Here is a 57,428-nt window from a genome sequence, read left to right as displayed (position 1 = left end):
GGCCCGGCGGGCGCGGCGCGATCGTCCGCTTCGGAATCCGGGGCGGCCGATCGCGGCTCGGCGTTCAGCGACATGCGCGACGCCGCAACCGGCCGGGCAGGGAGGCGGCCAAGCCCCGGAATTTGCGCTGCCTCATGCGTCGAGGCCCGGCGGCAGGACATCCTCGGTGACGAACCGGCCGGTCTCGACCTCGCGGATTACGACCTCGTAGCCTTCGCAGCGCAGCTCCCTGAGCCGCGCGAGGGAGACGTAGGTCCCGGTCTCGACGTCATACAGGCGGCTCTGCGCGTAGCGGTTGATCAGGCGCCGCGGGCGCCGCTTCCTAGGCATTGCCCGCCGGCCTCCCGCCGAACGGGGCGGCTTGGATCGGGCAGGGGCATCGGGACCGGGGCCGCATCGCTGGAATCCGAAGAGCGCGCCGTCCGGCGCGGCGCGCGGTAACGGGCTAGAGTCATTCCAACAAAGGGGGCAACGTGATGTGGTGCCATTAAATTCGGGTTCACAGTGGCGGCCGCGGGGCGATTTGTGCCGCGAAGTCCGGCACAAGGGAGTCGAGGCGGTTCACGCGTGGACCGGAGGCGGGGGCGTGGCGAGGCTGCTGCTCATCGAGGACGATTCCGAGACGGCGGCGGACGTGCGCGACGACCTGCGCGGGCGCGGCCACGACGTCGCCTGGGCCGCGACCGGACCCGAGGGCGCGCGGGCGGCACGGGAGGGCGGCTGGGGGGCGATCATCCTCGACCGGATGCTGCCCGGCCGCGACGGCCTCAGCGTGCTCCAGGATCTCCGCCTGGAGGGGGACCGCACCCCGGCGCTGGTCCTGAGCGCGCTGGGCGACGTCGACGAGCGGATCCGCGGCCTCCGGGCGGGCGGCGACGACTACCTCGCCAAACCCTTCGCGCTGGGCGAACTCGCTGCGCGCATCGAGGCGCTGCTGCGGCGGCCGGTCGACAGCCCCGAGACGGTCCTGCGTGTCGGCAGCCTGGAGATCGACCTGATCGCCGGCACCGGCCGGCGCGGCGCGCGCGACCTCGAGCTCCTGCCGCGCGAACTCAAGCTCCTCGCCTACCTCATGCGCCGCCCCGGCCAGATCGTGACCCGGGCAATGCTGTTCGAGGAGGTCTGGAACTACCGCTTCACGCCGAAATCCAACCTGATCGACGTCCATGTCGGGCGCCTGCGCCGGAAGCTGGAAGCGGGCGGCGAGGCTCCGCTGATCCACAGCGTGCGCGGCACGGGGTTCACGCTCGCGCCCGATGGCTGACCTGCTGCGCTCCACCGCCTTCCGCTGGGCGCTCGGCATCGCCCTGTGGTCCGCGCTGCTCGCCCTGGCGATGTTCGCCTTCGTCTACTGGCAGACGGCCGACTATCTCCGCGAGGAACTCGCCGAGACGCTGCGGCTGGAGGTCCGGGCGGCGGCGGCCGACGACGCGGCCGCCGCGAACCGCGTGGACACGTGGATCGCGATGGATCCCCACGCCACCCATTATGGCGGCCTGTTCGGCCCGGACGGGACGCGCCGGGCGGGCAATCTCGGCGCGGTGCCGGAGCATCTGGCCCGCGACGGCGACGCCTACCGGGTGAGCGCGACGGTCGACCTCGCGGGACGCACGCTTCAGGATGAGATCTGGGCGGCCGCACTGACCCTCGCCGACGGCCGCATCGTGGTGATCGCGCACGACACCGACGAGATCGACCGGGTGAAGGCCACGACCCTGCGGGCCCTCGGGCTCGGGCTGGTGCCGACGCTGGCGCTCTCCGTCCTCGGCGGCCTGCTGCTCACGAGCCGCGCGCGCCGGCGCCTCGCCGCCACCGAGGCCGCCGTGGCCGAGGTCATGCGCGGCGACCTGCGCCGGCGCCTGCCGGTCGGCGATCACGACGACGAGTTCGACCGGCTGACCCGGACGGTCAACCGGATGCTCGACGAGATCGAGCACCTGATGGGCGAGGTCCGCAGCGTCGGCGACGCGGTGGCGCACGACCTGCGCACGCCGCTCACCCGTCTGCGCGCCCGGCTGGAGCGCACGCGCTCGCAGGCCCGGAGCGTCGCGGAGTTCCACGAGGCGATCGACCAGGGCCTCATCTGGATCGACCAGACGCTCGCCATGGTCACCGCCGTGCTGCGGATCGGCGAGATGGAGGACGGGCGCCGCCGCGGGGCGTTCGCCCGGGTCGACCTCGGCGAGGTCGCGGCGGTCGCGGTCGAGTTCTTCGCGCCGCTCGCCGAGGAGAAGGACATCGACCTCGCGCTCTCGGTCCCACCGGTGCGCATGTCATCGACGGCGACCGCGACCTGTGCTTCGAGGCGGTCTCGAACCTGGTCGACAACGCGCTGAAATTCACGCCGCCCGGCGGCCGCGTACGCGCCGGCCTGCAGCGCACCGACGACGCGGTCGTCGTGACGATCAGCGATACCGGGCCCGGCCTGCCGCCAGGGGAGCGCACCACCGTGTTCCACCGCTTCTATCGCTCCGAGGCGGCGCGCCACACGCCGGGTCACGGGCTGGGCTTGAGTCTCGTGGCGGCGATCGTGAAGCTCCACGGCGCGGGCGTGACGATCCGGGACGCGCCGGGCGGCGGCTGCCATGTCGCGCTGCGCTTCCCGATGGCCCAAGCGGCCGAGGCCCAGGCCGATACGGGTCGGTCCGGCCACAATCCGGCACGCTAGCCTCGGATCCGAGCACCTGTCTCACCTTCGCGCTCGAATACCAGTCCTCCACACGATGACCTCGAGTCTAACCCCGAGCGAAAGCGGTGGTTAAGTCCCGCCATGCCAATCCGTCTGACCCGACCGGCGGCTTGGCGTGGATGTGCCGATGATTCTGTTGCGGCACTTGAACGCGTGCCTCAGGTCGGCCCGGACCTGGATCGCGCTCGGCGTCCTCGCGCCGGTCGGCATGCTGGCGGCGTCCGGCCTGATGCTGCTCGATCTGCGCCGGGATGCCTGGGACAGGGCCGAGCAGACCTCGCGGAACCTCCTGCAGGTGCTGGAGCGCGACATCGCGCGCAATGTCGAGATGTATGATCTCTCGATCCGGGCCGCCGTCGAAAATCTGCGGGCTCCGGGCCTGGGTCAGGCCAGCGCGCAGATGCGCCAGCTCATCCTGTTCGATCGCGCGGCCACCGCCCGCGACATGGGCGTGATGCTCATCCTGGATGAGCGCGGCGACGCGGTGGACGACATTGATGCCGTGCCGGCCCGCAAGGGCAATTACGCGGACCGGGAGTACTTCCAGGTTCACAGGGCGCGCGCCGGGCTGGGCCTTCATGTCGGAACGCCGATCGTCTCGCGCCTGACCGGCGAGCCCATGCTGCCGTTCAGCCGGCGCGTCGACAAGCCGGACGGAAGCTTCGGCGGCGTGGTCCTGGGCAGCCTGAAGCTGTCGTACTTCGCGCACCTGTTCGGCGAGATCGATCTCGGCCGCGGCGGCGCGATCAACCTCTACCTGAACGACGGCACCCGCCTGATGCGCTACCCATCCGAGCAGGCCGATATCGGGGCGAACATCGCGCAGGCGCCCACCTTCCGGAGATTCATGCGGGAGGGACGCGGCAGCTTCGTCGCCACCTCCGTGCGCGACGGGATCGAGCGCTACTACACCTTCACGCGCATCGGCGCCCTACCGCTGATCCTGAACGTCGCCCTGTCCACGCGGGACGTCGAGGCCGACTGGTACGCGCGGGCGACCGTGATCGGCAGCGTCCTGCTGGTGCTCTGCGGGCTCACGATCGCGCTCTCCCTGCTGTTCGGGCGCGAGCTGCGCCGGCGGGAGGCGATGCGGGCCGAGCTGGCGACGCTGTCGCGCACGGACGCCCTGACGGGCCTGCCGAACCGCCGCTGCTTCGAGGACAGGTTCGCGCTGGCGCGCGCGGCGGCCCGCGACGCGGGCCGACCACTGGCACTGCTGATCGCCGATGCCGACCATTTCAAGCGCTACAACGACCGGTACGGGCATCCGGTGGGCGACGAGGTGCTGAAGGGGCTTGCGCGCCGCCTGTCCGCGAGCGTCCACCGCCCGGAGGATCTCGTCAGCCGCATCGGCGGCGAGGAATTCGCGATCCTGCTGCCGGACACCGACGAGGCCGGCGCCCTGCGCATCGCCGACAGGGTCCATGCCGAAATCCGCGCGCTCACGGTGGCCTCTGCGGGGATCGGTGCAGGCGCCGTCACGGTGAGCATCGGGCTCGCCTGCGCGGTGCCGAGCCATGGCCGGGGCCCGTCCGTGCCGGACCTGTACCGGCTGGCCGACGGCGCGCTCTACGAGGCCAAGGCGGGCGGCCGCAATCAGACCCGCTGCGCCGCGCCGCAGGGCGTGCCGGCGACGCCCCCGCGGGGAACCCTGCAGCTGGTGAGCGCCTCCTGACCCCGTGAGGATACGCTTCGGATCCGTCGCATCGCCGGTCCGGAGACTCGACGCGGCCCCCCTCTCGACCCCATCCATCACACTCGGACCGTCGCGACCCGCGCGTCCGGACGCGCCCAGCCGTGCGCGCGTTGCACCCGCAGCCTCGTCAGCGCGTCAGGATGCCGAGGGAATCTCGGGCCGGCTCTCGGCGCCAGTGCCATCTGAGCGCGCATCCGCCTGCGTCAGCGCAAGGGACCGGCAGCCCCGAAGGTGTCGGCGCGGATCCTAGGCCGCGGCCCTGTGGCCCCGTGTCCGCCGGTCGAGCCCCGCCACCGTCGCGTCGAGCAGCCGCTCCAGCGCGTCGCACGCGGACGGCGCTTCGGCGCAGGCCGAATCCCGGGCCGCCAGCTCGATGGCCCGCAGCGGCTCGACCAGGGCCCGCGCGCCGATGTTGGCGCTCATGGATTTCAAGCTGTGCGCGGCCCTGGCGATGGCCGGCTGGTCCGAGTCGGTGAGAGCGGCGCGCAGAGCGGACAGCGCCTGGGGGGCCTGCGCCCGGTACAGGCCGAGAATGCGGTCCAGGAAAGCGCCGTCCCCGAGGCCGAGGAGGCCGTCCAGCACCTCGGCGTCGAGCAGATCGTCGGGCGCCGGCACGGCCGCCGACAATCCTTCCGGTTGCGCCGGGGTGATGGCGTCCGGTGCCCCGTCCCGGAGCTCAGGCGCGTGCGCCTGCAGGAGCTCGGCCAGCTGCCGCAGGGTGAAGGGCTTCGCGAGCGTCCCGTCCATGCCGGCCGCCGCTGCCGACTCGGCCGCCTCGGCCAGGACATGGGCGGTGAGCGCGATGATCGGGGTGCGGCGGCCTCCGGCGGACGCCTCGCGCTGACGGATCGCCCGGGCGGCGGCGAAACCGTCGAGCACCGGCATGCTGCCGTCCATCAGGATCAGGTCGAACGGCTGCGCGCCGGCTTCCTGTACGGCCGCGGCCCCGTCCTCCACCGCCACGACGTCCGTGACGCCGCAGCGTGCCAGGGCCTCCAGGGCGACCTCGCGGTTGACCGCGCTGTCGTCGGCCACGAGCACGCGCAAGCCGGGGAAGCGCGGCAAAGCCTCGGTCGGCACGGCGCGCGCGGTGGGGGCAGCGAGGGCGCCGCCCTCCGCGAGCGCCGCGAGGACGGGCTGCCACTCCGCCTGGACCACGGGCCAGCGCAGGACCTCGTCGGCGAGCCCGGCCCGGAGCACCCGGTCGGCGGCCTCGTCCCCCGGCGGCCCGAGGGCGAGGACGCGCGCCGCGCCCTCCGGCCGGCGGCCCGTCGCCGCGAGGGCGGCGGCGTCGAGGATCCAGTGGGCCTTCGCGCCGCCGGCCGCCTCGACGGCCTCGAACCCGGTCGCCGCGAGGCTCGACGCGAGGGCATCCCGGGTGGCGGGACCGGCCATGCGCAGGACGACCGGAGCCGGCACGCCCGGTTGCCGCCGGATCGGCCGGGCGGCCTCGACGATCTCCCGGGGATGCGCGCCGAGAAGGTCGATCCCACGCCGACGCGGCTCGCGACCGCCACGGTGCCGCCCATCGCCTCGACGATCCGCTGGGCGATCGAGAGCCCGAGCCCGGTGCCGCCGAAGCGCCGGGTGGTGGATTGGTCGGCCTGCGCGAAGGCCGAGAAGATCGTGGCGAGCTTGTCCTGCGGGATGCCGATGCCGGTATCGGTCACGGCGACGAGCAGGCATCCGTCGGCCTCGATCGCCAGACGGACGGAAACGTGTCCGGCCTCGGTGAACTTCAGGGCGTTCGACACGAAGTTGCTCACCACCTGCCCGAGGCGGACCGGATCGCCGAGGATCGCCCGCGGCAAGTCCGGCGCCACCGAGGCCGCGAGGTCGAGCCCGGCCGACCGGGCCCGCTCGGCGAACAGGGTGATGGCCGTGTCGACGATCTCGGCGGGGTTCACGGCCACGCGCTCGAGGTCGAGCTTGCCGGCCTCGACCTTCGCGAAGTCGAGGATGTCGTTGATGATTGCCATCAGCGACTGGCCGGACCGGGCGATTACCTCGGCGTAGCGGCGCTGGCGCACCGGCAGGTCGGAACTCGCCAGCAGCTCGGCCATCACCAGCACGCCGTTCATCGGCGTCCGGATCTCGTGGCTCATCGTGGCGAGGAAGCTCGACTTGGCGGCGTTGGCGCTCTCGGCGACCTGCTTGGCCTCGCTCAGGTCCGCGGTCCGGGCGCGGACCTCCTCTTCGAGGTGGGCACTGTGGGCGGCGAGCTGGTGGTCGCGCGCGTTCACGGCCGAGAGCAGGTCGTTGAAGGTGCGCGCCAGCGCGCCGACCTCGTCGTCGCTCTCCACCGGGGCGCGCTGCGCGTAATCGTGGCGCAGGCGCGCCGCGTCCATGGTGCGGGCGAGCGCCGCCAGCGGGCGCGTGACGCTGCGCTGCAGGTACAGCGAGACGCCGAGGCCGATGGCGATGGCGAGGAGCGCGGCCAGCGCGGCGTTCTCGCCGGCGGCCCGGACGTGGTCGAGGATGTCGTCGGTCTCGCCGATCAGGACGACGCGGCCGACCGGGCGGCCATTCTCCTTGATGGTTGCGGCCGCTCGCAGGGTCCGGGTGGCGAGCATGCGCAGGAGGGACAAATCCTCGCCGTCCTGGGCGGCGTCCTGAATCAGGCGCAGGCCGAGTCCCTGCTCGGCGAGCACGGACCCGTCGAGCCGCTCGATCGCGCCGTAGACGATGGACGGCACCTCGCCGATCGCCCGCAGGGACGCGGCCGCCGCGTCGGCGTCGTTCTCCGCCGTCGCCCGGGCGCCCCCATGGGCGAAGACCTGTGCGACCGCCTCGAGCGCGGCGTGCTTGTCGGCGGCGTAGCGGGACACCTCGCGCCAGACCGACAGGGCCGCGGCCAGGATGAGCGCCGCCGTGACGGCGCCGGTGACGGCCAGGGCGAGCCGGCCGGCCAGGGAGCGTTTCGGCCTGAGCCAGGCGAGGTGCACGGTACGCTCCTGTACGGGGCCCGGACGGGCCTGATCGAGGGGAGGGCGGGAGGCGGCGGGTCGGATCAGGCGGCGGCCCGGATCCAGGTCTGCTCCACCTCGTCCCAGCCGGAGAGGAAGGCTTCGACGCAGCGCGGGTCGAAATGGAGGCCGGCCTGATCGGCCACGAAGGCCCGCGCGCGATCGAGGGGCCACGCGGTCTTGTAGGGGCGCTCCGTCACCAAGGCGTCGAACACGTCGGCCACCGCCACGATGCGGCCGGAGAGCGGGATCGCCTCGCCTTTGAGGCCCTTCGGATAGCCCGTGCCGTCCCAGCGCTCGTGGTGGCTCTCGGCGATCTCGGCGGCGAGCCGCACGACGTCGGAGCTGCTGCCCTCCAGGATCCGGCGCCCGCGCTCGGCGTGCTTCTCCATCTCGGCGCGCTCGTCGGCGGAGAGTGGCCCGCGCTTCAGCAGGATCGAGTCGGGGACCCCGATCTTGCCGACATCGTGCATCGTGGAGGCGAGCTTCAGGGTCTGGATCGCGGCGGGCTCGAAGCCGAGGTTCCGGGCGATCACGCCCACATAGCCCGCCACCCGGGCGATGTGATCGCCGGTATCGGTGTCGCGGTGCTCGGCGGCGCGCATCAGCAGGGCGATGATCTCGTGTTCCCGCGCCTCGATCACCGAGACCGCGGCCGCAACCTCGCGGGCGAGCCAGACGGTGCGGTCCTGCTCCTGCCGGTGCGCCGTACTGATCCGCATCAGGTTGGTGATGCGCGCCTGGATCTCGACCGGATCGCAGGGCTTGCCGAGGAAGTCGGTGGCGCCGGCGCGCAGGGCCTCGTGACGCAGGCTGCGCTGATCGAGGCTCGTCACCATGACGATCGGCACATGCGCGAAGCCCGGCACCGCCCGGGCGGCCGCGATGACCTCGAGACCGGTCAGGCCGTGCATGTCGTAATCGGTGACGACGACGCCGATCCGGTCGACATGCGCCCGCAGGAATTCGAGCGCCGCCCGAGGACAGGTGAAGGCCACGGGCTCGCAATCGGCCACGGGCTTCAGCGCCTGCAGCATCAGCAGGTTGTTCATCTCGGAATCGCCGAGGATCAGAGCGAGCATCGCGTCACTCCCGGACGAGGTTCCATCGGCGCAGGCCCGGCATCGTCACTCCACTCACTGCGTGATCAGCAGCTTGCCGCTGATCGGTCCCACGCCCTTGGGCACCGGGACGCTCGTCGCGTCGTAATTGGCGTTGAGGTAGAGGTTCGGCCCCTCGTAGAGATTCACCTGCTGCGCCACCACGACGGTGTAGGCGGATTGATCCGCCACCGGCTTGTCGGCATCGATGACGAGGCGTCCGGCCGGCAGGTAGATCGTGCCCAGCATCGTGCGGGCGTTGTTGCTGATGATCCGGTAGATCCGCATCGGCTTCGTCTGGCCGAGCGGCGGCGGCGTCGGCGGCAGCAGCAGCCCGGTGACATCGTCGACGACGCCCAGGGCCGGATCGATCGGGTTGGAGACGGTCGTCTGCTCGGCCATCAGCAAGCCCGCCATATCGCCGGTGGTCGGCGCCGTGAGGCTGACGGTCGTCTTCTTGTCGAAGAGCAGGCCCGCCTTGTCGCCCACGAAATAGAAGCCGACATCCGCGCCGGTGAGCGTGGCACTGTCCTTCACGATCAGAGGGCCGTCCTTGAACACGTAGATGCCGGGCTTCATCGTCACCACGGCCTTCTTCTTGATCTGGAGGCCGAAGCAGTAGGTCCCGGGATCGAGCGTGACGTCCTTGTCGATCGTCTGCATCTGGGTGAGCGGCAGCAGGTTGAACGGGAAGGGCAGGCTCGCGCAGGCGCCGACCGGAGGGTTGGCGCGGCCCAGCAGCGGATCCGCGATCACCGGGCATCCGGTCTGCGGCGGCGGCGCGAAGTTCGCGCGAACCCCGAGGTAACCGCCGGCCGAGCAGATGGTGTCGGCCCTCGCCAGCGAGCTGTCGCCGCCGACCATGCCGGTCGGGTTGGTCGAGTTGGAGTAGAGCGAGCAGCCGTTGGCGGTGACTTGCGCGTTCTTCTGCAGATTGAAGGCGCCCGGCGCCGACGGGTCGAGGGTAAGCATGCACAACCGCATCTTGCCGACGACGCTGGCCTTGGCGCGCACCGAGATGGTCTGTGAACGGATACCGAGGAAGGGTCCGAAGGCGAGCTTCACCGTGTCTTGGACCTGCGCCGCCACGCTGGTCTTGTCGCTCGCCACCGCCACGGTCACCGTGAACGGCTGGTCGGGCGACGACGGCGCATTGGTGCGGATGGCCTGCTCGGTCACGCCCTGCACGGCGGCGATGCTGGACGCGGCAAGCTTCATGGTGTTTCCACCGGACAGCACGCCCACGTCGGCGGCGTTCTGCAGCTGCGCACGGCGCGACGCGACGCGCGCGTAGTCGATGCCGCCGCCGACAAGGCCGAGCAGGACAACCGCGCTCAGGCCGAAGGTCACCGCCACGCTGCCGGACCGGTTCGGCAGAGCGCTCACCAAGCCCAGGAGCATGCGCCGCAGGTAGGAAATGATCGTGTCCTCGGGACGGGCTGACGCTCCGCATTATCAGGCGGCCCCTTAAAGAATTCGTCGCGCCGGGCCCCAGTGCGTGCAGGCAGGTTCCGATCGGCAGGGATCCCCGCCACGCCCGAGGGGATATGGTCAACGCTGCTCTAAGCAACCTTAAATCGTTGCCAGAGTTGATGCATGTTATTCTGCCTTGTCCTTGTGGGCGGCGGAACTAATGCTGCTGCTTGTGGGAAAAGCGAAGTTTTACCACGCGCCCCTCTGAAAGCCGGACGATTATTGGCTGTCTGGAACGCTTTCTAAACGGGCAGCCGGCAAACTCGCCCGAGATCGTGCCCTGCGAAGAGACGGCGCCGGCGCACGACCTGCAGAGTTCCCGCGTATGACAGGCATCCTCAGGCGTCTCGCTATCCCGGCTCTCGGCCCCGGACGAGTCATCCCGGTCGCTTCCTCTGACGCGCGGCTTGCGCGGGTGCATTCGCGGTTTCGCGTCGGGCGTTTCGCCCGCCACCGGGGCGGCGCCTCCGCGGTGGAGTTCGCGCTTCTCGCGGCCCCGTTCCTGGCCCTGCTGGGCGTCGTCGCGGAATCCGGTCTCGTCGCCCTGGAGCAGCAGACGCTGGACATGGCGGTGGACCGGGGCGTCCGTCAATTGCGGACGGGGATCTTCCAGGATGCCGCCGACGGCAGCGATCCGAGCCAGCGCTTCCGCAAGATCGTCTGCAGCGGGCCCTCGGTCCTGTTCCCCTGCACGGACCTGCGCCTCGACGTCTCGCGGGCAGCCTCGTTCGCCGCGACCAAGCCCACGGAGCCGTTCGACCGGACAAAGAAGACCTGGACGGTCGGGTTCGGCACGCGTTTCGACTGTCCTCAGGGCGGCGACACCGTGACGGTGCGCGTCGCGGTCCCGGTGATGCGTCTGTTTCAGGTGATGGACTTCACGGGCCGGATCATGTCGGACAAGTCGCAGATGCTGGTCACGACGGAGATCTTCCGGGCCGAGGATTACGAGCCGAAACCGTGCTGAGCGGTGGTCTGCGCACCGGCCTGATCGACTTCACCGCCAGCCGGAACGGGGTCAGCGCCGTCGAGTTCAGCCTGATCGCGCCGATCCTGCTCCTGATGTTCATGGCCTCGATCGAGTTGCCGCGCGCCTACATGATCGGCAAGCGCCTCGACAACGCGACGGCCACGATGGCCGACCTGATCTCCCGCGGCAACTACACGGACTTGTCACCGGTCTTCGCGGCCCTGGAGGCGATCGCCAACCCGTACGATGTGTCCCGCGCGAGCATCGTCCTGACGGCGGGGGGCACGTACCAGACCCAGAGCGGCGCTGCGGCCACGACGCAGGTCTGTTCGAGTGCTCAATCCAATGGTCAGGCCCGCCTGGCCGGATCGTCCCTCGGCCTTCCGCCGGCCGGCCTGGACCGGGCCGGCGACCGTTTCGTGATGTCGGAGGTGACGATGCCGTATCGCCCGATCTTCCCGGTCTTCTCGTCGCTCGTCGGATGGACGTTCCGGTACAAGAGGACGTGGCCCGTACGGGGCGGCGACATCTACAACGGGCAGAGCGAGATCGTTCTGCCCAGTGGAAAGCCCTGTCCCAAGTGACGCGTCGCGGGAATCCCCATGCCCGGTCCGGAACCCGGACCTTCGGCGGAGGCGGACGGTCTCGACCCGCGGGCTGACGTCCTGTGAGCGCGCGGGCCCGCGCCGGGCGCCGGGCGCGCCGTCACGCCGTCACGCCGGGGCGAGAGCCGACCCCGATCACGCTGGCGCGACCGCGCGATCCCTCGTAAACGCCTGGATTGCCGCAGCCCGAGCCCGTGAACACCGCATTGGCCGATCTTCCGCCCTCCGGAGGCCATCCGGAACTCAGTTTCCTCGCGGGGGGAGGCGAGCTCGGGGCCCTCATTCGCGGCCATGATTGGGCCGACACACCGCTCGGCCCGGCGCCCGCGTGGCCCCAAAGCCTCAAGACCGCGGTGCGCATCATGCTCACCTCGCGGCAGCCGATCTGGATCGGCTGGGGGCCCGGCCTGACCTTCCTGTACAACGACGCCTACAAGTCCATCATCGGCGGGAAGCATCCGAACGCCCTGGGGCGGCCGACCGCGGATGTCTGGCGCGAGATCTGGGCCGATATCGGCCCCCTGCTGGCGACCGCCATGGGCGGCGTCGAGGGGACCTATGTCGAGGAGCAGCTCCTGATCATGGAGCGCAACGGCTATCCGGAAGAGACCTACTACACCTTCTCGTACAGCCCGATCCCCGGCGACGACGGCCAGCCGGGCGGGATCATCTGCGCCAACAGCGAGGACACCCACAGGGTCGTGGGCGACCGACAGCTCGCCCTGCTGCGGGAGCTGGCCGCCGAGACCGTGCAGGCGCGGTCCTGGCGGGCCGCCTGCGAACGCAGCGCGACCGCCCTGGCGCGCGATCCGCACGACATCACCTTCGCGCTGCTCTACGTCATCGAGCCCGGGCAGGACGTGGCCGAACTCGCCGCCAAGGTCGGCCTGGACCCGGGAGCGGCCGGCCCCGGCGACCGGATCGCCCTCGACGCGGCCGGCCCCTGGCCGATCGGGTCCGTGGCGCGCAACCACACGGTGACGGTCGTCGCAAATCTGGAGGCGGCCGGCCTCGGCGGCGCGACCGGAATCTGGAACCGCCCGTCCGAGCGGGCAGCCCTCCTGCCCGTCCCCGCCAGCAGCGACACCGGACGTGGCGGCGTCCTGATCGTGGGCCTCAATCCCTACCGGCTGTTCGACGCGGATTACAGCGCGTTCCTCAGCCTCGTGGCGGGGCAGATCTCGGCCGCCATTGCCAGCGCCGACGCCTACGAGGAAGAGCGCCGGCGCGCCGAGGCCCTGGCCGAGCTCGACCGGGCCAAGACCGCGTTCTTCTCCAATGTCAGCCATGAGTTCCGTACGCCGCTCACCCTGATGCTCGGCCCCCTCGAGGAGGTGCTGGCGAGCGGCACGGCCGGCGCGGCCGTACGCGCCCAGGTCGAGCTCGCGCACCGGAACGGCACGCGCCTGCTCCGGCTGGTCAACAGCCTGCTCGACTTCTCGCGGATCGAGGCGGGCCGCGTGCGCGCCGCCTTCGAGCCGGTGGATCTGGGCGCGCTCACCGCCGAGATCGCCTCCGGTTTCCGCTCGGCCGTGGAGCGGGCCGGTCTCGAGCTGGACGTCCGCTGCCAGCCGCTGCCGCTGTCGTCCTACGTCGACCGGGAGATGTGGGAGAAGATCGTCCTCAATCTCCTCTCCAACGCGTTCAAGTTCACGCTCAGCGGCGGCATCCGGGTGACGACCGAACCCGCGGCAGACGGACGATCGGCCCGCGTCTCGGTCGCCGATACGGGCATCGGAATCCCGGCCGGCGAGATCCCCCGCCTGTTCGAGCGCTTCTACCGGGTCGAAGGCGCGCACGGGCGCAGCTTCGAGGGCAGCGGGATCGGGCTCGCGCTGGTGGCGGAACTCGTCCGGCTCCACGGCGGCGAGATCACGGTCGAGAGCATCGTCGGCCAGGGGACGACCTTCACGGTCGTTCTTCCCCTGGGACGCGCCCACCTCCCGGCCGCTCAGGTCCGCGACCGCGCGGATGCGGCCACCGCCGTCGTGCGCGCGCACGAGTACCTGGATGAGGCGCTGCGGTGGCTGCCGGAGGCCGCGCCGATGGAGACCGCCGGCGCGCTGTCGACGGCCGGGCTCGGCGCGATCACCCCCGACGGGGCCCTCCGGGCCGGCGCCGGGAAGGACGTGCTGCTCGCCGACGACAATGCCGACATGCGCAGCTACGTGGCGCGGCTGCTCGAAGGCCAGGGCTATCGGGTGACGGCCGTGGGCGACGGGGCGGAGGCCTTCGCCGCCGCCGCCGCGGCGCCGCCTGACCTGATCCTGACGGATGTGATGATGCCGAAGCTCGACGGCTTCGGATTGCTGCGGGCGGTGCGCCAGGAGCCCCGCACGGCCGGAATTCCGGTGATCATGCTCTCGGCGCGCGCCGGCGAGGAGGCCAAGATCGAGGGTCTCGATGCCGGGGCCGACGATTACCTCGTGAAGCCCTTCGCGGCCCGCGAACTCGTCGCCCGAGTCAACGCGAACATCCAGATGGCCGAGATGCGCCGCGAGGCCAGCCGGGCGATCTGGGCCAGCGAGCAGCGTTTCCGCATCAGCCAGGACCGGCTCTCCATGGCGCTCTCGACCGGGGGCGTCGGGATCTTCGAATGGGAGATCGACACCGACACCGTGGCCGTGCTCGGGCCGATCGCGGAGCTGTTCGGGGTAAACCGCGCGGAGGCCGAAGCCGCCGGGCTGCCGCTCGCCTCCTTCGTGGCGGGCATCCACCCGCAGGACCGGTCCCGCGTGCAGGAGGCGATCTCCGGGGCCATCGCGACCTCGACACCCTACCAGGCCGAGTACCGCGTCACCGGCAGCGACCGGGAGCGCATCGTGCTGGCCATGGGAAGGCTCTCGTCAGAGCTCGAGCGGGGCCGGCGGCTGGCGGGCGTGATCATCGACGTCACCGAGCAGCGGCACGTCGAGCAGGCCCTGCAGGCGCTGAACGAGCGCCTGGAGCAGCGCATCACCGAGGAGGTGGGCGAGCGGCTGAAGGCCGAGGATGCCCTCCGCCAGGCCCAGAAGATGGAGGCCGTCGGCCAGCTCACCGGCGGCCGGCCCATGACTTCAACAATCTGCTGGCCGGCATCTCCGGCTCGCTTGAGCTGATGCAGACCCGCATCGGCCAGGGCCGGCTCGACGATATCGGCCGCTACATGGCGGCCGCGCAGGGCGCCGCCAAGCGGGCCGCCGCCCTGACCCACCGGCTGCTCGCCTTCTCGCGCCGCCAGACGCTCGATCCCAAGCCGACGAACGTCCATGACCGCATCACCGGCATGGAGGACCTGATCCGGCGCACGGTCGGACCCGGCATCGCCGTCGCGGTGACGGAGGCGGCCGACCTCTGGGCCGCGCTCGCCGACCCCAACCAGCTGGAGAACGCGCTCCTCAACCTCTGCATCAACGCCCGCGACGCGATGCCGGACGGCGGCCGCATCACCATAGCGACCGCCAATCGCTGGCTCGATCCCGGCCCGGCCCGGGAACGCGACCTGGCACCCGGCCCGTATGTCAGCCTGTGCGTGACCGATACCGGCACCGGCATGGCGCCGGACGTGATGGCCAAGGCCTTCGAGCCGTTCTTCACCACCAAGCCGATCGGCCAGGGCACAGGCCTGGGCCTCTCGATGATCTACGGCTTCGCCCAGCAATCCGGCGGGCAGGTCCGCATCACCTCGGAGATCGGGCAGGGCACGACGGTATGCCTCTACCTGCCGCGCCATGATGGGCGCGCGGACGCTGAGGCAGCGCCCTCAGGCGTCACGCAGCCGCCGCGCGCCGAGCAGGGAGAGACGGTTCTCGTCGTCGACGACGAGCCGACGGTGCGCATGCTCGTGACCGAGGTGCTGGACGAGCTGGGTTACACGGCGATCGAGGCCACCGACAGCGCGTCAGGCCTGCAGGTGCTGCAATCGGACGCCCGGATCGACCTTCTGATCACGGATATCGGCCTGCCGGGCGGGATGAACGGCCGCCAGATGGCCGATGCCGCGCGCGCGCAGCGGCCCGGTCTGAAGGTTCTGTTCATCACCGGCTACGCGGAGACCTCGGCCCTCGGCAGCGGCCAGCTGGCGGCGGGCATGGCCGTGCTCACCAAGCCGTTCGTGATCGAGACGCTGGGGGCGCGGATCCGCGAGATCATCGCGGGTCCGTGAGTCGCGGCGCCGGGTTCCGGCCGCGCTGGCTGCAGCCGCACGGCCGGCGAAGCGGCCGCCCGTTTACCGGACGCCCACAGCGCTTGGCCGCGACTCAATGCGCCAGCAACTTCCGGGCAAACATCGCCGCGGCGAAGACCATCGCTGCAGCGGCGGTAATCAGGCTGGTCATCAGGATCCGGCGCGGCTCGGTGGCGGATTGGGCCCTGATCGCCGGGACGATGGGCACGAAGGCCTCGGCCTTCTGGGCCGCGAGGATGCGCGCGCGCTCGAACGCCAAGCGCACCTGCTCACGATACTTCTCTTCGTAGGTGCGCTTGCTCTCGAGGGCTTCGGACTGCGTCAGCGCGTTCGAGAGCCGCCGCTTCTGATCCGGATCGACGGTCGCCAACTCCCGCTGGATGCGCGCAATGTTGTTATCGAGATCCTTGATCTGCTGCTTCAGATCGACGACAGGCCGCGCCTCGGGGTTGAGGTCGCGCTGAAGGACTGCGAGCTGGATGGACAGCTTGGCGCGGGACAGCTGAAGCTCTGAGACGGTCTTGAGCGTGACCTCGTTCGATTTCACCGCGTCCAGCACACCCTCGCGATTGCGCAGCGCGTTCAGGGCTGCGCGCGCCGCCGCCACGCGCTCGTCGGCGAGCTTCAGCTCGCGCGCGCTCTCGTCCACCGCATCCTGGCGCGGCTTGATGCTCAGCTCGTTCACCATCCGCTCGGCTTCCGCCATCACGGCTTGTGTGATCGCGAGCGACTCGTCCGGATCGAAGGCTTCGACGGACAGCGTCATGATGCCGGTGCCGGACTCGATGTCGACGCTGACGCGCCGCTTCCAGTAACGGAGGAGTTTCTCGATCGGCTTGTCGGGGTTGAGACGGGACGGATAGTCGATGCTGTCGCTGCTGAACCACTTGCGGATCGGCAGTTGCGCCTCGATCGCCTCCAGCATCGGCCGGCTCAGGATGTATTCCTGCGCGATCAGCGTATCCTGGGCGATCATCTCCTTCGGAACGCCGGCATTGGTGCCGACCGCGTCGGGCGTGGCCTTGTCGGCCGTCCCGAACATGGGTCGGATCGCGAACTGTGCCTCCGTGACGTAGCGGTCGGAGGCCAGGAGGCCATAATACAGACCGCCGGCCAGCGTCGGCAGCACGAAGCAGAGGACGAACAGGATCGGAAGCCAGGGATCGCTCTTGATGTGGCTCTGGTAGGATCGGACGCCCTTCTTGCGTTCCGCGAGTCCGGGCACCCGCGCGATCTGCCGCAGCGACTGCGAAATCCCATTCTGCCGATCGGCAGCCTTGAGAAGCCGCCCCTCGGCTCTCCGAGCCTGCATGTTCATCGCCTGCTTCTCGACTGTGGAGCTGTCCTGCCCGCGATCCCCGGACGCGTCCGGGACGTGGCCGGGGTCAGTGGCACGGACAGGCGGCGAAAGCATGTCCGTGACACGCCCGCAACTCCGGCCTCGCGCCCGCCCCGGCGCGAGTCGATCCACCCTTGGGAATCTCCAGCCTGTCTCAGGGCGACCGCTCGCCTGTGACATGGTCTGGTGAGGTCGGGCTATCGGCCCGCATCCGGCCCTACGACAGTCAGTCCGTCAGGGCGCTCCGGAATGCCTCCTCCTCGATCGCGGCCGCGAGCCGGCTCACGCCGCCAGCGGATGACGCGATCAGCAGGCCCCCGGCCAGAATGCCCGTGCCTGACAGGCCGTAGCGCAGGACCGGTCCGGCTGGCGCCCCGTGATTCTCCCGCGGGCCGAACGAGGCCCGGCTCAAGGCCAAGTCGCCGAGTCGGCCGCTGATCGCGTGGGGCACGATCTGCAGACGCCTCTCATCGCGCAGGCCGAAGACCCGCCGGGACGGGTCGAGGGCGACCGTGACCCCGGCGTCGAGGTGCAGGAAGCCTTCCGCCGTGAGCGGGCGATGTCCCGCCCGGAAGCGATCGAACACGGCGAGACCCGAGAGATCGTCCAGCAGCACGAAAGCCCGGACATGCCGGTAATCGGGCCCGTGCACCTGCGTCTCGATGCAGTGCACGACAGCATCGCCCAAGCGGAAGGCCGCCCGCGCGAAGCCCGCTCCCGCACCCGGTTCCCGGCCGTCCGGGAAGGCGACATTGTGCGCCCGCGCCGTCGCCGGTGCTGGCCCGCGCTCTCGGTGATCCAGCGCAGGCCGCCGGTGGCGAAGGTGAAGGAGGTGCAGTCCCGGTGATCCTGTGGGTCGACCTGCTCGGAGAAATCGGCCGTGAAGGCGGACCAGCCCGCCCCATCCCCCGACCGGCGCACGATGAGGGTTCCGGGCCGGCTCGCTCCGGCGGCGTGGGGCCATCCGTCGCCCGCCCGCCCGGAGTCGGGCGCGGCCATCCCGGGCCGGCCATGCGCGGCGGCCACCCGCTCCAGCCAGCGATACCGGTCGGCATGGCCGGGCGTGTCGCCGAAGGGGGCAGGGCACCGTCCGGCTCGAACAGGGCGACCATCCCGGCCCAGGCCTTCGGGACGCGCGCGTCGAGAATCACGGCCAGCGGCGTCAGATCCGGCCGGGCCTTCAGGATGGGGATGAGAACCAGAGCGAGGGTGAGGATCTCGAGGCTCCGGTGATACGAGGCCTCCGCGACGGCGCCGTCTGGGTCGATCATCGCCTCGAAGCCGCGCTGCAGGGCGAGCACCGCGAGGGCCGTCCAGTGCCGCGCCATCGGAAAGGCGGGGAGGGCCAGACCGGCCGCCAGCAGAGCGGCTGCGACCTGAAGCTCCAGAAGCGAGCCTGCCACCGTGTGCTGCGCCAGGATCTCCGCCAGAGCCACGGCGTGACGTACGACCTCACCGCCCAGGATATCGATCGCGCGCCCGTCCGCGCCGGCCGCGTCTCGCGCCGCCGCCTGCAGGAGGCTCAGCAGCGCCTCCAGGCGCCGCGCCGTGCAGGCGGGATGCTGGCTCAGCGAATCCGCCGGTTGGCCCCAAGGGTTCGCGCGGGACCAGGACACGGCGACGGCGACCGCCCGCTCCCGAACCGCGCGCTCCGAACTCTCGGCAGCGCCCCAGGTCCAGTCCAGGGACTGGAACGCCAGGCGCCAAGCCTGCGACCGGAACGGGTCGGCCGCCCAGTCCGGGACGTCCGGAAGCGGCCGGCCGGCCGGGATGCGAGGCGGATGGCTCCCTCCGCCCAGACGCAGGCCTCGGCCCCGTCCCGCAGGCGCGCGAAGCTGCGCAGCGGCGACGGCCGCTCAGCCAGGAGGGCGGCATCGAGGTAGGGCCGGATCGATCCCGCCCCGGCACCGCCGTCGAGAAGAGGGCCGAGGCGGCCGAGCAGCCGTGCCAGGACTGCCTCGGCCCCCGGATCTGAGTCGTCCGTCAGATTCGCCAGGCGCAGGTCATCGCCGAGAAGTGCGTCGGGCGCGGCCGCCAGCGCGAGACCCGGATCCGCCTCCCAGGTCCCGAAGCCGATCTCCAGGGTTGCGGCCTGCGGCGGCGGAGAGACCTTCAGGGTGAAGCGGTAGGCCTGTCGGTGGACCGGGATGTCCAGGAAGGCCGGAACCGACAGCGTGGACAGGGTGTCGGGGTAGGGGGCGGGATCGGGCTGCCGCCGGCATCGCGGAAGCAGATCTGGGCTAGGGCGCCCTCCGTCCGCCCCTGCGCGATCACCTGCCCCCGGAAGACGAGCGGGCGCCCCGGGACGAGGCCATGCCGGAACCAGACAGGATGGGGACCGAGGTCGATCCGTCCGTCCTGGGCCAGCCGGCCCCGCGGTGGAGCGGCTCGGTCAGCGAGCGCGTCCTCTGCGGAGGACGCGGTCGCGCCGGCCGGCCGGATCTCGGGACCAATGATTCGGAAGGGGTGCGCGTTGCGCCAGCTCCGGATGACCACGGCCACCCCGGCGGCGGGAGCCGGCAGGTAGAAGCAGCGTCGCACGGAGACGGCGCGGGCACCCGCGCCGCCCTCCCAGGCCGGCCCGGCGAGCCAGTCGCCATGCGCATCCATCGAGGTCCGGGCCAGCCCGGGCACCCGCGCGAAATCGATCTCCGATCCGTCCTGCGACAGGAACACGACGCCGAGCATCGCGAAGTCCCTGGCATCCGAGGCCGACTCGGCACCGTCGCAAACCACATATGCGCTAAACTCATACCATTGGCCGGCGGTCAGGCGCTCAAAGCTTAACATGACGCGCGACCAGCGATTCCTGCTGCCCACGACGTAATCGGCGCCGACCGTGCTCACCGAGCCCGCATCGTGTCTCACTGCGGCCGGCATGGAGGCGGAACGATCGTTCATGAGGCCTGAGAGGATGTTGCAGAATCAGGGCGGAAGAGCTGGGAAAAGATCACCTTGGATCCTCCGAATTGCGGCCCACCATCGTCTCCAGGCCTCCGAATTTTGAAAACAATTTCTGTAAAAATTCGATCAATCCCGCCACGAAGTTTGAGTTTTTGACGCGCCCGTCAGAAAAAATCTCATCGTCGAGACTCGTACCGAACCGTTGACCCAATCTCCTGCTTACGGCATGTGAGGAAAGCCGGGCAAACAACTTTCATCGCAGCTGCATAAGACAGCTCGCGAAACTTTTATACCGACGGAGTCTTGTGACAATGTATGTCATTGTCGATGAGCGACCGATAGTGACCGATGGATACGTTGCCAACTTCAGCAGAGAAGGCATCACGTCCGTCGGTTTACTGGGCGACGATTTCGAAGACTGGCTGCAGACGGCGCCTGCAACCGATCTGGATGCGGTCCAGGGATTCCTGCTCGGCGATTGCGAGCAGCGGCCGGACTTGCCGGAGTTGATCCACAAGCGGTCCCGCGCACCCATCATCGCGATGATCGAGACGCGCTGCCTGACCGAGACGCTGAATCTCTTCGGCGCCGGCATCGACGACGTCGTCCGCAAGCCGGTTCACGTCCGAGAAATTCTCGCCCGAACCGAAGCGGTGTGGCGCCGATCGCAGCGCGAGGCCGCGAAGGACACGACGGTGATCGACCGGTCCGCGCGGCTGAAGGTGTACTTCGATGGGCGCGACCCCGACATCGACGGGGAGAAGATGACACTGCCCCGTCGCGAACGTCAGATCCTCGAGTTCCTGGTCCGCAACCGCGGACGCCGGATGACGAAGGAACAGGTGTTCAACGCAGTCTACGGCGCGTTCACGAGCGACGTGGATGAGAGCGTGATCGAGGGTCACATCAGCAAGCTGCGGAAGAAGCTCCGACAGAAGCTGAGCTTCGATCCGATCGAGGTCCGACGCTATCTCGGATACGCCTTCGTCAACTGACCGTTCGGGGCCGGCCGTCGGGCTCGCCTGAGTGCCTCGGCACGATCGACCGGCCGGATCAGGCGGGCCCCCAGCTGCGGGTGCTCGCAGGGATGCGCCCGCCCGTCGGAGCCACGTCCTGCGCCACCGCTGCGACGCGCCAGCGACCGCGTCCGTCGGCGATGCTCGCCAGCGATGTCGGCGGGCGCCACAGCCGCAAGGTACGAGGCACTCGGAAGACCGCCCGCGCAAGCTTCGGACAAGACAGGGCGCGCAAAGATCCGCCGACAGGAAACTGTTGCCACGGACTCGACGGTGAAACCAACGCGTCGATCAGGAGCATGTTCCAACCGAGCGGGACGACTTCTGCCGCAGACTTTGCCAAGACGGGAAACCGATAGGTCATGAACCCAGTCTTTCTGTTCAATCTCGCGTCCCGACAGCTGCAGCACTTGACCGCGCGTCAGGCCGTGATCTCGGGCAACATCGCGAACGCCAACACGCCCGGGTATCGCGCGCGCGATCTGACCCCGTTCCGGGATCTGCTGGACAAGACGATGCTGACGATGGCGGCGACCCGTGCCGGCCATCTTGAGAGCGAGGGTCCCGGCGCGCGCCCGGCGCGGGCGAGCGCCTCACAGGGCTGGGATGTGGTCCATTCCGGCAACTCGGTCAGCATCGAGGAACAGCTGATGAAGTCCGGCGAGGTGAGCCGTGATCAGGCCCTCAACGGCAGTGTGGTCAAGGCGTTCAACCGGATGCTGGCCCTGAGCGTGAAGGCCGGACAATGATCGATCCCCTGGCCGCCTCCTCGCGGATCGCGGGCTCCGGCATGGAGGCGCAATCCGAGCGCATGCGGGTCATCGCGGAGAACATCGCGAACGCGCAGTCGACCGGACAGACCGCCGGGTCGGATCCCTACACCCGCAAGACGATCACATTCCGTACGGCGCTCGATCGTGCCTCGGGGACCACGGCGGTCGCCGTGCGCCAGATCGGTGAGGACAAGGCACCGTTCCGGGTCGAGTACGATCCCGGCAACCCGGCCGCGAATGCCGACGGCAACGTCAAGCTGCCGAACGTCAACATGCTGATCGAGATGGCCGACATGCGAGAGGCCAACCGCTCGTATGAGGCCAACCTGCAGATGATCAAGCAGACCCGCTCGATGATCGCCAGCATCATCGAACTTCTGAGGCCGTGATGATCCAGTCCCTCGCCGCCCTCACCAGTGTCTCCGACAAGAACTCCGTCTTCGGCGCGTCCGAACTCGGCCTGTCGATGCCGGGAGTCCGGCAGACGAATCCGGGGGCGTCCGTCTCCAGTTTCGGCGATCTCCTGACGCAGATGGCCGGGCAGATGCGCGACACGGTGAAGACCGGCGAGGCGGCCGCGATCTCCGGGATCCAGGGCAAGGCCTCGACCCAGGCCGTGGTCGAGGCGGTGATGTCGGCCGAGCAGACGCTCCAGACCGCCGTCGCGATCCGCGACAAGGTCGTTGCCGCCTACCTCGAAATCGTCCGCATGACGATCTGACGCGGCGCCCGCCTCACCGGCAGAAGCCCGCCTCTCCCGGCGGGACACGCCGCAAACTCCCCGAACACACGCACATTCCGCTCCGGCGCAAGGATCCGATCATGAGAGCGCTCGCCATCGCGGCTACGGGCATGAACGCCCAGCAGCTGAACGTGGAAGTCATCGCCAACAACATCTCGAACCTGAACACGACGGCATTCAAGGCGGCCCGCGCGGAATTCAAGGATCTGATCTACCAGGCGGAACGCCCGGCGGGCGTGCCGATCCAGGCCGGCGAATCGGCGATTCCCGAAGGCGCCATGCTGGGACTTGGCGTTCGCAACACGGCGATCCGGAACCTGCACCGGCAGGGTCCGCTCTCCAACACGACGAACCCGCTGGACCTGGCGATCAACGGCCGCGGCTGGTTCCAGGTGACGATGCCGAACGGCGAGATCAACTACACGCGCGCCGGCTCCTTCAACAAGAACGCGGACGGACGCCTCGTCACCGCGGAAGGCTACAGCGTCGATCCGGCAATCATCATCCCGCAGAACGCGGTCGATGTGGTGATCAACGAGACCGGCCAGGTGATGGTCAAGGTCGACGGGCAGCAATTGCCGCAGACGATCGGCCAGCTTCAGCTCGCCAACTTCACCAACGATGCAGGGCTCGAGCCGCTGGGCAACGGCCTGTACCGCGAGACCCCGGCCTCGGGCCTGCCCGTGACCGGCTTCGCCGCCGGGCCGGGCTTCGGCAAGCTCCACCAGGGCTATCTGGAGATGTCCAACGTCGATCCGGTCCGGGAAATCACCAACCTGATCTCAGCCCAACGGGCGTTCGAGATGAACTCGAAGGTGATCCAGGCCGCGGACGAGATGGCCGGCACGGTCTCGAAGGGCCTTCGCTAACATCATGCCCCGAGATGCTCGCCTCGTGAGGATCGCGGCGTGGAAAGCCTGGGCGCTGGGCGCCGCCGGCTTGCCGTTCGCGTTTGCGGCCAGCTTGGCGGCCGGTCCGGCCGCCGCGGCCGAGCAGGTGCTGCTGGTGCCGGTCGCGACGATCTACGCGGGCGACGTCATCAAGCCGACGATGCTGCGCGATCAGGCTTTCCCGGAGAGCTACAAGCCGCGTCAGCCGGTCGCCGACACGGCGGCGCGCGTGGTCGGCCGAATCGCGCGGCGAACGCTCCTGCCGGGCGAGACGATTCCCGCCATCGCCCTGGAAGAGGCGAAGCTCGTGACCCGCGGCGCGCCGACCGTGATCGTCTTCGAGGAGCACGGCGTCACGATCTCGACGCTGGGCACTGCCCTGGCCAATGCGGCCGTGAACGAAGCGGTCAGCGTGCGGAACACCGCTACGGGGCGGGTTGTCCAGGGCATCGTCCTGCAGGACGGCCGCGTGCGGACGGGACAGCCGTGATGCGCCGGCTGATCCTCGCTCTCCTGGCCGGTCTCGCGCTCTGGCCGGCACCCGCGGCGGCGACGCGCATCAAGGACATCGCGTCGCTCCAGGGGGTGCGCGATAACCAGATCGTCGGCTACGGGCTCGTCACCGGCCTGCAGAGCACCGGCGACACCCTGCGGAACTCGCAGTTCACCGAACAATCCCTGCAATCGATGCTCGATCGGCTGGGCATCAATGTGCGCGACCAGCGGCTGCGGACCCGAAACGTCGCGGCCGTGATGGTGACGGCCAATCTCCCGGCCTATGTCGAGCCGGGCTCGCGCGTCGATGTCGCCGTGAACTCCATGGGTGACGCGACCTCCCTGCGCGGCGGCACGCTGCTGATGACGCCCCTATCTGGGGGCGACGGGCAGGTCTACGCCGTGGCGCAGGGCGCCCTCGTCGTTTCCGGCTTCAGCGTCACGGGTCAAGCGGAATCGCTGGTCTCCGGTGTGGCGACGGCAGCCCGCATCCCCAATGGGGCCCTGGTCGAACACGCGGTCGCCGGCACGTTCAGCGAGCTGCCCGGCATGGCGCTCGAGCTGAAGAATCCGGACTTCCACACCGCGGTCCTGATCTCCGACGCCATCAACGCCTACACGCTGCAGAAATATGGACGGCGCGCGGCGAGCCCGCGCGACTACCGCACCGTGGTCCTGTCCCGCCCCGGCCATGTCGGGCGGACGCGGTTCATGGCCGAGATCGGCGAGCTGCAGGTCCAGCCCGACATCCCCGCGAAGGTGGTGATCGACCAGCGGACCGGAACCGTGGTCATCGGCCGGAATGTCCAAGTCTCCACCGTTGCGGTGAGCCATGGCGACCTGACGGTGCGCATCACCGAGACGCCGCAGGTGTCGCAGCCCGCGCCGTTCTCCGATGGGCAGACCACGGTCGTGCCCCGCACCGACATCGAGGCCGGCGAGCGGATGGCGCGCCTCGCCATTGTCTCGGGACCCGACCTGCAGACGCTGATTCGCGGCCTGAACAATGTCGGGATGAAGCCCACGGACGTGATCGCCATCCTCCAGGCGGTCAAGACAGCGGGCGCCTTGCAGGCGGAGCTGGTGATCCAATGACCCGTCCGGCTCACAGGCGCCGTCTCGTCGGAGGCGGCCTGCCCGGCTGGCTCGGGCTTGCCTTCGCGGCGGCCGCTCTGCTGCCGGGCTCCCGGGCGGAGGCCCAGCAGAAGCCGGCCGAGCCGACCAAGGCGGAGGACGGCCGGCCGGCGCAGTACTGTGCCGGCATCGCCAACGCCGCCGCCGACGCCCGCTTCACATGGCAGAAGGAAGCGCTGACCGCGCTCGCCAAGGATGTCGAGGTGCGCATCGGCCAGCTGGAGGCCAAGCGTGCCGAGTACGAGGAGTGGCTCCGGCGCCGGCAGGCCTTCCTCGCGAAGGCGGACGAGAGCGTCACGGCGATCTACGCCAAGATGCGGCCCGAGGCGGCGTCGCAGCAGCTGACCGCCATGGACAGCGAGGCCGCCGCCGCCATCCTGACCCGCCTCGACGCGCGGACCGCCAGCGCCATCCTGAACGAGATGGAGCCCGGGCGGGCCGCGCGCCTCGCCAACGTCATCACCAACACGCCCCCGAAGAAGCCGGCGCCGTCCAGGCTTGACGATACATCCAAGGCGTCGCCCGAGCCGCGCTCGGACGAGGGGGAGCGCCGCCCGCAGGACAGCGAGAAATCAGGATGAAGCGGCTGGCCGCCATCGCGGCGCTCACGACCCTCGGGGCCTGCGCGACCCCCGTCCAAGAGATCGGCCGGGCACCGGCCCTGAGCCCGGTGGGCCTCGGTATCGATCCGAACCACGACACCGTGCCGCCGCTCTACGTGGCGTCGCAGGCGCAGGGCTACCACTCGACCTGGGCCCAGCAGAGCGCCGACCTGTTTCAGGACCCGCGCGCGAAGAATGTCGGTGACGTGCTGACCGTGCTCATCGCGATGAACGACAAGGCGCAGTTCGACAACGCCACCGACCGGTCCCGCGATTCGCGGGCCAAGTCGAGCGTCGACCTGCAGTTCGACCTCTTCGGCCTCACGCCGGAATCGAAGAACCATTACGAGGTCAACGGTAATTCATCGACCAAGGGGCAGGGCACGATCGACCGCAAGGAACAGCTGCGGCTCTCCGTGGCCGCGGTCGTCACGCATGTCTTCCCCAACGGCAACATGCTGATCAGCGGCTCGCAGGAGGTGCGGGTCAACTTCGAGGTCCGCGTCCTCAACATCGCCGGCATTGTCCGGCCGCGCGACATCTCCCGCCGGAACACGATCGACTACGACAAGATCGCGGAGGCGCGGGTCTCCTACGGTGGCCGCGGGCGTCTCATGGAAGTCCAGCAGCCCGGGGTCGTCCAGCAGGTCTACGACCTCGTCTCTCCGTTCTGATCCGGACACGATCCATGGCCTCCGACAAAGCCGCCCGAAGCGCCGTGCTCCGCTGGCTGCTCCTCCTCGCGATGCTCACCGTCCTGGCGGTCGGGGTCGGGGGGGCGAGCGGCCTCTACATGATCGCGAAGGTCGAGAAGGCCGTGGACGAGCGGAAGAAGGCCGAGGAGGAACAGGTCCAACGGGTGGCCACTTACGATGCGGGCTCCACGCTGACCCATCTCGGCACCGTGGTGACGAATCTGGCGAGCCCCAGCGATGTCTGGATCCGCCTCGAATCATCGGTCGTCGTGAAGACCGGGACGTTCACCAATCCCGAGGCCATGGCCGCCGAGATCCGCCAGGACATCCTCGGTTACCTGCGGACGCTGTCGATCGCTCAGATCGAAGGGCCGAGCGGCCTGAGCCATCTGCGAGAGGACCTGACCGAGCGGGTCCAGGTCCGGAGCAAGGGCCGGCCCGCGACTTCTTCATCGAAACGCTCGTCGTCCAGTAGGGCGGCCGGCCGGCGTCCCGTCCGCGGGCCTCGCCGACGAACATCAGGACCGGTCACGCCATGCTGCGTCGCGTATTTCTGGCGAGCCCGTTGCTCCTCGTCGCCACGGCTGCGAGCGCCCAGGGCTTCAGCCTCGACCAAGTGCTGCCCCCCGGGAACGGGTCGGCCAGCGGGCGGATGATCCAGCTCATCGCGCTGATGACCGTCCTGTCGATCGCGCCGGGCCTCCTGGTCATGGTGACGAGCTTCACCCGATTCGTCGTCGCGCTCTCCTTCCTGCGCTCGGGGCTCGGATTGCAGAGCGCCCCGGCGAATCTGGTGCTCATCAGCCTGTCGCTGTTCATGACCTTCTACGTCATGGGGCCGACCTTCGACCGCGCGTGGCAGGACGGCGTCCGGCCGCTCACCGAGAACCGGATCACCGAGGAGGAGGCGTTCGCCAAGGTGACGGCGCCGTTCCGGGACTTCATGCTGGCGCATGTCCGCCCGAAGGATCTCGATACCTTCGCGGACATCGCATCGGCGAATCTCTCCAAAGCGCCGGATGGCGGCAGGACCGATCTGAGGATTCTGATCCCGGCCTTCATGATCTCGGAACTGCGTCGCGGCTTCGAGATCGGGTTCCTGATCGCGCTGCCCTTCCTGGTCATCGACTTGGTCGTCGCCGTGCTGGTCATGTCCATGGGCATGATGATGCTGCCACCGACCGCGATTTCGCTCCCGTTCAAAATCTTATTTTTTGTACTCATTGACGGATGGAACCTACTGATAAGCGGGCTTGTCCGCTCGTATCTGTAAGATTCTAGTTTTTATCGAAAGTTAAGCGCCAATCCGCCTTAAAGCGCAGGATCGAGTGAGCAGGCGTTGACTTTCAACTCAGACTTGGTCATCTCAGTCTTGTCGGCGAGCGAACAATCGAAATCGGTGAGCGATCTCACCCTCGGTTCGCCCACGATATCATAGCAGATTGATCTTCTGTGCGCTGCGCGGCAGATCAAAGACATGACGCCGCTCTGCTATGCCGGTGAGAATCCGGCATGTCCCACCTTGTTATTTCCTCAAAGGGACATCTGATGTCGAGCCTGTTCACCAATACCGCCGCGATGACGGCGCTCACCACGCTCAAGATCACCAACCAGGATCTCGAGCGGTCCAGCAACCGCGTCTCGACCGGCCTGAAGGTGGCCACCGCCGCCGACAACGCCGCCTACTGGTCGATCGCCACCACCATCCGCGCCGACAACGGCTCGCTGAACGCCGTTCGAGATTCGATCGGTCTGGGCCTCGCCACCGTCAACTCCGCGGTCAACGGCCTCGAGCAGGTCAAGAACACGTTCCTGGATCTCAAGAACAAGCTAACCGCCGCGCTCAGCCCGAGCGTGGACCGGAACAAGATCCAGTCCGAAATCAATGCCCGCCAGACCGACCTGAAGACCTCGGCCACCAGCGCGACGCTGAACGGCGAATCATGGCTCGCCACCGATTCGGGCGCCGGCAACTTCTCGGCCGATCGGAAGATCGTCGCGTCCTTCACCCGCGTCCAGGGCCAGATCTCGGTCGGCACCGTCACGGTCAATATCGACGAGACCAAGCTCTACGACGCCAAGGCGGCGACGGGTGCGGCGGCCGGCACCACCGGCGCCCAAGCGTACAGCACCGCGGGCGCGACGGCTGCGATCAACACCTGGACTACCGCCCAGAATAACTGGGCCGCGGCCCAGGCGACCTTCGCGGCGAGCGATTTCGGCGCGACCGCCGTGGCAACCCGCGACGCTGCGAAGGTCGCCTACGACAACGCAGCGGCGAGCTATCAGACCTCGGTTGCGACCATCAACAAGGGTGCGACCGCGGGCGTCGACGGCAAGGGCGGCATCCTCGACAAGAACTGGGCGGTCACCGGCGCCGACGAGAAGGGCTTCAACCACGCCTACGAACTCTCCGTCGACAAGATCGACATCTCGCCGATCCAGAACAGCGACCTCTCGAAGCTGCGCGCCTACGTCAACATGGCCGACAAGGTGCTGACCGCCATCACCGACGTCGCCACCAAGCTCGGCGCCGTGCAGAGCCTGATCCAGTCGCAGTCGAACTACGTCGACACGCTGATCAAGAACAACGAGAAGAGCATCGGCATCCTGGTGGACGCCGGCATGGAAGACGAGTCGACCAAGCTCAAGGCCCTCCAGGTCCAGCAGCAGCTCGGCATCCAGTCGCTCACGATCGCCAACCAGAGCACGCAGCAGATCCTCAGCCTGTTCCGGTCGTAAGCCCGGATCTCGCGATCAACCTCATCGGCCTTCGGGCCGGTGCAGGCCGCGCGTCTCCGGGCGCGCGGCCTTTTCCTTGGCGCCGGACCGCTCCGCGTCACCATCCCCACGCAAGATTGATCCGCCACGCTGGCGCCGAGCCACTGCGGTGGAGACGTGAGTCCTGTCGATGCCCGGTCGCGAGCACCTCGAGAAGCTTTGGCACAACGTCCTGGAGCTGGGTCCGAGACGCCTGATCGCCCTCGGGCTGGTCGGCCTCACGGTGTTCCTGGCGGTTGGCCTCGGCGCCTATTATCTCAGCCGACCCCTGCGCGAGACCCTCTATTCCGGCCTCAGCCGAGACGACGTGAGCCGGATGGGCTCCGTGCTCAAGGATGCCGGCATCCCGTTCGACGTCAGCGCGGACGGCACGGCGGTGCTGGTCAGCTACGGGCAGACCGCGCAGGCCCGCATGCTGCTGGCCGAGAAGGGCCTGCCGCAGAGCGGCAAGTCCGGCTACGAGCTCTTCAACGATCTGGGCTCCCTCGGCCTGACCTCGTTCATGCAGGACATCACCCGGGTCCGCGCCCTGGAGGGCGAGATTGCCCGGACGATCCAGACGCTCAAGGGCGTCAAGGCGGCGCGGGTCCATATCGTGATGCCGGATCCCGGCTCGTTCCGCCGCGAGCAGCAGCCCGCCTCGGCCTCGGTGGTGGTCCGCACCGAACCCGCCAACGACCCCTCGGTGGCGCCGGCCATCCGCCAGCTCGTCGCGGCCGCCATCCCGGGCATGAAGCCCGACAAGGTCACCGTGCTCAACACCGATGGGACGGTCCTACTCGCCGGGGACGACAGCACCACCGCGCCGGCCGGCCGCTTGGCGAGCCTCGAGCAGACGGTCAATCGGGAGATCCAGGACAACATCCGCCGGACGCTCACCCCTTATCTCGGTCCGAACAATTTCGAGGTCAGCGTGGTGGCGCGGCTGAACACCGACAAGACCAAGACCGACGAGACGATCTTCAATCCCGACCAGAAGGTCGAGCGCTCGCTGCGGACCGTCAAGGAAACGGAGAGCGCGCAGAACCGCGCGCCGCAGAGGCCGACCACGGCCCAGCAGAACCTGCCGGATCAGCGCGTCCGCGCCGAGGGAACCGAGAGCTCGAACTCCGAGAGCCAGCGCCGCGAGGAGCTGTCCAATTTCGAGATCTCCTCCAAGACGGTCTCGACCGTCAGCGACGGCTATTCCGTGAAGAACCTCTCGGTCGCCGTGCTGGTCAACCGGTCCAGGCTGGAATCGCTCGCGGGCGGCGCCAAGGATGGAACCCGGGTCGAGATCGAGCCCAAGGTCGCCGAGATCGAGCAACTGGTCGCTTCGGCATCCGGCTTCAACAAGGCACGGGGCGATCAGATCAAGGTGGCGGCCGTCAGCTTCGTGAACGACGGCCAGCCCCTCGCTCCCGTCCCGGCTCTCGGGTTCGGGGACGCGCTGATGCGCCAGTCCGGCACGCTGATCAACGCGGCCACGATCCTCATCGTGGGGTGCCTGCTGATCTGGTTCGGCCTGCGCCCGGCGGTCAACGCGATCCTCGCCCGTCCGCCGGAGATCGGAACGGAGCTCGCCCTCGCGACATCGGCCGCCGAGGGTGCATTCGACATGGCGCAGACGGAGCAGAGTGCGGCGGCGAATACCAACCTCATCGAGGATCTGACGGATCAGATGGCGCGCTCGCCGATCCGCAAGCTGGAGCAGCTGGTTGATCTCGACGAGGAGCAGGTCGCCAATATCCTGAAGCAGTGGCTGACTCGCGAAGAGGCTGCGTGATGGCGGTCGTGCCTCCGGTCTGGACCGTCTTCTCGGGCACGGGTCAGCGATCCTCCTCGACCTTCTCTGCGCTCGCCCCGAAGCGCGTGGATGCGGAGCCGCCGCAGACGCCGGATCTCGAGGCCCTCGCGGCAGCCGCGCGGGACGAAGGCCGCCGCCAGGGCGAGGCGTTGGCGCAGCAGGCCGTCGAAGCGGCCGTGGCGGCGGAACGGGACGCAGCCGCCGCCGCTCTGGCGGAAGCGCGGCAGCTTTGGGTGGAAGCCGAATCGGCGGTCCTGGCGAGCGCTTTCACCGCGCAGGCCGAGGCCCTGGAGACGCGCTTGGCCCAGAGCTTGGCGCGGGTTCTGCAGCCCTTCCTGGCGGAGGCCCTCCGCCAAGAGGCGATTGGCGACCTGCACGCGACGCTCGCGTCCATTTTGGCGGACGGCCCCTCGGGGACTCTCGACGTGACGGGCCCGGCGGATCTCGTCGCGGCGCTCGCGCGGCGCCTGGACCTGCCATCGGGCCGGCTCACGGTGGATTCCAACGGCAGCCCTGACGTGCGCATCCGGACGAATGGAACCGTGATTGAGACACGGCTCAAGGCTTGGGGCGAGCGCATCGCCGCCTTGGTCGAGGAGCGTTGAGCATGGCCCCCCCATCCGAGATCATCATCGTTCGGCGGACGGCCGAGGAGGAACCCGTTCATCACGGGGGTGTCTGGAAGATCGCCCTTGCGGACTTCATGACCACGATGATGGCCCTCTTCCTCGTCCTGTGGCTCATGAAGATCACGAACGAGGAAACCAAGACCAGCATCGCAAACTACTTCAATCCCATCAGCCTCTCCGAGGCCTTGCCGGTCCGGAAAGGACTGACGGATCCGCAACCCACCTCGACGGATCCGGAGCCGGGCACCAAGGCCAGTGAGGCCGAGGCGACTGTCCGGGACCGGTCCGGCAACCTGCCGCCGGGATCTGCGGCTCGGGAACGCGAGCTGTTCCAAGATCCCTATTCTGTGCTGGCCAATCTCGCGGCCGCGATCGAGCCGGACAAGCCTCGAAGCACCGCCACGATCGGCGATCTCGGCGAGGCGGGACGCCGGGGCGGCGAGGTTCCGCGTGACCCGTTTGATCCTCTCTACTGGCAGGTCACCACCCTGGCACCCGCGCGGGCCGAGCGTCCCGCGTCCGCCGGCATCGCGCCCCCGCCGACCCTGGCCAAGCCGGATGCGCGCGGCGCCGGGACTGTCACGCGCCGGGACGCAGAGGCCAAACCGGGGGAGGCCAAACCGGGGGAGCCCCAGCCTGAGGGCCAAGAGAACGCGCTCAGGGCCGAGGACGCCGCGAACGGGCAAAACCCTGCAGGCCCCGACCTCGCGGCTGCCCAAGCCGCGCTAAAAGCCGAAATCGCCAAGATCTTCCCGCCTGCCGCCTCCGGCACGCCCGGCCCCCGTGTCGACGTCCAGGGCACGCCGGAAGGGCTCCTGATCAACCTGACGGACGACCTGAACTTCAGCATGTTCGCGGTGGGCTCGGCCGAGCCCAGACCGGAGATGGTGCGGGCCATGGAGCGCCTCGCCAAAGCGCTCGCCGCGCGGCCAGGGCGGATCGTCGTCCGCGGCCATACCGACAACCGCCCGTTCCGCTCCGAGGTCTACGACAATTGGCGGCTCTCGACCGCGCGCGCCCATATGGCAGCCTACATGCTCACCCGTGCCGGGATCGATCAGGCGCGGATCTGGCGCGTCGAGGGAGCAGCCGATCGGACGCCGCGCAACGCCGCGGATCCGAAGGCGCCCGAGAACCGGCGGATCGAGATCCTCCTGCAGGGTCTCCGGGATGAGGGTGACCAGGATCGGGCGGACCCTGCCGGTTGTTCTCGGCCTGCTCACCACGGCGATCGCCAATCCGGTCGCCGCGGAACCGGCCTCCGCGTCGGTTGCCGTTGCGCGGCCGGGCCAGCCCGCACCGTCAGGCCCCGTGCCGGCTGTGCCCCCTGTTCCCGAGCCGTCGGCGCGGAAGGGCACGCCTGTGGAGTGGGTGCGCACGCTGCAATTGCTGCAGGATCGCGTGGCAGCCGGGTCGCTGGCCGCTCACGCGAGCCAGCCCGTGCTGATCGCCCGGATCAACGCGGATCTCCTGAGCGCACCGCCCGAGGTCTGGGCCGACCGTCACAACCTCCGGTCGGCAATCACGTTCGCTCTCAGCGGCGGCGGCCCGGCGATCCTGCGGAACCTCACCGCGCGGGACGGAATCGGCGAGCCCGAGGCGACGCTCGCGCGCGGCGCACTCGCCTATATCGAGGGCCGGGAGGCCGAAGCGAATCGGCTGCTCAGGGATGTCGACACGGCGGATCTGCCGCCGACGCTAGCTGGGGCGGTCGGGCTCACACAGGCCTCGCTGACGGTGACCGAGAACCCGAACCGGGCCATCATCCTGCTCGACGGCGTCCGCCTGCTGGTGCCGGGGACCCTGGCCGAGGAAGGAGCCCTGCGTCGCGAGATCTTCGCCCTCGGGCAGCTCGGCGAGCTGAAGAAGTTCGAGGCGTTGGCGATCCAATACCTGCGCCGGTTCCCACACTCGATTTATGCGGGCAATTTTCGGCAGCGCCTCGCCTATCAGTTAACCCAGTTCGATGTCGGGCAGGATGAGGAGCGCTTCGCGGTCCTCAACAGGATCCTGAACGAGCTCGGTCCGGAGAGCCGGCGGGACCTCTACCTGCTGATTGCCCGGACGGCGATCCAACAGGGTAAGACGGCCTCGGCTCTCCTGGCTGCCGACAAGGCCCTGGCGCTCTGCGCGCCCGGAAGTCCGGAGGCGATGCAGGGCCGGCTCTATCGAGCCGCCGCCGAGATCGTGAATCTCACGACGTTTCAATCCGGGCTCCAGGCTCTGAGGAGTCTCGACAGGGCCAAGCTGACGGCCCGCGACGTCATCCTCCTCGATACGGCCCTGTCGACGGCCGAGGAGATCGGACGCGGGCTGACCGGACGGCCCGGTCTGCCGGAAGCCAACCTCGCCACCGCGAAGCCGGCGCAGGCCGTTGCGGAATCTGCTGGCGAGCCCGCGAGCCTGATCCCGAAAGCGCAAGCCACAATCGACCGGATTGATCTGCTCCTCAGTAAGGCAAGCCCGTGACCACGATCACTGCCGCGGTTCAGAAACCCAGCCCCAAACACGAGCGGGAGGTCGCGCCGTCCCATGCGGAGGACGATGTCCAGAAGCCGCCGGCCGCGGAGCCGAATAGCCGCTTCGGAGCCGTGATGCGTGCGGTCTCGAAACCGGCTGCCGCGCCGCGGTCCGGGACCGACGCGCCTGAGGCGGACGATCCGGATCGTGCGCCCGGCGACAGGGACGGGGCGGACGCCGCTTCCGGTGCAGGCCTTCTCGTTCCGCCTGCTCCGAGCGAGGCCGCTGCGCTTCTCGCCAATATCCTGAGCGCAGCCCTCGCGACGGCCTCGCCGGGATCCGGCACGGCAAACGGAACGAGTACTTCGGTCTCGATTCCCGACACATCGCATTCCGGGGCACAGGGCGTCCCGATGGCGGCCGGCACAGGCGCAACAGCCGCGCCCGCGGGTTCTTCGGCGGAATCCGGACCCGGTCCGGACTTCGGGGTGGGTGGAAACGTGGCCGCGGGCGTGGCCCCGCCCACCGGATCCGGTCCGGGCGGCCCGCCGAAAATTTCGGTGCTGGACCGTGCGGTTCACTTCAAGCCGGTTCGACCCGTCACGGCGCAACGCGTTCCCGCGCTGCCGGCCTCCTCAGCGCCGGCCCTCTCAGGCACCGCCGATACCGCAACGCAATCCGATCAGACAGGATTGTCGGAGCTGATCGCCCCTCCGCTTCAGCCTGCCCGACCCGGAGGGCCGGACGGCGTCGCCGACACGTCTCAGCCGGGTCTGGCCGGCTTGCCGGACCAACACGTCGCAGCGGCGGCGATCGGCGTGCCCCGCCTCCAGACTGAGCCGGAGACCCGCACCGCCGACGAGGCGGCTCGGACCGCTGTCGCGGGGCTCGACAAGGGGGACATCGCGGCGCGCGAGGACAGCCGTGCGCTCTTCGGGATCGCCAAGACGATCCTTGAAGCCACCGACCGGCGCACGCGGGACGGCAGTCCCATTGCGGGGACGCAGGACCGATCTGGAACCGGCCCAGGCCTGCCCGCGGCTTCGCTGCCGACGATCGCGGCGGCGATCAAGGACGAGATCGACCGTGCGGCCTCTGCGGCTTCGACCGGATCGGAGACGCGTGTCGCCGGCGACCCTGCCGTCAAGGCAACACCGGATGGGCCGCTGCGGACGCTGAGGATCCAGCTCAGGCCGGAGGACCTCGGGACCGTCACGGTGGAGTTGCGGCTCGCGAACGGACAGCTCGAGACGCATCTGCGTGCGTCGCGGCCCGAGACGGCGGCGCTGCTGCACCGGGACTCGGCCATCCTGACCGACCTGCTCAAGCAGGCCCACTATCAAGCGGCAGTCACGGTCAGTCAGAGCCGCCCGGCCGAATCTGGGAACTGGGCCGGAGGCGCGCCGTCACAGGGGCAACCCTCCTTCGCCGACGGCGGTGCCCGGCCGGGCCAAGGAGGGGACAGGCAGCGGCAGGCGGAGCAGCCCCTGCCCGCCGACAGACGGGAAGGAGAGCGGACGTATGAAACGGTACGTCCTCGCGACGGCGGCGTTTATCTGTAGCGCAGTCCCAGTGGCGGCGAATGTCTGCGAGGCCGAGATGGGCCGCGCCTCTGTGCAGTACGGCGTTCCGCTCGGCGTGCTCTACGCTGTCGGCCTGACGGAAACGGGCAAGCGCGGCTCGCTCCAACCCTACGCCATGAACATTGAAGGGGCAGCCTACTTCGCGACTGGGCCGAGGGACGTGATCGCCCACTTCACCGAGGCCCGCCGCAGGGGCGTGCGCCTGATCGACCTCGGCTGCATGCAGATCAACCACCACTATCATGGTGCAAAGTTCGGATCGATCGAGGCCATGATCGATCCGCGCGCGAATGTCGATTACGCCACGCAATTCCTCCGCGAGTTGAAGAAGCGGGAGGGCAGCTGGACGTTGGCGGTGGCGCGCTACCATGCCGGCCCGCACAACAACGCCGCCCAGAAGCTCTACATCTGCCGGGTGATGGCCAACATGGTTGCCACGGGTTTCGGCCAGTGGACCCCGGCCGCCACGCAGTTCTGCCGGTAACGGTGCACGTCAGGGGCTGCTTTCGTCATCCGCGGGCGGTGAACCCCCACGCCTCAGCAATGGCGAAAGGAAGCTGAAGGTTGGCCTCGCAGACGATGTCGAATGTCGCGCGATATACATTCATGAGAGACCAGACATCGAGACGGTGATACGCATCGAAAGACACTGAGAACCGCTCCTGTTCGTCACCCCGTCAGAACCGGGTGAAACGACAACACGCGCGGGCGCACAGGGTTCTGCGGCCGGGAGCCGATGCGGCGAACGGACCGCTTGGTCCCCGATGTGGTCCAATGGAACGTGTGGAGGACGCCCCACCGGCGAAGGCATCTCCGGCCGTCTCAGGCCGCTCTCGTCCGCCAACGTCCTGATCCAGATCCTCGGCGGCCAGCGGCCGTCATAAACCGCGGCACGTGCCGTAGCTGACCTTGACCTCGTTGCGATCCTCTGGATTCAGCTGCGCCTCGACGAAATTTAACTTGTTCAAATCAATCAACAAGAAGTAAACACCGTTCTGGCACTTGATCGCATTGCGCGGCGTGCGCTCATTCAACCGCGGGGATGCGGGTTGGCACTCGTAATAATCGGAGCGGCCAGCGGAGATCACGGTCAGCAGTCCGCCACTGGAGACGAGGGAGAACGTTCGGGGCTTGCGCGGCGCCTTCGCGCCCTCCGCCGCGCCTGCCATATCCAGGCCGACCGACACGTCCTCCGTACAGGTCAGTGGGCGGCGCAACTGAGAGGCCGACGGCGTGATGCTCAGCAGGAGGAGCGCGCCAGCGAGCGCTACCCGTTTGGCGATCATCGGTGGGGTGCCCATGATTCGTGGGTAGTTTCTACCGACAAGCTAGGCTGCTGTACGCGGGTGTAAATGCCGCAGGCCCGAGTAGAATCCTCGATCAACAGATATGGCGCTGCATTCGATCTCTTCCCGTCGGTGATTTCCGATCGAACGAGGCGCCGGAGCGGAATTCGGCCCTACAGTGCTGCGGCTGGCCGCAGGTCATGGATCTGATATGCCTCTACGCGGCGGAAGACGTCACGATTCAGGCGTCTCGGTCATCGTGAGACGGCCCAGGGGCCGGACCGCTTCCGAGCCGTCAGTCGTTGGCCGCGTCATCGGACGTTTCCGGATTGTCATTGGCGGCGCCCGCCTCGCGTCTCGCCGCAATCTCCCGGCCGATCTCCAGCAGCAGCAAGCGCGACAGGTGCTGCATCATCGGCGTGCCGTACAGGGCCATCAGCCGATGCGCTCGGATGGCCGCGCGCGCCATGCGGTCAAAACCATCCTCGTTGGACATGGCGGCGGGGGTCGCTCAGTTGAATGCGAGCATACAACCTAAAGGCTAGGCTTGAGTTCGATCGCGGCCTCGGAAAGTGCTCTGCCTCGCGCGTCGATCCGGATCTCCTCGGCGGGCGAGGCTCGTGTCCGGCTGCAGGCTCCAATGGGCCCGGGCCGGACGTCCCGGAGACGCCGGACCGGAGAGATGCTGTCGACCCGCGCGCACGACGTCTCGCTGCCGCGCGCCCGGCTCTACGGCGCGGGCGCTCCCGGTGCAGCCGCATAGGTCGAGACGGAGGCCGGCAATTGCGCCTTCTCGCGCTGGGCCGATCGTGAATCGCGCTTCTCATAGAAGGCGTTGCCGCCGGCGACAGCCACGTAATGCATGTTATTGTAGGGGAAGTGCCGCCCCGCGGTGTGGAAGTACATCGCCTTCCCGACCTTCGGGTGCCGCTCGCCTGCCAGGACGGCGTCAGCCGCATCGGCGACCTTCTGGAGGTCCTTGTCCTGCATCGGCTTGGTCAGGACGCCCGGAGCGAACTGTCCCGGCTGGCCGACCACGGCGCAGATGCCGCCCGGGAAGATCGCGTTCTCAAGCCGGTTCATGACAACGGTACCGACGGCGATCAGCCCATCCCCGTCGCTGCGGTTCGACTCGAAATACATGGCCCGACCGAGACAATCGCGCTCGGCATCGCTGACGACCATCGGCGGCTTGTGGCCCGGAATCGACCCTGTCGTGAGCACCGGCGCGCCAGTATTGCAGGCGCCCAGGGTGCAGGTCATCGCGATGACACCCAGGACAGGAGCAATCTTCGTCCTCTCGCTACCCTGCATGCATCTGCGCTCCGTGCTCCTTCAGCCTCGTTCCGCCACGCGGCCGCCGCCCTGTTCGGGCCGGCGCCTCTCAGCAACCTGGCGTCGACCAAGCTTGACTGCACGTTCACGGCGATGATGTGGCGACGGCCACCTGACGGCTCAGGCCCCCGGCCCGGTCGGGCAGGAGGCGCGGGCACGGCGGTGTCGTGCGCAGGCCACAGCGCGCGTGAACCGGGGCCGGCCTGTTGACCTGCTTCGGGCGCCCGACCCATGGTGCCCGCGACGGTTCCCCCTCGGGGATCAAAAGGGAATGCGGTGCGGGTTCGACCCAAAGCCGCGGCTGCCCCCGCAACTGTAAGCGGTGAGCCTTCGCGTCACCACGTCACTGGGCGGCCTCGCCCGGGAAGACGACGTGAGGGCGGCGACCCGCGAGCCAGGAGACCTGCCGTCTGTCGTGGTCACACGCGAGGTCCGCCGGGCGGGGTGTCCCGGAGGATGCCGGAGACGGTCGCGGAAGCGGCCGGCACGGCCTCGTTCGCGGTGACGTGCCACTGCCGCCGCCCGAGGTCCCGTGTCCCGTCCGCCCGTGCGCTCCGCGCTTCCAGTCCTTGCAGCCTTGGCAGCCTTGGCAGCCCTGACGTCCGCCGCCTCCGCCCAGGACCGGTCCGGCCCCGTCTCCGGCGGCGAGACGCAGCTCGAAGAAATCTCGGTGACCGCCGAGCCGACGACCCCCACGCGGATCGGCTTGTCGGCGAGTGCCGGGTATGTCGGCGGCACGACCGGGATCGGCGGCCCGCTGCTCACCGTGGACTCGGCCAGTGCCGGCGTGATCACGGGCGCGCAACTCAACAGCCGGCCGGTGACGCGCCCCGGCGAGGTGCTGGAGGCGGTGCCGGGCCTGATCGTCACCCAACATTCCGGGGAGGGGAAGGCCAACCAGTACTTCCTGCGCGGCTTCAACCTCGACCACGGGACCGACATCGCCATCAGCGTCGACGGCATGCCGGTGAACATGCGCACTCACGCCCACGGGCAGGGCTACGCCGACCTCAACTTCCTGATCCCGGAGCTTGTCGGCGCAGTCGCGTTCCACAAGGGGCCGTACTTCGTGCGCGACGGCGACTTCGCCTCGGCGGGCTCGGTGCGGATCGACTATCTCGACACGACCGCCAAGAACCTCGCCCTGACCTCGATCGGCTCGTTCGGCTACAAGCGGGCCCTGTCGATCACGACCGTGCCGCTCGGCGAGGGCAACCTCCTCCTGGCAGGCGAAGCCCAGGTCTACGATGGGCCGTGGGTGGTTCCGGACGCGCTACGCAAGATCAACGGGGTGGCCCGCTACAGCCAGGGCACGGCGCTGGACGGGTTCTCGATTACCGGCATGGCCTACGCGGCCCGCTGGACCGCCACCAACCAGATCCCGGAGCGCGCCGTGGGGGAGGGGCTGATCGGCCGCTACGGCACGCTCAATCCCACGGATGGCGGCGACAGCGGACGCTTCTCGCTCTCGGGACGGTTCAGCGCGACGGACGAGACCGGCGTGACGCGGGCCTCGGCCTACGTGATCCGCTATCAGATGAACCTGTTCAACGACTTCACCTATGTCCTCAACGATCCCGTCGGCGGCGACCAGTTCCACCAGCGCGACCAGCGCATCCTCGGCGGCGGCGAGGTGCGGCACATCTTCCAGGGCGACCTGTTCGGACGGCCGCTGGAGGTCGAGATCGGCGCGCAGACCCGCACCGACTCGATCCGGGTCGGCCTGTTCAACACCACCCTCCGGCAGTACCGTTCGACGGTGCTCGACGACCGGGTGCTCGAGTCGAGCGGCGCGCTCTACCTGGACACGCGGGTGCGCTGGACCGAGTGGCTGCGCACGAGCGTGGGCGTGCGCGCCGACGGCTACTACGCCGATGTCCGCTCGTACACGCCCGCCAATTCCGGCAAGGCGACCGACGGGATTGTCAACCCGAAGCTCGGGCTCGTGCTCGGTCCCTGGTTCGACACCGAGTTCTACGTGAATTACGGCGGCGGCTTCCACTCGAACGACGCGCGCGGCGTCACCGCCACGGTGGATCCCGCAAGCCCCCTGTTCACCATCACCCGCTCGCCGTTCCTGGTGCCCTCCACGGGCTACGAGGTGGGCCTGCGCAACCGCTCGCTCAGTGGGCTTGAGACGAGCCTCGCCCTGTTCCGGCTCGACTTCGCGTCCGAGAACATCTTCCAGGGCGATACCGGCACCACGGAGCCGAGCCGTCCGACCCGGCGCTTCGGGGTCGAGTGGACGAACCGCTACGCGGTGACGCCCTGGCTCTCGCTGGAGGGCGATCTGACGATCACCAATGCCCGGTTCACCAGTTACGACCCGGTGGGCAACCGGGTCCCGGAGGCGCCCACCACCGTCGCGTCGGCCGGCGTCACGTTCGGCGAGCCGCTCGGCTGGTTCGGATCGTTGCGGTTGCGCTATTTCGGGCCGCGGCCGCTGATCGAGGACAATTCGATCCGCTCGCGGGCGACCGCGCTCTTCAACGGCCGGATCGGCTACGCCTTCGCCAACGGCGTCAGCGTCTCGCTGGACGTGCTGAACCTGACCAACAGCAAGTCCGACCAGATCACCTACGCGTATGTCTCGCGGCTGCCCGGCGAGGCCGCCGAGGGGCTGATCGACCGGGTATTCCACCCGGTGGAGCCCACGGCCGTGCGCCTGACCATCGCGGGCCGCTTTTGAGGCCCGTCTGGCCGCGACGAGCCCGGCCGCACGGGCTCTGACGGGGCGCGCGGCGTCAGTGCTGGCCCTGGCCGGCGGCCAGGATGGTGACGCCCACGGCGATCACCGCGATGCCCGCCAGCATCGTCGGGCTGATCGCCTCGCCATAGAGCCACGCGCCGCCGAGCGCCGCACCGATCATGCCGACGCCGGACCAGATCGCGTAGACGACGCCGATCGGCAGCATGTCCATGCTGGTCGACATCAGCCACAGGGCGGTGCCGTACCCGACCGCCACGATCAGCGTCGGCCCCGGCCGCGTCAGGCCGTCGGCCGCCTTCAGCGCCAAGGTGGCGGTGACCTCCGCGCCGATGGCGAGCCCGAGGATCAGGTACGGATTCATGGGACGGAGAACTTTCGGGCTGGGCGGGCTTCGCGGACCGGGCGGTCGGGGCGTGTCGGGACCGGGTTCGAAACGGGTGCCCGCGCAGACGACGCGTGGCGACCGCGGTCCGAGCCTGCGCCGGATCGGCCGCAGACCATCGACAGTCGTCGCCGATCACATCGCCACAGAATCCATGAACATTTCAGAACCGGCGCCGCTCCCTATCTCTCCGGGTGACCGAGGACTGACGGAGGCTCCCGCCGCGCCCGCGGCCCCGGCCGACCCAGGGCCGGTTTGAGGCTTTCGTTAAGGCCTCCTGATCATCGTGCTGATCATCTTGGTCGCGCGCTGCCGCCTGGGCGGCCCCACGACAGCGACGTTTCAGAGCAGCACAGATCGAGCATGACCGCGTCCCCGGCGATCCCGGATTCTCCGGCCCCCACACGCCGGGGCCGACGCTGGGGCGTGACCGCGGCCGTCGGCGCCGCCGCCGTGGCGGGCAGCGCCTGGACGGCTGCCGCGCTGATCAACGTCCCCGATCCCGTCACCCTCGCGGCGCTCGCCGTCATCGAGCCTTCGGCGGTTGGCCCGTGGTTCCCGAGCCGGGTCATCCAGGCCCCCGCGCGGGCGCGCGACCTGCCGTCCCGGTCGCGCCCGATCCTCGACCGCGTGCCCTGGAAGGGCCGGACGGTCCCGCTCATGGACATGCTGGCGGCGACCCATACCAACGCCTTCCTGGTGGTGCAGGACGGGACCCTGGTCCACGAGTGGCAGCGCCCCGGCACCGGGCCGGCGACGCTGTTCCCGTCCTGGTCGGTGGCGAAGTCGATCGTCTCGCTGCTGGTCGGCGACGCGGTGGCGCGGGGCCAGCTCGCGGAGACCGACCGCGTCTCCACCCTCCTGCCCGACCTGAAGAACGGCGCGGTCTTCGGCCAGATCACCGTGCGCAACCTCCTCGACATGGCGAGCGGGATCGCCGTGCCGGAGAACTACGATCCCCGCCACCCCCTGACCGGGACGGCCGGGATGTACCTGACCCGGGACATCGCGGGCTTCGTGCGGGACAACGCGCATCTGGCGTTCAAGCCCGGCAGCCAGGGCCGCTACCGCAGCATCGACACCGAATTGCTCGGCCTGATCCTGGCCCGGGTCGAGGGCAAGCCGCTGGCCGACATCCTCTCCGAGCGGATCTGGAAGCCGATGGGTGCGCAGGCCGACGCCACCTGGAATCTCGATCGGCCCGGCGGCCTCGAGAAGGCGTTCTGCTGCATCAACGCGACCGCCCGCGACTTCGCCCGCCTCGGCCTGCTGGTGGCCGACCAGGGCCGGGCGGGCGGAAACCGCATCATCCCGGCCCGCTGGATCGACCGGATCCTGACGCCGGCTCGGCGCGCGGTCGACGGCTGGCAGTACTCGGCCCAGTGGTGGCACGCCCCTGGCGGCAGCGACAGCGACATCTCGGCGATCGGCGTCTACGGCCAGTACGTCTACGTCAACCAAGACACCGGCACGGTGATCGTGAAGCTCAGCGATCATGGCGCCGAGCAGGACGAGGTCGACACGCTGTCGGTGATGCAGGCGATCGCGGCCGACCTCGCGGCCACGGCCCGACAGGATCCGTGACGCGGATCCCTGCCGCGCCGGGAGACCGCCTCCGCCGGGACGGTCAGGCCTCGGTCGGGCCGGGCTGCGGCTCAGGGGTGCGGCCGGTGATCCGGTGCAGTCGGGCCAGGGAGCGCGCCCGCCAGTTGCGCACGAGCCGCCATCCGACGCGCTTCCAGGCGATGGACGGCACCGGTGAGACAGGATCGATCAGGGCGCTGAGCGCCCGCGTGTAATCGAGCACCAGCCCCGGGGTCCAGGTCATGGACCGGGCCCCGTTGCGCAGGAACGCCGCCGCCCAGAATTCCGGGGTGGTCAGCGCCTTGGCGAGCGTCCGCCAGGGATGGCCGCCGCGGCTGAAGGCACCCTCGGCCGCGACATCGAGGGCCCGGGCCGCCGTCGTCGAGCAGTTGCGGCTGATGAAATTGTAGGTGGTGTCCTGGCGGTAAGCATCCCAGAACGCCCGCAGCCGGGCGGCGTCGATGCCGTTGAGCGTCACCGCGACAGTGGCCGGGCACCAGTCGCCGACCTCCGCCGCGTGGGAGGGCAGGAAGCGGCCGGGCACGTCGTTCTCGGGGCCGGCGCGCAGGCTGGAGCGCAGGTTGGCGGGCGAGCGGTCGATCTCCACGGCCGGATAGTGGCTGATGTAGAGGTCGTCGCCCTGCCCGAGGGCAGCGTGCCCCGTGGAGAACCGGCCCGCCTTGTCGACGGAGGCCACGTAGCGCCGGATCAGCCGCTGGCCGGCGGGGTCGTCGCCTGTCCGGTCGGAGTCCAGACATAGACCGTCAGGCTGCCGGGCTCGGCGGCGGGGGCGGGCGGTCCGGCCTCCTCGGCGCCCAGACGCCGCGTGCGCAGGCCGACCAGCGCGAGGTTGGCGCCGTTCAGGATCAGGAACATCCCGATGCAGTAGCCGACCGTGCCGGCGTACCATGTCGGCCATGGCTGGAGGTGGAACAGGCCGAAGGCGACGCTGAGGGCGCCCAGCGCCACCGAGATCCGCCAGCCCGTGAACTTCAGCAGGCTCGCGATCGTGATCCGGACCACGCCGTCAACTGTGAAGGCGATGCCGAAGATCATGGCGAGCAGGAAGGTGCTGTGCCGCGTCGCCATCATGATCAGGACGGCCATGATCGACAGCAACACCCCCTTGAACAGGCGCAGCCGGCGGGCCGCCCCCAGGGCGGAGACGCCGACGGCCAGCGAACTGACGCCCTCAGCGAGCAGGATCAGGCCGAACCACCGGTCCGGGACATGGAGGGCGCCGTCGAGGGAGTCGATGACGACGAGGATGCCCAGCAGCGACCACAGCAGGCCGGTCGCCAGGATGAGGTACCAGTGCCGCCGCACGGCCGCGCGGCCCACGAGCAGCATCCAGAGGGGCGCCATCCGCCCGCCATCCGCATCCGCGCGGCTCGGCCCGGATGCGGCCACCGACGCCAGGGCGCGCGGGAGGGGGTCGAACACAGGCCGGACATGAGCGGTCGCCCTCGAAAGCGCGTATGGGACAGCGTCCCCGCAAGGTTCGCCGCTCCCGTCCGACAGGAGAGAACCTCGGGTGCGCGGACGCTCTGCGGAGCGCTCCGGGTGCAAGATCCCTGACTTGCCTGATGACTTTGTTAATCGAGGCCCGGAGCGCCGGCCAGCGAATGCCGGCAGCGCTCGGATAACCTTAACGAAAGCCGATAACGCGTCGGATCACCGTGCCTGTGTGGCCGGAACGGATTCGGCGCCGTCCGGCGCTTGGGTCTTCCGCATCCGCCAGCGCAGGCGATCCGGCGGTTGCGCCACGGCCGGCGTGACGCGCCTGTATTCGTAATAGGAAATTATCAAAGCGATCCAGCACGCTGGTTGCGCATATTGCTTCGGTACATTCCGATTAACGATGAGTTTCTCCCTCGTTAGAGGATGTAACCACTCTGAATTGCGAACACCATGATCAGACTAGATGGATCGATTGATCCTTGAGTGCCACACGGAGTCCAGACGAAACGAGATTGCTTGGAGCGCAGGCCGCGTGGCCCCGCACACCTACAGGACGCGGCAACCGCCTGCCGAGGCGCCGATTTCGGCCGCCGGTTCGGATTTCCAGGGCCGATTCGCGGTCCTTCAGCCTGTCATGGCCGCTCTGTCCGCAATCATCGCCGCCATGATGCGGATCGATCTCGGAAGGTGCGCAATATTTGCTGCGGCGACGAAGTCGATAAACCTCACGTTGCCAAGCAAGAACACATTGTGTTCAAAGCTTATCCTAAGATAAACACTAGACAAATTGCCTGAGTTTTGTATTGTTAGGTGCCAATGTTGGCAGATCCGAAGCACTCAGACAGAGATCGAAGCGATAAAAACCGGTCGCATTTCCGGTTCATCGCCGATCTCCTCGATCTGCTTCGCTTCTCTGTTGTGGGGGGTTTATGGACACTATCAATTTGCATGAAAAATCCGCCGATCCGAACACGGATCTGATCAAGTGCACGACATCCCTGGTCGCCGCCTACGTGTCGCGGAACGCGGTGGGTGTTGGCGATCTGTCGGGACTGATCGATCAGGTTCATACGGCGATCTCGGTTCTGCAGGGCGGCGGGTCGGGCGCCGGCTGGACCGGACCGACCGCCGCGCAGATCGAGGCCTCGATCCAGCATGACGGCCTGATCAGCTTCATCGACGGCCGGTCGTACAAGACCCTGAAGCGCCACCTCACCGCGCACGGGCTCACCCCGGAGCGCTACCGGGCGAAGTACGGGCTGCCGGCCGATTATCCGATGGTCGCCCCCGGTTACGCCGCCAAGCGTTCGCAGATCGCCAAGGCCATCCAGCTCGGCCACAAGGCGGCCTGACGAACACACGATCCGCTTCGCTGTCCGCCGACGGCCCGACCGGGCTGCCGGCAGAGCGCCGCGCCCGGACGCTCCGGAGCGCGCCCTGCAGGATGAGCGTCCGGCTCAGCAGGCTGCGCACAGGAGGGTTCGTCCATCGGGATCGGTTGGGGGCCGAGCCCGACAGGCGCTGCGCAGGGCGGAGCGGGTCGTGTGACCGGGAGGGCACAGGCCCGCGGCCCGCTTCAGGCCCCGGCGGGATGCCGGGCGCATCCGCACCTCCGCCACACTCGAAGACCCCAATCGTCCGGCAGCCGCGTTCAGGCCTTGGCGACCGCCAAGGTTCCATCATCCATGGCGACAAATCGAATCCCGGCGCGGCGCAGCGCCTCGACGGCGTGGAGCCGGGAGCGGCTTCCCCGGTGCTCGCTGCCTTCCTCCAGGCGCCGGACCGTGGAGTGCGAGAGGCCGCTCGCCTGAGCCAGGTCCATCATCGACCAGTCGAGCAGCGCCCGCGCAGCGCGCAGGTGATGGCCGGTCACCGATTGCTCGAGACCCTCGCGCAGGACCGCCGGCACGCGCGAGCTGGCGCCGGCAGGATATTTGAGGCCGCACCGGCCGAGATACGTCCCGTCCGGGTCCCAGACCGGCATGGTGAGGATCCGGAAATGCCAGAGCTCGCCATTGGCGAGGCGCTCATGCGCCGTGCTCTGGAAGAAGCTGCGCCGCGCGATCTGCTCGCCGGCGAGAACCTGGAACGCCTTCCGCTCCTCGGGAACGATCATGAGATAGGGATCGGCGCAGATCTCCTCGAGCGGAAGTCCGTGGACCTGCGAGACTTCGAAGGGCATTTCCCGGACGAGGTCGAGGCCCACCGAGAAGGTGGTGATGTGCTCGGTGAGGTAGAGCGCTCCCCGCCGTCGCCGCTCCTCATGCCGCAGATGGGCCAGCTGCTCGCGGTCACTCACGTCGAGCGCCGTGCCGTTGACCGCCACGGGCCGCCCTTCGGCCGAGAAGCGCATCTCCATCGTCAGCGAGAGGGTGCGCATCGTGCCGTTGGGTCGAATCACCCGGGCGATCGTCTCCCGCGGGACATGGCCCTGCCGGACATCGGCGATGGAGGGCAGCAGGTGCCGGTCTTCCGGGTGGATCAGGGTGAGCAAGAGTTCGTAGCTCGCCTTCGCAGCATTCGGGACAAGGCCGAGCAGGCGGTAGAAGCCGGGCGACCAGAGCTGCTCGCCGCCTGCGAAAACCCAGCTCCACGCGCCGCTGACACCGCGACTTTCGGTGATCGTGAGGAATTCTCCTGACGAGAATGTCAGAGCGCTTAAGGCAGAATGGAACATAATCGGCTACCTGAATCGTACCGTTGATCATGCTTCCCGGCCTAGATCGGCCTGCAGTTGGAATTATCTTGCGTGTGTATTCTGATGAGGCCTAGGCCCTCGGTTAAAATCGACGTCGTGCGGCATTTCACAGCTTCAATTTCTCCGCAACAGGGAGATGCCTTATGATGATTGTCACTGTCATTCCAGCGAAAGCTCGTCATTGATTTCAGCCCAGAACTTCAACCTGAAAATGTTCATCTCTGTGCTTCATTCACCTGTACGCGACCACGCCGCTGCCGAACGAGAGACCCACAGGGATATCAGTCGCGATCCGCACAATGTTCCCTGCCAGATCAGGGCTAATTCATAATTAAATCCTGGCCGATTCTGTGCATAATTCGAAGCTCACACGCGGCATCATACGATGTATGCAGAATTATCATAGGATATGATGCCGGAAATTGACTGCGATGAATAAATTATCACCGATATTTAGTGCGATAGGTCACAAATCAATATAGATATCGCGCACAATACTTCACGTCGAACAGACGTATTCCGGATTTGAATAATGGGCTCATCTTCGGCTGGCGGCAGCCTCCGACGCCGGACAGGTCGCCGCGGCCCATGCGACGGGGCCCGATCAGGCCGCGAGCGTCCGGCGCGCGATTGACAGGCCGGGCCGCACGGTGCGGAAAAGCGTCGGCCTGTCGGGAGGAGCCGTATGAAGGTTGCCTGCATCGGCGAGTGCATGGTCGAGCTGTCGGAGCGTCCGGACGGGAGTCTCGTCCGCGGCTTCGGCGGCGACACCCTGAACACCGCCCTCTACCTCGCGCGCCTGGGCGTCGCGGTCGACTACGTGACGGCCCTGGGTGACGACATCTGGAGCGACGAGATGGCGGCGGCCTGGGGCCGCGAGAGGATCGGCCTCAATCAGGTCCGACGGATGCCGGGCCGGATGCCGGGCCTCTACATCATCCGCACGGATGCCGACGGTGAGCGCAGCTTCCATTACTGGCGCGAGCGCGCGGCGGCCCGGGACCTGTTCACCGGGCCGGGCGCCGCCGAGACACGGGCCGCCCTCGAGACCTACGATCTCGTCCACTTCTCCGGGATCAGCCTGTCGCTCTACGGCGAGACCGGGCGCGCGGCCCTGTTCCAGACCCTGGCGGACCTGCGGGCGCGGGGCGGGCAGGTGGCCTTCGATACCAACTACCGTCCCCGCGGCTGGCCCGACCGGGACGAGGCCTGGGCGGCCTTCCGCACGGCCCTGGCGCTGGCCGACCTGATCTTCGCCTCGGCGGAGGATCTGGACTGGCTGTTCGGCGAGACGGGCGAGGACGAGGTGCTGCGCCACCGCGGACGCGCCGAGATCGTGCTCAAGGCGTCGAGCGGATCCGCACCGACCGCTCGGGTGCTGCACGGGGCGGGCGACGTCTCCGTGCCGGCCGTGCCAGCGGCCCGGGTCGCCGACACGACGGCCGCGGGCGACAGCTTCGCGGCGGGCTACCTCGCCGCGCGCATCGCCGGGCTGGCCCCAGAGGCGGCCGCCGCCGAGGCACATCGCCTTGCCGGGGCGGTGATCGGACACCGCGGCGCCGTGATTCCCCGGGAGGCGATGCCAGCCCTCGCCCTGCCTCCCGCTTTTCGGCGGCCCGCTCCGGAGGCCTGAGGGCCGCCGGGTCCGGGGCGGCCCATGCCCTTGAGGCGGGCCAGCGCAACCGCTACCTCTGCCGTCCGGGGGGATGGCCCTCCGCAGCAGGATCGCCGCACCTGGCGCGGCCGAGAGGGCACCCGTGGCGCCGAGTCCCCCGCCGATTCAGGTTCCCGAGCCCGACGCCTCAGCGCCCGGCACCTCCCCGAAGACGCGGGTCAGCGCGCGGGGGAGGCTGCGGACCTACTTCCTCACCGGCATCATCGTGGCCGGGCCGCTGGCCATCACCGCCTACATCACGTGGTGGTTCATCGCGCTGATCGATTCGTTCGTGAAGCCGCTGGTGCCGGCGAGCTACCTGCCGGACCATTACCTGCCGTTCTCGATCCCCGGCCTCGGACTCGTCATCGCGTTCCTCGCGGTGACGCTGCTCGGCTTCCTCACGGCCAACCTCGTCGGCCGGTCGGTGATCGAGTTCGGTGAGGTGCTGCTGGCCCGGACCCCGGTGATCTCGGGCCTCTACAAGGGCCTGCGCCAGATCTTCGAGACGCTGTTCTCGGCCAACGGCACGTCCTTCCGGACCGTGGGGCTGGTGGAGTTCCCCGTGAAGGGCACGTGGTCGGTGGTGTTCCTGTCGGCCCCGGCGGCGCCCGAGGTCGAGGGCGCCCTGCGGGAGCGGGGCGCCGCGGCGGACGAACTCGTCGGCGTGTTCCTGCCCTGCGCGCCCAACCCGACCACGGGCTTCTTCTTCTACCTGCCGCGCGCCGAGGTGGTGGAGCTCCACATCAGCGTCGGCGACGCGGCCAAGCTGGTGATGTCGGCGGGGGTGATCCAGCCGGAGGATCCGCAAGGGCGCCTCAACGCCATGGCGGCCTCCCTGCGGGCGGCCCATCAGGCGGGCGGCCCGGCGCCGCAGCGGGAGCCCCAGGACGCGTGAGGGCCGAACCCGGATCGTCTCGTTGGTGATCGAATCGCCGCGCCCGTCATCGCGGGCGCCGCGAAGCGACCCAGCCCAGCGGAACATCCCGGATAGGGCGCCGCCGGCATGGACGGGGCGCCCGTCTCGGCCTCGGCTACGAAAAGGCCGCCCCGCATGGGACGGCCCTGAACTCCAGATCGTCAGGAGCGGCTCAGCGCTGAAGCGAAGCCGTCTGCGGCGCGAGAGTCGGCGGGGTCGCCTGCGCCACCGTCACGGCGCTGCGGGGCGCGGCCGGCGTCCAGCCAGTGGCGCATTGCAGGGCCAGGGCGAGGCCCAGCGCGACGCAGAGACCGTTGGCGAACAGCCAGAAGGGGCGGGCGGCCTGCCGTACGGCAGCCTGCAATTCGTCCGCAGACTTGCCCACCGCCGCGGCGGTGCGATCCGAGATCGGCAACAGCCAGGGCTCGTTCGGCAGGGCTTGAACACCGGCCATCTCGTGGGAGCCCGGCAGGTTTTGGAACAGTCCGTTCGACATGTCCGTCCTCCAGATTCGTCCGTGATGTCCCGGCTTACCGGGCCATTCGTTCATCTCCAGTTAAGGGAAGATTGTGGCTGATGCAAGGTCACGAGGCCTGTCCGCAGCCCGCCGCGCCGCCATCCGGCCGCCGCCAAGCTTCCGCCTTGTTCCGTCAAGTTCCTGAAATCATTGCCCTTTGTCGAGCGTCTGTGACACTGCCGCATCGGACGACCGATCCGGCGATTGGCTCCGATGCCGGGGGCTGGCCGTTCATGAACGCCGGACTTTCCTGAACGACACCGTTCATCCGGCCCCGATCAGCCGGATCGCGGCCTCGCGCTCGAACAGGTAGAGGAGCACCCGCAGCGCCTGCCCGCGAGGGCTCCTGAGGCCGGGATCACGCTCGACGATCATGCGCGCGTCGTCCCGGGCCGCCTCCAGCAGGGCACCGTCGCTCTCCAGCCGCGCCAGCCGGAAGGCCGCGAGGCCCGATTGGCGGGTGCCGAGCACCTCGCCCTCGCCGCGCAGCTTCAGGTCGGCCTCGGCGATGCGGAAGCCGTCCTCGCTCTCGCGCATCATCTCGAGCCGCGCCCGCGAGACCTGCCCGAGGGGGCCCCGGTAAAGCAGCAGGCAGGACGAGGCCTTGGAGCCGCGGCCGACCCGGCCGCGGAGCTGGTGCAGCTGCGCCAGCCCGAACCGTTCGGCGTGCTCGATCACCATGATGGTCGCCTCGGGCACGTCGACCCCGACCTCGGCGACCGTAGTCGAGACCAGGAGCTTGGTCTCGCCGGCGGCGAACCGGGCCATGGCGGCATCCTTCTCGGGGCCCGGCATCTTGCCGTGGATCAGCCCGACAGCGTCGCCGAAATGCTGTTTCAGGTCGCCGAAGCGCTCCGCGGCGGCGGCGAGGTCGATGAACTCCGATTCCTCCACCAGCGGGCAGATCCAGTAGACCCGCTCGCCCCCGGCGATCGCCCGGGCGAGGCCGGCCACCACCTCGCCGATCCGCTCGGTCGGCAGCGTGATCGTGCGGATCGGCTGCCGGCCGGCCGGCTTCTCGTCGAGGATCGAGACGTCCATGTCGCCGAAGAAGGTCAGTGCCAGGGTGCGGGGAATCGGCGTCGCGGTCATCACCAGGAAGTCGACCGCCTCGCCCTTGGCGCCGAGCGCCAGGCGCTGGTGCACGCCGAACCGGTGCTGCTCGTCGACCACCGCCAGGCCGAGGTCGCGAAACGTCACCGCCTCCTGGAACAGGGCGTGGGTGCCGACCAGGATGTCGATCTCGCCGGCGGCGAGGGCGGCGAGCGTGCTCTTGCGCTCCGCGGCCCGGTCGCGGCCGGTCATCAGGCGCAGGCGCAGCGTCCCGGCCAGCGGCTGGAGCCGCTCGAAATGCTGGCGGGCCAGGATCTCGGTCGGCGCCATCAGCGCCGCCTGACGCCCGGCCTCGACCGCCGAGGCCATGGCGAGCAAGGCCACCGCGGTCTTGCCCGAGCCGACGTCGCCCTGGAGCAGGCGCAGCATCCGGCGCGGCGCCGCGAGGTCGGCGCGGATCTCCGCCACCGCCCGGGCCTGGGCGCCGGTCAGCGCGAAGGGGAGGGCGCTCTCGATGCGGGCGCTCAGGGCCCCGTCGCCGGCATTGACCCGGCCGGCCTTGCGCCGCTGGCGGGCGCGCAGGAGGGCCAGCGCCAGCTGCGAGGCGAGGAGCTCGTCATAGGCCAGCCGCTTCCGGGACGGCGTCGCGGGCGGCGGCTGGAGCGGATCCTCGGCCTTCGGGGGCGCCTCCTCCGGGCGGTGCTCAAGGCGCAGCGCGTCCGCGAAGGCCGGCAGCCGGTTCCGCTCCAGCCAGGCCGGGTCCTGCCATTCCGGAAGAACCGGCAGGCGGTCGAGGGCCGCGACCGCGAGCTTGTTGATCGCCCGGGAGGTCAGCCCCTCGGTGGCGCCGTAGACCGGCTCGACGGCGGGCAGCTCGGCCAAGCCCGCCTCGTCCACGATCCGGGACGGGTGGACCATCTGGCGGGTGCCGTCCCAGAGGTCGATCCGGCCGGTGATGTAGCGGTGGGCCCCGAGCGGCAGCATCTTCTCCACGCGGGCGCGGGGCATGCCGAAGAACACCAGCGAGATGTCGCCGGAGGCATCCTCCACCAGCACCCGGTGCGGGCGCTTGCCCGATCCGATCTGGGCCGGGCGGTGCGCCACCACGGTGACGCCGATCGTCACCGGCTCGCCGGTCGGCGCCTCGCTGATCGAGCCCATCAGCTTGCGCGCCACGCCGCCCTGGGGGAGGTGGAACAGCAGGTCCACCACCCGGGCCTCGCGCTCGGGGGTGCCGAGTAGCTTCTCGATGAGCGGCGCCATCTTCGGGCCGATCCCCGGCAGGGCGCGGGCCGGCGCGAAGAGCGGATCGAGGATGCTCGGGCGCAGGGCCGGTGCGGCGGCCGCACGGCCAGCCTCCTCCTCCGGTGCCTCGGCGGCTTCGGAATCCTTCAAGGCCGGGTCCTGAGTCGCGCGTGCATCTGTCATGGCGGTTCGGCGGACATGGTGCCGGAGGCGCCTTATTATCCGGTGCATCCTGCCGCGCCAGTGCGGCGCGAGGGAGACCGACACCCATGGCCAGCGACTTCCTGCCGGGCTTCGCGCGGCACCGGATCGAGACCGAACCGGGCGTGACGATCAACGCCCGCTCGGCCGGCTCCGGGCCGCCGGTCCTGCTGCTGCACGGCCATCCGCAGACCCTGTCGACGTGGCTCCACGTGGCGCCACGCCTCGCGGAGCACCGCAGCGTCGTGGCCATGGACCTGCGCGGCTACGGCGATTCGTCGAAACCTCCGGGGGCGAGCGCCATGCCAACTACGCCAAGCGCGCCATGGCGGCCGACGCGGTCGCGGTGATGCGGGCGCTCGGCCACGACCGATTCGCCGTGGTCGGCCACGACCGGGGCGGGCGCGTCGCCCACCGCCTCGCCCTCGACCATCCCCGGGCCGTGGAGCGGATCGCCCTGTTCGACATCGCGCCGACCGCGACCATGTACGCGCGCACCGACAAGGCCTTCGCCACCCGCTATTTCTGGTGGTTCTTCTTCATCCAGCCTCATCCCCTGCCGGAGACGCTGATCGGGGCCGATCCGGAGTACTTCCTGCGCCACCACGTCGAGGGCCAGTCGAAGACCCCCGGCTCGACCCCACCGGAGCTGTTCGCCGAGTACCTGCGCTGCTATGCCGACCCCGCCTGCCGCCACGCGATCTGCGAGGATTACCGGGCTGCGGCCGGAATCGACCTGGAGCACGACGCCGCCGATTCGGAGGCGCGCGTCAGGGCGCCGCTGCTGGCGCTCTGGGGCGCGAAGGGCACGGTGGGCCAGACCTACGACGTCTTGGAGACGTGGCGCGAGAAGGCCACCGACGTGTCCGGCCGGGCGCTCGATTGCGGCCATACGCTCCAGGAGGAGCGCCCGGACGCGGTCTTTTCGGAGTTGGCGGCGTTCCTGGGCTGACCGGCTGCGGCGCCGTGGCGCCCGGCCGCCGGACTTGGCACTCTTGGCAAAAGCCGCAGATACGGCAGCGCGCCGGGCTCGCCACAGCGGCTTCGGTCGCTTCGGCGCCGCCGTCCTCGCGAGCGGAGGGAAACAATCCAGGAAGCGCCACGATCTGAAAGGTCGCGCTACCCTGGGTCACTTCGCTGCGCGCGTGATGACGACGGAGAGCCCCGCGCCAGATTCTTTCGAAGGGGACGCCTCAATCGTGCAGGAGATCATGCCGGAGGACGCCAACACGATCTTCGACGTCGCCGTGGTCGGCGCCGGGGCCGCGGGCCTCGCCGCCGCGCTGGCGATCGCCCGGGAGGGCATCCCGACGGCCCTGGTCGGCCGCCACGCCCCCGTGGCGGACGGGCGCACCGTGGCGCTGCTCGACGGGTCGGTGCGGTTCCTGGAGGCCCTCGGCGCCTGGGAGGCGGTGGCGCCGCACGCGAGCCCGCTCTGCACCCTGCAGATCGTCGACGATACCGGCAGCCTGTTCCGGCCGCCGCCGGTGCGGTTCCAGGCCGCCGAGATCGGCCTGGACGCCTTCGGCTGGAACGTCGAGAGCGCGCGCTGGTCGAGAGCCTGCGCGCCCGCGCCCGGGCCCAGGACAATCTCACCCTGATCGAGGCGGATGCCGCCGGCGCCACGCCCGGAGAGGCGGCCGCGCGGATCGCCCTGGCGGGGGGCGGCGCGGTCGAGGCGCGGCTGGTGGTGGGCGCGGACGGCGCGCGCTCGCCGCTCCGGGTGGCCAGCGGCCTGCCCGTCCGCGACTGGACCTATCCGCAGAGCGCCATCACGACGATCCTGGCGCATGATCGCCCGCACCGGGACGTCTCCACCGAGTTCCACACGCGCTCCGGCCCCTTCACCCTGGTGCCGCTGCCGGGCGGGCACCGCTCCAGCCTGGTCTGGGTGACCGGCGAGGGCGCCGCCCGCCGGCTGGCCGCCCTCGACGACGCGGCCCTGGGCCAAGCGGTGGAGCGGCAGGCCCGGGCGATGCTCGGCGCCATGCGGGTCGACGGCCCGCGCGGCCTCGTGCCGATGCGCGGGCTCGCGGTGGCGCGCCCGGTGGCGCAGCGGCTGGCGCTGATCGGCGAGGCCGCCCACGTCTTCCCGCCGATCGGCGCGCAGGGGCTGAATCTCGGCCTGCGCGATGCCGCCACCCTGCGGGACGTGGTGCTCGGCACCGCCCGGGACGGGCGCGACCCGGGGAGCCGTCCAGCGCTCGACGCCTATGCCCGGGCGCGCCGGGTCGACACAGCCGCGCGTACCGCCGGGGTGGATCTGCTCAACAGGAGCCTGCTCACCGACCTGCTGCCGGTGGACGCGCTCCGCGGCGTCGGCCTGCTGGCGATGGCGCAGCTCGGCCCTCTGCGTCGGCTCGTGATGCGGGAGGGCGTCCTGCCGCGGCTCGGGGCGCCGCAACTGATGCGCTCGGCGCGCTAGCGGGCGGAAGCGGATTGCGCAATTCGATGGTGAGGGTGCAGCGGTGCGCTTCGCAGCGCGCCCTGCGCCCTGAGAGATGCCGCACCGGCCCGGAAGGGGGCCACAGGTGCGACGGGGTCTTCAGAGATCCGGCTGCGCGGCCACGTAGGCGCCGAGGCGGGTCGCGAGATCGACCGGACCGCCGGCCCGGGCTTCGCCCGAATCGCCGATGAGGATGACCGGAATGCCGCGGTCGCGCAGATGGCCGCGCAGGCGGGCGGCGCGCCGAGCATAGCCGGGATCGCGGCGGGTCGGGGCCTGGAGCAGGACGGCGGCCGGGCGGGCGATCACGGCGAGAACGTCGTCCGCCGCCTCCATGGAGGCGGTGACGCTCGCGTAGCCGAGGCTGGCCAGCTCGCCCGAAAGGGACCGGTCCACGGCGCGAACGCCGTCGCCGACCACGAGCACTTGTTGCAGCGCACCCATAAGCTTGAGCGGTACTCCATCCCGGACGGCTTGGAAAGATAGCCGTCACGACAATCCGATGCAGAACCCACGAACAGGCGGATCGGATCCGTCGGTCCGTGTGCAGCTGCGAGATTATCTGTGGCGCCTGAGCGCCGGATGAACCGCCGATCGTCCGCCTTTCAGGCGCGCTCGACGCCGAGCGCCGTCCCGCCGGACAGGACGGGGCGATAGCCCGCCCCGTGCCACGCCTGCGTGTCGGTGTCGGGGATCTCGCCGCGGGGCAGGGGCGCCACCGCGCAGGCCGGTCCGCGATAGGACAGGCTCCCGTCGGCCCCGCGGGCGAGGTCCAGCAGGGTGCGGGGCAGGGGCGCCCGCTCCGGATAGGCCAGGGTCGCGGCCAGGTCGCGCAGGCCCGGGCGCGTCAGCACCGCGTCCTCGCCGAAGACCAGGGAATCCAGCCTCTGCGGGCCCGTGGTTCCGGACGCGGGCCGCGGGGTCAGCGGCGTCGGCGCCCGATGCACCACGTGGAGGGCGCGCACGGTCCAGGGCAGGGGCAGGGCAGCGAGCGCCGGCTCGATCAGGGCCGGGACGACGAGCCGGGTCGGCACCGGCCGCAGCAGGGCGCTGCGGAATCCCGTCTCGCCGAAGGGCAGCACGGTTTCCAGTCCGGCCCCGGCCGCCAGGGCCGCGCCGAGACCGGTGACGAGGCCGCGCAGGTCGTGGGCTGGCAGGAGCGTCAGGATCCGCTCATCCGCGCCGACGGGGAGCGCGTCGAGATGCGCCTCGACCGCCGCGGCGAGCGCGGCGGCCGTGCGGTAGACGGGCCGGGTCGGATCGCCGTCCGCGAAGGTCACGAGACCCAGGCTCGCGGCCGGTTCGATGATCCCGCGCTCCAGCGCCATCGCGTCGAGGCTGATCACGCCGTCCGGCACCCCCGGCCCGAACGCCGCGAGGTAGCGCAGGCCGAAATGGCGCATGGCCGCTTTGGCGAGGTCCTCGGCCGGCCGCCGCTCCCCGCGCCGGCCCTCCGTCAGCACCGCGACTAGGCCGGCCGCCTCGATTCCCCCGGAGAGCTGCTCGGCATCCCAGACGGCGGGCATCGCGCAGGGCAGGTGTCCGGACGCCTCGACGGCGAGGTGGGCCAACGCTGATTCGGCGCCCCCGGAGAACCACAAGCCGATTCGGCTGCCGGCCGGGAGCCGCCACGCACCGATCCCGCGGGCGAGCCGGCCGACGATCTCGGCGGCGGCCGCGTAGGTCCAGGTGATCGCCGGGCGCGCGCACCAGGCGACGCGGTCGCCCGAATCACGCAGGACCGTGCGCTGCGGGCCGGCGAGCGCCCCCGCGAACAGGCAGCCGGACAGGCCACCGGACCGCGCGGACGCGTCCGGTGCGGCATCGGCCGCCCTCTCCGCCACCGCGAACGCGCTCAACCCGCCGCCCCCACCGCTTCTGCAGACCCGACGGCATGGTCGGCCGGTTACGGTTAACCGACCGCTAAGATTACCGGAAGCCGGCTTCGCGCCCTGCCCGTCGCCGGGATGGGCCGGACCGCCGGGCCGGGCCGATCACGCGCTCGTGCAACGCCGCGCTTGCGGCCGGGCAGGCGCGGGCCTATCGGGGGCCAGCCGCGGCCCGCTGGGCGATGACGCGCCCGCCGGCCGCGGTGTCATGCCTTCGCCTCATTCGAGGGGAAAGGCAGGCCGCCCGGTCGCCGGGGTGGGAGATGCGCGCATCCGTGCGCCCGTCCCGTCCGATGGCCGGACCGATTCATCCGGAGCTCCGGGAGGCACGCCACACCGGCGCGCGACCGGGCGGTCCGGCGGACCTGCCGCCAGGCCGGCTTCGCATCCAGCAAGCCACACCACGTCTCTTCCAAGGGGTCAGAGCCGATGTCCTTCACCCGCACCGCGACGCTCGCGCGCGCCGCCCTCCTCGGCCTCGCGGGCCTCGGCCTCGCAGCCGCTCCGGCGCTGGCGCAGCCGAAGAAGCCCGCGGCCCCGGCGCCGACCGCGCCC

The 57,428-nt window shown here is 69.7% G+C and carries 46 protein-coding genes, 5 pseudogenes and 1 riboswitch (1 of these 52 running past the window's edge); of the genes and pseudogenes, 33 read left to right on the top strand and 18 right to left on the bottom strand.

Features of this window, described 5'->3' with window-relative positions; all coding sequences use genetic code 11:
- Window positions 1-132 precede the first annotated feature (132 nt).
- Entirely contained in the window at window positions 133-330 is a 198-nt protein-coding gene (locus M6G65_RS09885; protein WP_238195627.1) for a polyhydroxyalkanoate synthesis regulator DNA-binding domain-containing protein, read from the bottom strand.
- A 256-nt stretch (window positions 331-586) separates the two neighbouring features.
- Here M6G65_RS09885 and M6G65_RS09880 point away from each other — a divergent pair, with 256 nt between their 5' ends.
- From M6G65_RS09880 to M6G65_RS09865, 4 genes are all read left to right on the top strand, one after another.
- Complete coding sequence (locus M6G65_RS09880; protein ID WP_238195628.1) at window positions 587-1,264, top strand: response regulator transcription factor; 678 nt, start codon at window positions 587-589, stop codon at window positions 1,262-1,264.
- On the top strand, window positions 1,257-2,336 hold the full coding sequence (locus M6G65_RS09875; protein WP_250103877.1) for a HAMP domain-containing protein: 1,080 nt from the start codon (window positions 1,257-1,259) through the stop codon (window positions 2,334-2,336). The genes M6G65_RS09880 and M6G65_RS09875 overlap by 8 nt, the downstream gene beginning before the upstream one ends.
- Window positions 2,276-2,668, top strand: coding sequence for a sensor histidine kinase (locus M6G65_RS09870; protein WP_347710496.1), 393 nt, complete (start codon window positions 2,276-2,278; stop codon window positions 2,666-2,668). Before M6G65_RS09875 ends, M6G65_RS09870 begins: the two co-directional genes overlap by 61 nt.
- Window positions 2,669-2,816: 148 nt before the next feature.
- Complete coding sequence (locus M6G65_RS09865; RefSeq protein ID WP_250103876.1) at window positions 2,817-4,364, top strand: GGDEF domain-containing protein; 1,548 nt, start codon at window positions 2,817-2,819, stop codon at window positions 4,362-4,364.
- 267 nt (window positions 4,365-4,631) lie between these two features.
- Here the strand turns inward: M6G65_RS09865 and M6G65_RS09860 are convergent.
- From M6G65_RS09860 to M6G65_RS09850, 3 genes and pseudogenes are all read right to left on the bottom strand, one after another.
- Window positions 4,632-7,330, bottom strand: a pseudogene (locus tag M6G65_RS09860) (ATP-binding protein).
- A 65-nt stretch (window positions 7,331-7,395) separates the two neighbouring features.
- The gene (locus tag M6G65_RS09855) at window positions 7,396-8,433 is read right to left on the bottom strand and encodes an HD-GYP domain-containing protein (protein ID WP_250103875.1); all 1,038 of its coding nucleotides are present in this window, start codon (window positions 8,431-8,433) and stop codon (window positions 7,396-7,398) included.
- 54 nt (window positions 8,434-8,487) lie between these two features.
- Window positions 8,488-9,852 (bottom strand): pilus assembly protein TadG-related protein, encoded by a 1,365-nt coding sequence (locus M6G65_RS09850; RefSeq protein ID WP_238195633.1) that lies wholly within the window; start codon window positions 9,850-9,852, stop codon window positions 8,488-8,490.
- Between the two features lie 487 nt (window positions 9,853-10,339).
- Between M6G65_RS09850 and M6G65_RS09845 the strand changes: the two genes are divergently transcribed.
- From M6G65_RS09845 to M6G65_RS33960, 3 genes and pseudogenes are all read left to right on the top strand, one after another.
- Window positions 10,340-10,891 carry a TadE/TadG family type IV pilus assembly protein gene (locus M6G65_RS09845; protein ID WP_238195634.1) on the top strand — a complete coding sequence of 184 codons (552 nt, stop codon included), beginning with the start codon at window positions 10,340-10,342 and terminating at the stop codon, window positions 10,889-10,891.
- The gene (locus tag M6G65_RS09840) at window positions 10,885-11,478 is read left to right on the top strand and encodes a TadE/TadG family type IV pilus assembly protein (RefSeq protein ID WP_238195635.1); all 594 of its coding nucleotides are present in this window, start codon (window positions 10,885-10,887) and stop codon (window positions 11,476-11,478) included. Before M6G65_RS09845 ends, M6G65_RS09840 begins: the two co-directional genes overlap by 7 nt.
- Before the next feature lie 227 nt (window positions 11,479-11,705).
- Window positions 11,706-15,643 (top strand): annotated as a pseudogene (locus M6G65_RS33960) (ATP-binding protein).
- Between the two features lie 94 nt (window positions 15,644-15,737).
- On the opposite strand, the gene M6G65_RS09825 reads toward M6G65_RS33960, so the two are convergent.
- From M6G65_RS09825 to M6G65_RS09815, 3 genes are all read right to left on the bottom strand, one after another.
- Entirely contained in the window at window positions 15,738-16,982 is a 1,245-nt protein-coding gene (locus M6G65_RS09825) for a KpsE/RkpR family capsule polysaccharide export protein (protein ID WP_238195637.1), read from the bottom strand.
- 247 nt (window positions 16,983-17,229) lie between these two features.
- Window positions 17,230-17,691 carry a hypothetical protein gene (locus M6G65_RS09820; protein WP_250103874.1) on the bottom strand — a complete coding sequence of 154 codons (462 nt, stop codon included), beginning with the start codon at window positions 17,689-17,691 and terminating at the stop codon, window positions 17,230-17,232.
- Window positions 17,692-19,115: 1,424 nt separating this feature from the next.
- A complete protein-coding gene (locus M6G65_RS09815; protein ID WP_250103873.1) occupies window positions 19,116-19,691 on the bottom strand; it encodes a hypothetical protein in 576 nt (191 codons plus the stop codon).
- Between the two features lie 527 nt (window positions 19,692-20,218).
- On the opposite strand from M6G65_RS09815, the gene M6G65_RS09810 reads away from it, so the two are divergent.
- From M6G65_RS09810 to M6G65_RS09725, 18 genes and pseudogenes are all read left to right on the top strand, one after another.
- Window positions 20,219-20,902, top strand: coding sequence for a response regulator transcription factor (locus M6G65_RS09810; RefSeq protein WP_238195639.1), 684 nt, complete (start codon window positions 20,219-20,221; stop codon window positions 20,900-20,902).
- A gap of 383 nt (window positions 20,903-21,285) precedes the next feature.
- Window positions 21,286-21,672: a flagellar basal body rod protein FlgB gene (gene flgB / locus M6G65_RS09805; protein ID WP_238195640.1), complete on the top strand. Its 387-nt coding sequence runs from the start codon at window positions 21,286-21,288 to the stop codon at window positions 21,670-21,672.
- Window positions 21,669-22,085, top strand: a complete 417-nt coding sequence (gene flgC, locus M6G65_RS09800) for a flagellar basal body rod protein FlgC (RefSeq protein WP_238195641.1) — start codon at window positions 21,669-21,671, stop codon at window positions 22,083-22,085. The genes flgB and flgC overlap by 4 nt, the downstream gene beginning before the upstream one ends.
- Window positions 22,085-22,417, top strand: coding sequence for a flagellar hook-basal body complex protein FliE (gene fliE, locus M6G65_RS09795; RefSeq protein ID WP_238195642.1), 333 nt, complete (start codon window positions 22,085-22,087; stop codon window positions 22,415-22,417). Before flgC ends, fliE begins: the two co-directional genes overlap by 1 nt.
- 101 nt (window positions 22,418-22,518) lie before the next feature.
- Window positions 22,519-23,307 carry a flagellar basal-body rod protein FlgG gene (flgG, locus tag M6G65_RS09790; protein WP_238195643.1) on the top strand — a complete coding sequence of 263 codons (789 nt, stop codon included), beginning with the start codon at window positions 22,519-22,521 and terminating at the stop codon, window positions 23,305-23,307.
- 25 nt (window positions 23,308-23,332) lie between these two features.
- A complete protein-coding gene (gene flgA / locus M6G65_RS09785) occupies window positions 23,333-23,818 on the top strand; it encodes a flagellar basal body P-ring formation chaperone FlgA (protein WP_238195644.1) in 486 nt (161 codons plus the stop codon).
- Window positions 23,818-24,918 carry a flagellar basal body P-ring protein FlgI gene (gene flgI, locus M6G65_RS09780; protein ID WP_238195645.1) on the top strand — a complete coding sequence of 367 codons (1,101 nt, stop codon included), beginning with the start codon at window positions 23,818-23,820 and terminating at the stop codon, window positions 24,916-24,918. Before flgA ends, flgI begins: the two co-directional genes overlap by 1 nt.
- Entirely contained in the window at window positions 24,915-25,538 is a 624-nt protein-coding gene (locus M6G65_RS09775; RefSeq protein ID WP_238195646.1) for a MotE family protein, read from the top strand. Before flgI ends, M6G65_RS09775 begins: the two co-directional genes overlap by 4 nt.
- Window positions 25,535-26,233 carry a flagellar basal body L-ring protein FlgH gene (gene flgH, locus M6G65_RS09770; protein WP_238195647.1) on the top strand — a complete coding sequence of 233 codons (699 nt, stop codon included), beginning with the start codon at window positions 25,535-25,537 and terminating at the stop codon, window positions 26,231-26,233. The genes M6G65_RS09775 and flgH overlap by 4 nt, the downstream gene beginning before the upstream one ends.
- A 14-nt stretch (window positions 26,234-26,247) precedes the next feature.
- Window positions 26,248-26,910, top strand: coding sequence for a flagellar basal body-associated FliL family protein (locus M6G65_RS09765; protein WP_250103872.1), 663 nt, complete (start codon window positions 26,248-26,250; stop codon window positions 26,908-26,910).
- Window positions 26,793-27,527, top strand: a complete 735-nt coding sequence (gene fliP, locus M6G65_RS09760) for a flagellar type III secretion system pore protein FliP (RefSeq protein WP_250104230.1) — start codon at window positions 26,793-26,795, stop codon at window positions 27,525-27,527. The genes M6G65_RS09765 and fliP overlap by 118 nt, the downstream gene beginning before the upstream one ends.
- A gap of 275 nt (window positions 27,528-27,802) precedes the next feature.
- Window positions 27,803-28,996: a flagellin N-terminal helical domain-containing protein gene (locus tag M6G65_RS09755; RefSeq protein WP_250103871.1), complete on the top strand. Its 1,194-nt coding sequence runs from the start codon at window positions 27,803-27,805 to the stop codon at window positions 28,994-28,996.
- 169 nt (window positions 28,997-29,165) lie between these two features.
- The gene (gene fliF, locus M6G65_RS09750) at window positions 29,166-30,800 is read left to right on the top strand and encodes a flagellar basal-body MS-ring/collar protein FliF (RefSeq protein WP_238195651.1); all 1,635 of its coding nucleotides are present in this window, start codon (window positions 29,166-29,168) and stop codon (window positions 30,798-30,800) included.
- Window positions 30,800-31,426: a hypothetical protein gene (locus tag M6G65_RS09745; protein ID WP_238195652.1), complete on the top strand. Its 627-nt coding sequence runs from the start codon at window positions 30,800-30,802 to the stop codon at window positions 31,424-31,426. The genes fliF and M6G65_RS09745 overlap by 1 nt, the downstream gene beginning before the upstream one ends.
- A gap of 2 nt (window positions 31,427-31,428) precedes the next feature.
- Window positions 31,429-32,550: pseudogene (locus M6G65_RS09740) on the top strand (MotB family protein); the annotation flags it as partial.
- 70 nt (window positions 32,551-32,620) lie between these two features.
- Window positions 32,621-33,919, top strand: a complete 1,299-nt coding sequence (locus tag M6G65_RS09735) for a chemotaxis protein (RefSeq protein ID WP_238195654.1) — start codon at window positions 32,621-32,623, stop codon at window positions 33,917-33,919.
- 491 nt (window positions 33,920-34,410) lie between these two features.
- The gene (locus tag M6G65_RS09730; protein WP_238195655.1) at window positions 34,411-35,472 is read left to right on the top strand and encodes a flagellar hook-length control protein FliK; all 1,062 of its coding nucleotides are present in this window, start codon (window positions 34,411-34,413) and stop codon (window positions 35,470-35,472) included.
- The gene (locus tag M6G65_RS09725; RefSeq protein WP_238195656.1) at window positions 35,432-35,977 is read left to right on the top strand and encodes a transglycosylase SLT domain-containing protein; all 546 of its coding nucleotides are present in this window, start codon (window positions 35,432-35,434) and stop codon (window positions 35,975-35,977) included. Before M6G65_RS09730 ends, M6G65_RS09725 begins: the two co-directional genes overlap by 41 nt.
- A 394-nt stretch (window positions 35,978-36,371) precedes the next feature.
- Here the strand turns inward: M6G65_RS09725 and M6G65_RS09720 are convergent, their stop codons facing one another.
- From M6G65_RS09720 to M6G65_RS09710, 3 genes are all read right to left on the bottom strand, one after another.
- On the bottom strand, window positions 36,372-36,779 hold the full coding sequence (locus M6G65_RS09720) for a hypothetical protein (protein WP_238195657.1): 408 nt from the start codon (window positions 36,777-36,779) through the stop codon (window positions 36,372-36,374).
- A 295-nt stretch (window positions 36,780-37,074) separates the two neighbouring features.
- A complete protein-coding gene (locus tag M6G65_RS09715; RefSeq protein ID WP_238195658.1) occupies window positions 37,075-37,275 on the bottom strand; it encodes a hypothetical protein in 201 nt (66 codons plus the stop codon).
- 233 nt (window positions 37,276-37,508) lie between these two features.
- Window positions 37,509-38,093 (bottom strand): cell wall hydrolase, encoded by a 585-nt coding sequence (locus tag M6G65_RS09710; RefSeq protein ID WP_238195659.1) that lies wholly within the window; start codon window positions 38,091-38,093, stop codon window positions 37,509-37,511.
- Between the two features lie 248 nt (window positions 38,094-38,341).
- Window positions 38,342-38,539: riboswitch (cobalamin riboswitch) on the top strand.
- Window positions 38,540-38,646: 107 nt separating this feature from the next.
- Between M6G65_RS09710 and M6G65_RS09705 the strand changes: the two genes are divergently transcribed.
- Entirely contained in the window at window positions 38,647-40,803 is a 2,157-nt protein-coding gene (locus M6G65_RS09705) for a TonB-dependent receptor (RefSeq protein WP_373323700.1), read from the top strand.
- 55 nt (window positions 40,804-40,858) lie between these two features.
- Here M6G65_RS09705 and M6G65_RS09700 read toward each other — a convergent pair whose 3' ends face one another.
- Entirely contained in the window at window positions 40,859-41,185 is a 327-nt protein-coding gene (locus M6G65_RS09700) for a DMT family transporter (protein WP_192709110.1), read from the bottom strand.
- 384 nt (window positions 41,186-41,569) lie between these two features.
- Here M6G65_RS09700 and M6G65_RS09695 point away from each other — a divergent pair, with 384 nt between their 5' ends.
- Complete coding sequence (locus tag M6G65_RS09695) at window positions 41,570-42,790, top strand: serine hydrolase domain-containing protein (RefSeq protein WP_238195660.1); 1,221 nt, start codon at window positions 41,570-41,572, stop codon at window positions 42,788-42,790.
- Between the two features lie 43 nt (window positions 42,791-42,833).
- On the opposite strand, the gene M6G65_RS09690 is transcribed toward M6G65_RS09695, so the two are convergent.
- Together M6G65_RS09690 and M6G65_RS09685 are read right to left on the bottom strand one after the other, a co-directional pair.
- Entirely contained in the window at window positions 42,834-43,487 is a 654-nt protein-coding gene (locus M6G65_RS09690) for a lipoprotein N-acyltransferase Lnb domain-containing protein (protein WP_250103870.1), read from the bottom strand.
- A gap of 11 nt (window positions 43,488-43,498) precedes the next feature.
- Window positions 43,499-44,155, bottom strand: a complete 657-nt coding sequence (locus M6G65_RS09685; protein WP_250103869.1) for an HdeD family acid-resistance protein — start codon at window positions 44,153-44,155, stop codon at window positions 43,499-43,501.
- Window positions 44,156-45,180: 1,025 nt separating this feature from the next.
- Here M6G65_RS09685 and M6G65_RS09680 point away from each other — a divergent pair.
- Window positions 45,181-45,603, top strand: coding sequence for a Ros/MucR family transcriptional regulator (locus M6G65_RS09680; RefSeq protein ID WP_192709113.1), 423 nt, complete (start codon window positions 45,181-45,183; stop codon window positions 45,601-45,603).
- Between the two features lie 299 nt (window positions 45,604-45,902).
- Here the strand turns inward: M6G65_RS09680 and M6G65_RS09675 are convergent, their stop codons facing one another.
- Window positions 45,903-46,928 (bottom strand): PAS domain-containing protein, encoded by a 1,026-nt coding sequence (locus M6G65_RS09675; protein WP_238195662.1) that lies wholly within the window; start codon window positions 46,926-46,928, stop codon window positions 45,903-45,905.
- Between the two features lie 706 nt (window positions 46,929-47,634).
- On the opposite strand from M6G65_RS09675, the gene M6G65_RS09670 reads away from it, so the two are divergent.
- Window positions 47,635-48,582 carry a sugar kinase gene (locus tag M6G65_RS09670; protein ID WP_250103868.1) on the top strand — a complete coding sequence of 316 codons (948 nt, stop codon included), beginning with the start codon at window positions 47,635-47,637 and terminating at the stop codon, window positions 48,580-48,582.
- A gap of 124 nt (window positions 48,583-48,706) precedes the next feature.
- Window positions 48,707-49,501, top strand: coding sequence for a DUF502 domain-containing protein (locus M6G65_RS09665; RefSeq protein WP_250103867.1), 795 nt, complete (start codon window positions 48,707-48,709; stop codon window positions 49,499-49,501).
- Between the two features lie 193 nt (window positions 49,502-49,694).
- On the opposite strand, the gene M6G65_RS09660 is transcribed toward M6G65_RS09665, so the two are convergent.
- Both M6G65_RS09660 and recG read right to left on the bottom strand, forming a co-directional pair.
- A complete protein-coding gene (locus M6G65_RS09660) occupies window positions 49,695-50,018 on the bottom strand; it encodes a hypothetical protein (protein ID WP_238195665.1) in 324 nt (107 codons plus the stop codon).
- 285 nt (window positions 50,019-50,303) lie between these two features.
- The gene (gene recG / locus M6G65_RS09655; protein ID WP_250103866.1) at window positions 50,304-52,520 is read right to left on the bottom strand and encodes an ATP-dependent DNA helicase RecG; all 2,217 of its coding nucleotides are present in this window, start codon (window positions 52,518-52,520) and stop codon (window positions 50,304-50,306) included.
- Between the two features lie 86 nt (window positions 52,521-52,606).
- Here recG and M6G65_RS09650 point away from each other — a divergent pair.
- Window positions 52,607-53,490: pseudogene (locus M6G65_RS09650) on the top strand (alpha/beta fold hydrolase).
- 259 nt (window positions 53,491-53,749) lie between these two features.
- Window positions 53,750-54,963, top strand: a pseudogene (locus M6G65_RS09645) (UbiH/UbiF family hydroxylase).
- Between the two features lie 120 nt (window positions 54,964-55,083).
- Here the strand turns inward: M6G65_RS09645 and M6G65_RS09640 are convergent.
- Both M6G65_RS09640 and M6G65_RS09635 read right to left on the bottom strand, forming a co-directional pair.
- On the bottom strand, window positions 55,084-55,428 hold the full coding sequence (locus tag M6G65_RS09640) for a hypothetical protein (RefSeq protein WP_250103865.1): 345 nt from the start codon (window positions 55,426-55,428) through the stop codon (window positions 55,084-55,086).
- 161 nt (window positions 55,429-55,589) lie between these two features.
- Entirely contained in the window at window positions 55,590-56,843 is a 1,254-nt protein-coding gene (locus M6G65_RS09635; protein ID WP_250103864.1) for a class I adenylate-forming enzyme family protein, read from the bottom strand.
- Window positions 56,844-57,302: 459 nt separating this feature from the next.
- Between M6G65_RS09635 and M6G65_RS09630 the strand changes: the two genes are divergently transcribed.
- A protein-coding gene (locus tag M6G65_RS09630; protein WP_238195669.1) for an invasion associated locus B family protein crosses the window boundary here: on the top strand, window positions 57,303-57,428 show its start. 657 nt of this gene lie beyond the right edge of the window; 126 of the gene's 783 nt are visible here — the first part of the coding sequence; it begins with the start codon at window positions 57,303-57,305; its stop codon lies off the right edge, out of view.

This window comes from Methylobacterium tardum (assembly GCF_023546765.1).
GTDB lineage: Bacteria > Pseudomonadota > Alphaproteobacteria > Rhizobiales > Beijerinckiaceae > Methylobacterium > Methylobacterium tardum.
The sequence above is the reverse complement of the archived record's forward strand: the minus strand, read 5'-3'. Positions and strand labels throughout refer to the sequence as shown.

Coding starts and splice junctions, on each gene's coding strand:
- M6G65_RS09885 (WP_238195627.1), bottom strand. CDS start 330: ATGCCTAGGAAGCGGCGCCCGCGGCGCCTGATCAACCGCTACGCGCAG.
- M6G65_RS09875 (WP_250103877.1), top strand. CDS start 1,257: ATGGCTGACCTGCTGCGCTCCACCGCCTTCCGCTGGGCGCTCGGCATC.
- M6G65_RS09865 (WP_250103876.1), top strand. CDS start 2,817: ATGATTCTGTTGCGGCACTTGAACGCGTGCCTCAGGTCGGCCCGGACC.
- M6G65_RS09855 (WP_250103875.1), bottom strand. CDS start 8,433: ATGCTCGCTCTGATCCTCGGCGATTCCGAGATGAACAACCTGCTGATG.
- M6G65_RS09850 (WP_238195633.1), bottom strand. CDS start 9,852: ATGCTCCTGGGCTTGGTGAGCGCTCTGCCGAACCGGTCCGGCAGCGTG.
- M6G65_RS09825 (WP_238195637.1), bottom strand. CDS start 16,982: ATGAACATGCAGGCTCGGAGAGCCGAGGGGCGGCTTCTCAAGGCTGCC.
- M6G65_RS09815 (WP_250103873.1), bottom strand. CDS start 19,691: ATGCTCGGCGTCGTGTTCCTGTCGCAGGACGGATCGGAGATCGATTTC.
- M6G65_RS09810 (WP_238195639.1), top strand. CDS start 20,219: ATGTATGTCATTGTCGATGAGCGACCGATAGTGACCGATGGATACGTT.
- flgB (WP_238195640.1), top strand. CDS start 21,286: ATGAACCCAGTCTTTCTGTTCAATCTCGCGTCCCGACAGCTGCAGCAC.
- flgC (WP_238195641.1), top strand. CDS start 21,669: ATGATCGATCCCCTGGCCGCCTCCTCGCGGATCGCGGGCTCCGGCATG.
- fliE (WP_238195642.1), top strand. CDS start 22,085: ATGATCCAGTCCCTCGCCGCCCTCACCAGTGTCTCCGACAAGAACTCC.
- flgG (WP_238195643.1), top strand. CDS start 22,519: ATGAGAGCGCTCGCCATCGCGGCTACGGGCATGAACGCCCAGCAGCTG.
- flgI (WP_238195645.1), top strand. CDS start 23,818: ATGCGCCGGCTGATCCTCGCTCTCCTGGCCGGTCTCGCGCTCTGGCCG.
- M6G65_RS09775 (WP_238195646.1), top strand. CDS start 24,915: ATGACCCGTCCGGCTCACAGGCGCCGTCTCGTCGGAGGCGGCCTGCCC.
- flgH (WP_238195647.1), top strand. CDS start 25,535: ATGAAGCGGCTGGCCGCCATCGCGGCGCTCACGACCCTCGGGGCCTGC.
- M6G65_RS09765 (WP_250103872.1), top strand. CDS start 26,248: ATGGCCTCCGACAAAGCCGCCCGAAGCGCCGTGCTCCGCTGGCTGCTC.
- M6G65_RS09755 (WP_250103871.1), top strand. CDS start 27,803: ATGTCGAGCCTGTTCACCAATACCGCCGCGATGACGGCGCTCACCACG.
- fliF (WP_238195651.1), top strand. CDS start 29,166: ATGCCCGGTCGCGAGCACCTCGAGAAGCTTTGGCACAACGTCCTGGAG.
- M6G65_RS09745 (WP_238195652.1), top strand. CDS start 30,800: ATGGCGGTCGTGCCTCCGGTCTGGACCGTCTTCTCGGGCACGGGTCAG.
- M6G65_RS09735 (WP_238195654.1), top strand. CDS start 32,621: ATGAGGGTGACCAGGATCGGGCGGACCCTGCCGGTTGTTCTCGGCCTG.
- M6G65_RS09725 (WP_238195656.1), top strand. CDS start 35,432: ATGAAACGGTACGTCCTCGCGACGGCGGCGTTTATCTGTAGCGCAGTC.
- M6G65_RS09720 (WP_238195657.1), bottom strand. CDS start 36,779: ATGATCGCCAAACGGGTAGCGCTCGCTGGCGCGCTCCTCCTGCTGAGC.
- M6G65_RS09715 (WP_238195658.1), bottom strand. CDS start 37,275: ATGTCCAACGAGGATGGTTTTGACCGCATGGCGCGCGCGGCCATCCGA.
- M6G65_RS09710 (WP_238195659.1), bottom strand. CDS start 38,093: ATGCAGGGTAGCGAGAGGACGAAGATTGCTCCTGTCCTGGGTGTCATC.
- M6G65_RS09700 (WP_192709110.1), bottom strand. CDS start 41,185: ATGAATCCGTACCTGATCCTCGGGCTCGCCATCGGCGCGGAGGTCACC.
- M6G65_RS09695 (WP_238195660.1), top strand. CDS start 41,570: ATGACCGCGTCCCCGGCGATCCCGGATTCTCCGGCCCCCACACGCCGG.
- M6G65_RS09685 (WP_250103869.1), bottom strand. CDS start 44,155: ATGGCGCCCCTCTGGATGCTGCTCGTGGGCCGCGCGGCCGTGCGGCGG.
- M6G65_RS09680 (WP_192709113.1), top strand. CDS start 45,181: ATGGACACTATCAATTTGCATGAAAAATCCGCCGATCCGAACACGGAT.
- M6G65_RS09675 (WP_238195662.1), bottom strand. CDS start 46,928: ATGTTCCATTCTGCCTTAAGCGCTCTGACATTCTCGTCAGGAGAATTC.
- M6G65_RS09670 (WP_250103868.1), top strand. CDS start 47,635: ATGAAGGTTGCCTGCATCGGCGAGTGCATGGTCGAGCTGTCGGAGCGT.
- M6G65_RS09660 (WP_238195665.1), bottom strand. CDS start 50,018: ATGTCGAACGGACTGTTCCAAAACCTGCCGGGCTCCCACGAGATGGCC.
- recG (WP_250103866.1), bottom strand. CDS start 52,520: ATGACAGATGCACGCGCGACTCAGGACCCGGCCTTGAAGGATTCCGAA.
- M6G65_RS09640 (WP_250103865.1), bottom strand. CDS start 55,428: ATGGGTGCGCTGCAACAAGTGCTCGTGGTCGGCGACGGCGTTCGCGCC.